We start from the raw sequence: 57,671 nt of genomic DNA, 5'->3' as shown, positions 1-57,671 counted from the left end.
TCGAACAGCGCGACCCCAGTGGTCAAAGTACACAGATGCGATATGACAACCTGGGCCGTATGGTAAATCGGTTGGATTACAAAACAGATACGCACCTTGAAGCAAATACTGCATGGTTTTTTGATAAGCCGTTGGGCGCGTCCGCCGAGCAGGATAAAACACGAGGTAAATTGACCGCGGTTGTAATGAGCAACTCTACGAGTGCTATTTTGAATAATGATGGGGCATGCACAGGAGCCAATCATTGTTCAATTTACACCTACAACGGACGCGCCCAAGTCTCTAGTACAACCACTCGTCTTGAGACTGGTGATGTGTTTATTACCCAGTCGGATTACGACTCCATTGGCCGCTTATATCAAGTTCGTGATGTGCTTGATCAAGTTGGGGGAATCTTTGGTTTTGAAAGCGGAGTTCAAACTCACTTCAATGAAAATGGATATGCGTATCGCAGCGTAGACATCGCCTCTTGGGATGGTACAGATGGTGTATTAAGTACTATAACCAACATGAATCAAAACGGACAAGTCACGCGTGAAATTCGTGGCAATGGCCTCACTACAGTGAATGAGTATTATCCAAAATCAGGATTATTAAAATCGCAGCGTGTGACTGATGCGGTAGGATTGAAGATCGTGCAGTCAATCGATTATCAATGGGATTCATTAGGCAATTTAACATCTCGCACAAATAAGAGTGCGCAGGTATTGAAAGAGGGTCAAACTCTGCAAGCCAATAATCGCGCAGAAGGTTTTTGTTATGACGCCCTCAATCGCCTGGTGAAATCGCTTGCCACAAGTAATCCGGTTTGTAGTGGCGAAGCCGGTGCCGGAGATGACATTACCTACGATGGCTTTGGCAACATTAAAAACAAAAAAGGGGTAGGTGATTACTCCTACAACAGAACTAACGGCGGCCCTCACGCAGTTACTAAAGCGGGCACTGCCAGTTATTTCTATGACAGCAACGGAAATATGGTTGCCGAATCAGGTTCTACATCTGATTTGGGTAATCGCACAATTGAATACACCAGTTATGATATGGTGGAAACAATTTATCGCGGAAATGATCGATCAGTAGAGTTTAAATATGGCCCGGATCGCTCTCGTTGGCAGCGGAAAGACCGCAATGGCACTAGCTATACCACTACGACTTATTTAGGTAATGTGGAGCGCATTGAAAAAGTGGGCGTACCGGAAGTCGAATGGAGACGCAATGTTGCTGGTGTGACCATTACCTACAAAACCACGGCTGATGCTGATAAGCAGAATTTAAAAATTCACAATGCCAATAAGTCGTATGTGTACAGCGATCATTTGGGTAGTGTGGATATCATTACCAACACCTTGGGTGTAGCAACACAATCAATGAGTTTTGATCCATGGGGGGCAAGAAGACCAGCGGATTCCAATAGTCTTGCCGCGTGGGGTGAGGGGACAACTAAAACAGACTCTCAGGTGTTAGGCGAAATATTGGCATCACTCACTTTAACCGGTTTTGCCAATCCGATAACCACACGTGGTTACACTGGTCATGAAATGATTGATGACATGGGCATCATTCATATGAATGGCCGTATCTACGACCCACGTCTTGCGCGCTTCTTACAGGCAGATCCATTTATTCAAGCGGCGACCAATACACAGAGTTACAACCGCTATTCGTATGTGCTGAATAACCCGTTGAACGCGACTGATCCTAGTGGGTTTTTCTTTAAGAAAATTTATAACGCATTAAAAGATATTAGGCGCTCAATTATTAGAGGTGCAATTAAAGTTTTTGGAGCAGAAGTTGTTGGTTTCGTTGGAGCGGCTGGTTCTATCTTTTGTGGTCCATACGCCGCAGTTTGTGCGGCGGCTTGGGCCTACGATTTTGCGAGAGCCGTGGGGGCCAGCAGCAGTCAAGCCTTCAATGCTGCGGCTGTTGCGGCAGTTATGACCTACGTGAACGGCCCCCCTAAATTGAATATTGGTAGTGCGATTAGTTTGGCGGCAGAACGGATAGATCCTAATTTAGGGAAAGCAATTAATTTCATTAACAATGGTGTTGATTGGAATAGCACGGTTAATTCTTTTATTAATCTTGCTCATGAGGTAAAAAATTATTATGTCTCAAGAGAGTTAGAGCGGGTTGCTAATAAAAATGGCTTGTCACTCGCTGAGTTGAATGCGTTACTTACAGTAAATTCGTTTATTGGAAATAAGGTTGCGGGGGGGCGGTACGACGAAAAAACTAACTCTGTCAGTGGTTTTACAAGTCGAGAGAAAGGATTAGTTGGGGTTATTTGGGATGTCAACGACACAATTTTGGGGTACCAGGGGTTACTGGATGCCTCAGGTCACGAGTATATAACTAGTAATAATGTCGGAAAAGCGATATCGGGTTGCCATAGTTTGGGAACCTTAACGTGTAATAATTTGGTTGCGAGAGGCTATGCGCCGTCGGCGCAATTGAATTCTTTACCTTTCGGTAATATTGCGGTATCGACAAACATGGCAATTACAAATTTGGGGAAAGGAGATTTTGTAAATGGATTTCTTTTGGGGCGTATTTTTAACCCATTTTCAACGAGCACAGATTGCCTAGATTCCAGCTTGGGTGGGGCGTTATGTCATGGCTGGAAGCAAAATTATCAAAATCATCCTGAAAACCGGAGGAAGTGGCTATGAAATACAAAATTTTAATTTTATTCGTTGTGTTTCTATTGGCATCATGCACAAGTGTTAGTCTTAATCGTAATGAAATAGAGCGGGAGTTTGGTAGTCAAATTTTCAAATTAGCTAATCCAATGTATTTGTCGCTCTACTTGAATTGTGGGATATTTCGTGTTGTTTATGAGGATAAAATTGCCGATATAGATTTTATTTATAAAATTGACCCGGATGATGTTGCACATTTCGACAAATATAAAAATATAAAAGTAGGTGATGGAAATTGCACACCATCAAATGATATTAGAGTTTATAAGCTGCTGAATGTTGGGCAGGAAGTAAAAATTGACTCTATTGTAGATGTGCTCAATGCAAGTTGGTGGTTTTGGCGTATTAAAGGTACGGTTTCAGTGGGTGGGGAAAGTTTTGCATTTCAAATGCAATTACCTTATGAGAAAAATAAGTCGTTACGAAGTTCACTTTCTGATGTGTTTGTGCTCCAAAATTGAGTAGGCGATTGTAATTTTTGTAGCTGAATTAACAAGTTAAAAAAGCAAAGCCTCATGGGTAAATCTATGGGGCTTTTTGTCATGCGGATAGAACTGAGACGCAGGTAAAATTTTCTGATCTTTTGAAAAAGTAATCGAGGTCATAGGTATCCAGTCTGCTGTAATAGGTTATTAGTTAGTAATCGGGTAAATGAGAATCGGAACTATTTTCCTAATTATATTTTGTTGAGTGGTTCATTATGAAATATTTAAATGCTGTTGCATTTTTTGGATTTATCTTAATGATTTTAGGGTTATTTGTTTTTGGTCAGGATGGTGATGGAACATGGTGGCAGATGGGGTTGTTTAGTAGAGTATTGCTCAGTTGGGGAATGTTTGGGGGGATGTTCTTGTGGATTTCTATGTTGGTAGATCATTTCAAATATTCTCGCGTTAAAAGAAAAATTGCATGGGGGCTGTTTTTGGTTTTTGGGCAGATGCTTGCGGCGGCAATTTATTTTGTTTTTGTCTATTCAAAAACTCAAAAAATAAACATCCTATTGATGCGTAACTGCTTGGTTTGGCGTAAAAATAGTTAAAAGTCCCGATTGTCAGCATCATAGATTAGACCAAACCTTCGGCGAACCAGGTATTTGGTTATGACGAGTTGTCGCGTTTAACGGATGCCTCTGGCAGTTACGGCGTTATCAATTATGAATACGACGCGGTCGGTAACCGTAAATCGCGCGAGCAAAATAATCGCCTGGAAGCTTACGAATACGCAGAAAGCAGCAACCGCTTGTTGAATGTGATTACCGAAGGTGAGCAGGGCGAGTTGCATGAGCGTGTGCTGGGTTACGATGCGGTCGGTAATATCGTGAATGATTCTGCCAGCGCGGCGACTAAAGCATTAACCTTTGGCCACAATAATCGCCTTGAGCAAGTGAAGGTGAGCGGCAGCGCAACTGTTGTTGCAGGTTACGAATACAACGCCAAGGGCCAACGTGTTATCAAACAAGTGGATGGAAACATTATCCATTTCCATTACGACACGGATAACCGCCTGATTGCAGAAACCACCGTAACCGGTGCACCGATTCGCGAATACATTTACGCCGCGAACCAACGCATCGCCATGGTGGATTACCAAAGCAACACCAATGGCGAGATATTCTTTATGGTCAACGACCATTTGGGTGCACCGCAATTGTTGGTGGATGCTGCGCAGCAAGTGGTCTGGTCAGTCAATCAGTCCCCTTTTGGTGAAGTGACTGTTAACGGCAATGTAGAACAACCACTGCGCTTCCCCGGCCAATATGCCGACAGCGAAACGGGTTATTCCTATAACTATTTCCGCGATTACGACCCAACGTTGGGCCGCTATATCGAATCTGACCCGATTGGGTTGGAGGCAGGGGTTAATACGTTTGGGTATGTGAGCGGCAATCCAATTACATCGTTTGACTTATTGGGATTGATTGGTGAAATGTGTACTACGCACGATCACCTTAGCTATAACACAAGTAACGGCGAGGGTTGGTACGATACCAAATCGGGGAATACATTTGGACCGAGTCCAAATTGGGGAATGGATGATGGAATTGAGGGTTTTTATCCTGAGCAAGCATTGGGTGGGATTGGATTGTGGCGTGCGGGAGTTAGTCAAGGATATAAAATTATTGGTGCGCTTACAGCTAGGTCTACGCCTTCCTATAACACATTTGCGATCGGTTCTAATGCCCGAGATTTATTTAAGATACTTAATTTTTCTCCCAGACTCATTAGCAGTCCCCGATCTTTCTTTCGTCCAGACTATTACTGGGCAAAAAGCGGCGGTGACTTTTATAAGGCTGCCGCTTCTCTTGGTAGGTCAAATACAGCTTGGGATAGCTATCTAATTCCTACTGCTCCTCTTGGGGTGATCGGTTTAGGTAACCAATTGTTTGATGAGTAAATAATGAAAAATATAATTACTGTAAAAGATATTAATTTTTTTGGAATGAAGCAGCTCGTTGTTTGCCAGGATAGCTTTATTTTAGTTAAAAATTCAAAAAGGACGAAATGTGTGGGGTATTATACTTTCTGTCCGCGCTTCTGCTTGAAGAGGAATTTTTACTGTCTGTTTGTCCAGAACGAACAAATTTATTTCATTTTGAACGATAAGCTATATAACGTCGATGAAGATAAAATAGAGGTGTCCATCAATAGGAAAAGTGCGCTTTCGTTTGAGTTTAATGTTAAGAAAAATGAGAGTTTGATTTTTAGTCAAAGAGTGGTTGATTTTTTAATGTCAAAAGATGACTCTTTAAACTCGCATTTCTTGATCGATGTGAATTTTTTTCTGGGTAGTTCAGTGGGGCGTGATAGCTTCAAAAGGCTTTTTCAGTTGTGATGTGGATCAAAGGGGGCGGACTCATGTGGGTCAGTGGATCAAGGGGTCAAGTGGATCAAGGGGTCAAGTGGATCAAGGGGTCAGGCTCCTTGATCTGTTGATATCAGTTCAATAAGTTAAAAAAGTTTTAAAATTAAATTCAAGGGGGTGTTTATGGCAAGGTTGCCGAGGTTATATGTTCCGGGTTTCTTATCACCCTAAAAAGGGTTCAATAAATTGAACCCCTACGGTGGATGATGAAATATTGATTGGTAGGGGCGCAATTTATTGCGCCCTTTTTTTGTTGAGGGATGGCCTGGCAGTTGTTTCGAATAACTGGGTTAACTCTAAACAAAAGTGCATTTTAATCCATAGGTAAGCAGTTTTATCCAAATAAAACAATAAGTTATCGATCATTTGGTTTCCCAAAATCTGGCCAATATGAGCGCCAAATTTTGGGAAAATGGTTCTCTACCTATATATTTGGAGATTCCTCATCATCCATTCCCTTTATCAAGCTCGGATTTACCATCCCCTTAAAGTCAAACTTTTGGGAGTCCTGTAGCTTGGCGTCAGAGAAGTCAAACTCACCGTGAAAGATAAAATGTTCCCACGCTAATAATGATGAGGTTTTCACCTTCTTGAGTATTGCAGTGCGTTCGGCATCTGTCTTGGCGCGCATGAGCAGTTGCGATACGTACATAAAATTCCAGCAGACAACAACATTTTTTAGGATACGCTTGCAGCATTCTGCCAGTTCTTGGTCGTCCTTTAATGTTTGGCTGTACTCCAGACGGCCTATGGCAAGAGCCTTATTGAGACGATTGCCGGACTCACCTTTGTTTAATTGTTTATGGACGGCAGCACGGAGATCTACATCATCGACATATCGCAATATGTACAGTGATTTGGGGATTCTTCCGAATTCTTTTAACGCAGAATAAAGCGAATTTTCATCAGCGGAATAAGAATTTAGTCGTTTAAAGATTTGCGATGCTGAAACCTCACCCAGCTTGATTGACGCTACAAGCCGAAGTATATCTTCCCAGTGTTTTTCCAAAAGTTTGCGATCAAAACGTTTTGCCGGAAGAATCAAATAGTCCTTCTGCTTGTACACTGAGGGATATTTACCGGAATAAAGCTGCTGCCTATGCACATTTTTAATTCTTGGTGCAAACGAAAATTTTAGTAAATAAGTCATCCCAAATACTGCTTCGGTATATCCGTGCGTATCCGTTGAGTGCATGTCTGATTTTACGGTTTCATTTTTTAGCAACCCATCAATCATGTAGTGCGCTTCTCGCTCGGAGCCGCTAATAACTGTTGAATGAGGAAAGAGGCCGCGCGCATCTATAAACGAGTACTCTGATACGACCATGTCCTTCCCTCCATATTTGAAGGAATAGTTTGCATTAAAAGAGTCTTTACTAACGGTCCATTTTTGGCCATCACTGGATGTCTGCATCCCATACTCTGACCGATACAATTGCGACAGTGGCAGTTTATTGACAAAGCGGATGATCGCATCACTGGCTCGCTGTGCATTTTCCAGACTGAAATAGGCCGTGGATGTTGATTCAAGTATTGACTTTTTTATTGCAGGGGAATTTCTGGCTATTCTTTTTGTTCCAATGTGAGCACCAAGTCCGATAATGCAAGCATAAAAATTTCGGTTCTCTGGTCGATCTTTTAAATACCGATGGTCAATATGTTCAAACTCATCAAGAAAATTTGTTGCTTGATTCACTGTATGCATGGCTTCGACAATTGATATCTGCATATCTTCGGGCAGCAGTTCTATATCCAGTTTCTCATCCAGCGCAAAAGTTGCAGCACTGGTATTTCGCTCCGATGTAAGTCTGTAGCCGCCAGCACCATCTGCTTCAATATACTCGTTTTTGTTTTCCTTCAAATGTTCATTAGTTTCCTTAAATTGAGCGTCAAGCTGCAATTCGAGATCGTCTAGCACCTGTTGGGCATCGCTAAAATCCTCCATTTTTGCTTGCGCCAACAAATACGCGCGATCTGCCGCCCAACGTTCTGGAGAGATAAGGTATTTATCCAGCTTTCTGTAGCGATACGAATCAACCACTGACAGTGAGTCTCGCTTGATGGCATCCGCGATATACATGAACAACAAAACCTTATACAAGGGTTTATTAATGACGTTGTCGTTTTTGACAAACGCCTGTTCAGATTTAGTCATAAAGTCGATAGGAAATTTATTGTCAATTTGCCCTTTGGCTTGTTTGAAACGCTGTATCGCATTGTTGAGTACTTCGCCGCTGGTATCACAGCTAAGCTCCAAACGCAGCAAAATATCATTGCATTTTCGCTGTAGTTTTAAGGATGCTTCTTCGTAGTGCTTCATGGTCAATGCTTGGCCGCTAACTTTATTCAGATCTTCCTGAACATCGCCAACATGAATGCTAATTTCACCCTCGGAGAGCGATTCGGCCGCAATGATTTTTTTGCTTTGCGTGACTTTTTCACTGTCATCAAGCATCGGGTTTTCGAGAGTCTCGCGTAGATCAGATACGACCTTCACCAAATTCTGGGTATCTTTCACTAATAATTGGGTATGTTCAGTTTGAGTGTTGCGCTGTAAAAAATATTCCTCCTTGGCTTTACGGTCAGCTTCATTGCGAACGGATGTTGTGGCCGCCAAGAATGTTTCAGTGAGGGTATCCTCCAATTGTCGAAACTGATGGACAATGAACGCTGAAAGCAATAGATAACGCTGCGGGTCTTTTAGGCGTTTTAGCTGAAAGATTTGCTTTTTCTGCACCTGGGATGCAAACCGTTTAAGTCCATCTTGGGTGAAATCGAGTTGGTCAATAACAGGTTTTGTGAAGTTGTATAGGGGTTGCAAAAGGTCGAAGGATTCAATGTTCTCCTTCACTTTCATCGCACGAATCGACTGGTTGAATTTCTTCAGCAAAGTAACGCGGTGTGGCTGCCATTGGTCATTGGCATCTTCCGGTTTCTCCAGTAATTGATCGAGCGCGTGCTTGTCATCCTTGCGAAGATAATGGTTCACTTTGCTGACTTGTTCACTCAAGTGATTACTGTAGAGGTCATCGATGGTTTTGCTAAGTGTCGCGAAGTTTGGGGTTTCGATTTTGTGACCAAACAACCATCGACTCACATCCTCAAAGCAGCGTGCAGGACTTTTTTGGCTGCGTGAGGAATTTCTGATGAGCGTTTGCAGCCCATCAAGCCTCTTAATATCAAATAACGAATAGCCCAACAGATTACGAATCGACTGCCGATGACGATCCCTAGTATTAGGGCGATAGTCTGACCAGCTGAACGAGCCCGTTAACTTAAATTTTGTAGCGACGTAATCGATGTCCGCTTGAATGGCTGTATCGAAAAACTGCCCTGTGGCACGGAAATATCCGTAAGCGACGGTGAGAAAAACTTTATTGTCATCGCCCCGGACTTTGGCCAACAGGGTGTGCCCGAATTTTTCATCGACGTAAAAATATCGCTTTCGATCCGAGGCTTTGAATGTGGGAGGATTATCGTGAAATGATTGGTTGTCGAATTTATCGTACATAGAACACTCCTTTCGTTGATGGGAACAGCAGGAGGTTTAAATGTACGTTTTCTGAGCAGGATTTAACGTGGACTAAGTCTCTGCTTGCATACGCTGCTTACAGTCTGCGCAGTCAATATTGAGCCCAGGCTTACCCCATACTTGTATATGGCAGCTTTTGCAGCAGTATTTTATTCGGCCTGACTTAGCGCGGGGCTTTGAGCTCAATATCTCTTGTAATAAGTGCTGTTCCGACTCATCGTTAGTATCACGCTCAAAGATCCCTTCCCAATGGGCTGGTTGAGGGCGCAACGTTTCTTCCTGTACATCGAGTGATATCAGAGCCTCACTTGTCATTGAAGCAATTGCTTGGGAGGATTTTGCTGCCAGCATTTTGCTGCTGTTTTTCGCATTGAGTTTGGCATCCAGTTCGATAGCCCGCCCTTTATCGTCATAGGCCAGTACCGGTACCTCTAGACGGAAGACTGGGTAGCGATCTACCCAAGGCAAAATAAAGCCTTTGGCCAGCAATGCTTGGCAGCTGCGGTGGAATGCCCCCTCGTAAATGACATAATCCATCATCCATTCGCCGGTCTTTTCACCACCCGGAAGACCGGTAGCTGATGGCATCAACCCAATGCGGGTCATTCGCTTGGCCCACTCTATATTGTGATATCCACGCCGTCCGGGTTTGCCAAAGTGAGCCTGCCAAATATGAGCCATCTCGTGGCAAAGGGTTTGGCATATTTCGATCAAGGGGTATTTAGCGAAGTATTCAGGGTTGACTGCTAGTTCGTCCACGTACTGGCGTTGCGCATTCACCCAGCGGCCAATTGAGGCGTAACCCATGACTTTGCGTTGACGATGATAGGTAATAATCACTTCCGGCAGTTGTCCGCCAAACAGCGCTGCGTTAAAGTAATCGTACGCATTCAATATCGTATCGTAAGTATCGAAAGTCGCTCTCGCCGTCATCGTTTTCCCGCCTTTCCCCTTAACTCCCCAATTTTCGTGTGTACAATCCAATAATTGCACTATTTCAGTGCATTATATTGTGTCTCATTTGATTCTTTTTTATTGGCGTCGAATAGTGTTTCTGTGAAGTCATACAATCTACCAAAGGATGGTTCGTAATACACGAACCTATTTCATACGGTTTTGCAAACTTCATGCAATTCTCCAAAATAAACATGACCATGCTTGAACCGCAGGCGCAGTTTGAAGAAACACGCGAGACCGAGGTTAAACTGACGGTTTGGGTGGGTGTTATGACGGCAAGGCGAGCGAGGTGACGGCGAACGGATTGGTGTCGATATAACGCATGGCAGACCGGACATCTTTCCAGCCAATATATTCCATAGTGGTTTTCAGATCCCAGCCGTTGGCCGTCGCCCAAGTGGCGAATCCCCGGCGCAGCGAATGACTGGAAAACTGATCGGAATTCGCAATTCCGGCCAGCTTAATCAGGTTCCGCAGTAACGTGATGAAACTTGTTGGATGCATGGAGTCAGCACTTATTTGACCCCACCGGTTAATGGATGGAAATAGCGGACCTTGTGTCAGGCCAGAGGTTATGAGCCATGACTGGCAGGCGACGACTGGACATAATCGCTGCAAGGCCGGTGCTTTAAATGTCGCCCCCGAGTGGTCCGTTTTGGTGTGTGGCAGATAAAGCGCCATACCTTCATCTGGATGCAACTCAAGGTGCTCAATACGTAACCTGCTTAGCTCATCACTGCGAAAACCCCGCCAGAATCCGAGGAGAAGAATCGCCCGATCACGAAGAATTCTGAGTTGTTTCTCCCTGCTCGTAGTGTCTTCAAGTTGTTGTTCGAGCCATTCATCAATGCATTCCAATTGGCTGATTGCCAGAGGTTGGGCTTGTTGAGGCCGGGATGGATGCAACGCCTGGATGCCTTTCATCACCTTTTTAACTATCGGGCTTTTGGTTGGATCGGGGAAGCCTTGATCCAAATGCCATTGAGCAATCGCTGCCAATCGAAGTTTTAATGTACTGATTGCCAGTACATCGGCGTAATCAGCCAGGTACCGCGCTATGGAATCTGCCGTTGCGGGCAAAAAGCCACCCCATTGAACTTCATAATGCTCAATTGCAGATTGGTAGCTCTTTCGCGTGTTGTCACGCGTGGCGGCATTTATGTACTGGTCTACGGTAGCCATAGTGGATTTGCTGTTTGCCCTGTCGATGCCAAATAGTGCGCTGGAGTGCCGAATGAAGCAACACTGTTATCTATATGCTCACCAGTATCGTGTCGCCTATATAGACGTTGAGAACTAATGATTGCGACCATAAAGCCAGTGGACGGGCTGATAAGCCTCAATAATATTTTCGCAGTTTGCCTGAAAATGATTTATAGGGGGCTGCTGGATTCGTGCGCATAAAGTTGATGCAATTGCAGCAATTCTTGCCGAAATCGGCCAAATACATTGATGGTAGTTTCATAGGATTGTGCCAGCATGGAAATGTGAATGGCTTGCGGATCATCTATGCTGGTTTGTGGCTCACCTACAGGCATATTTTCAAAAATAATTTCTGTTATTTCTTCGGTATGTGATGGTTCTTGTAGCTTGATGGCTAGAGACTGCTCATCGTCATTATTCGGCATAGTGTCGCGTCTGATAGTTGCAGATTCCGGTATTTCTTCTGCGACACGATTTGCGTATTCCACTAGATTAGGTTCAGCCGGTAGATACAAATAACTTTCACCGGGAATATCTCCCATACGTAAAACCCGCCCCAATACCTGCCGAAAATGCAATTCTGTTTTAACTCGGGTCACGTGGCAGCACACGCGCAGCCGTGGAATGTTGGTACCTTCGCTGACCATTCCTACAGAGATAATCCAGGGTTGGGTGCTCTTTCTAAAGGAATTAATTGCACCGTGGGCATCTTCGTCCAAATAGGTGGCGACACAAGCACGTTGTCCCAAGTGACGCTCCAGTAGCGTTGCAATCTTATAGGCATGCTCTACCGATGCCGCGACGATAAGACCGCCCGCATCCTGATGTTGCTTGCGAAGCTGCATCAACTTTTTGGAAGATTGTTTTAACAAATACACAATCAGAGCATCGTTATCAATCAATTGTTGGTAGGAGCAATCTGACAACTTAAGTAGCTCTGCAAAAGATGAATATCTCTCCGTGGTATCGCCGCGTTTTACGATGATGCGGTCATTGTCCACCAGCGTGATGCTGGGTGCGCGACATACATTCTCCTGGATAGCCTGCGCCATTCCGTAAATAAAATCACAGCGGATTTTGTTGTGCTGACAGTAACTGGATAACGCAATGGGGATGCGGTCGGAGCGCCAGGGCGTGCCGGTCAAGGCAATGGTATACGCCGCGCGCCCCTGAATATGTTGGATGATGGTTTGCCCCCAGGCATTGGCATTCTCAAGGTTATCACCCGCGCAGTGATGGATCTCATCAAAAATCACCAAAACACGATGCGTTTGGAATAATGCCCAAAAAGCCTCTTCCAGGCTCAGCATTGATTGATAGGTCAACGATTGCCCCTTTGAACCGAGACGCCCATCCATTCGGGAATGAGTATGGGTTTCCAGTGCTTGCTGGAAATCGGAAGACACAATGATGGAGGGCGAAAAGCAAAGCACCAAATCGACCATGCCTAGCTGTAAAAGCTGCTGCGCCAAGGTTGCCGCCATGACTGTCTTGCCCGCACCCGGGGTGGCAAGGCACAGGAAGTGGTTCTCTTCGTTTCTGAATTTCACCAGAGCCTGTTCAACGCACCTGGATTGCCAGCGCCTTAACTTCATTGCGCTAAACCTGTTTCCCTTGCCAATAAGCTTTCCAGCGCTTTCACACGGCCAAGCAATCTGGAGCATTTGTCGCGGGACTGGTTGTAGAGAGGTTGCACATCGTCTCTTAGTTCAGGCATCTCATTACAAATCGCGTCGTATTCTTCCGTCTCGCCCATGGCGGATAACATTTCCAACTTATGCCTATTGAGTCGCTCTTGCAGGCTTTGGCGAGGGCTATCTTTTGTGACAGTCGTTTTATCCTGAGTCGCCAGCGATGCGGCAGCTTTTACGGAGGCTCCCCCTAAGGCTTTAAACCGAGGGGTTAATCGATACAAAGGCCAGCCGCTCTCCACAACGATCCGGGTCAATTCTCCATTATTGATAAGGCGGAGCATATTGCGATAGACGAACTGGCGAGCCGCTTTTTGGGAGCTATGAAGGCATGCCGGATCGTTCAAATAGGCTTCGGTGAGATCATGTACGGTGAATTCCCGATTTACCAATGTTGATAATGCCGAGAGCAGTCCGGACTTAACGCTGAGAGATTTCATGATAGAGATTGACGCCTCATGTCTCGAATTTCGCGCCATTCTATCCTGTCTCTATCATCGAGACAATGAAATCATCTCCTTACTCACCTCACTATGAAAAGCTACGCCTCTGGTTAAAAAAGCAGCGGGAGGCAAGTGGCTTGACGCTTCGCGAAGCATCTCTTGCAATGGGGCGGCATCATTCTGTGCTGGGCAAAATGGAACAGGATCGACGGAAAATTGAAGTGCTTGAGTTTGTGCGGTACTGCCAAGTGCTAGGGGTCGATCCTCATGAGGGACTCGATGTCCTTATTGGCTCTTTGCAAGAAAACGGCGAATAATATCGACTCCGCATCATTCGTCTACGATTCCTTCCTGATGCATTACACTAGGCATCTCCTTTAACTTACTTCCTTTTTTTGAGCTGTGGATTTACAACAATCGGTTTCTCTATTTCGTAAGGCGATGCTGAAGGCAAAAGTGGATGGGTTCCAGTTCGATTTGCTGGACTATTTCCCTGTTAATTGCTGCGAATGCTCCTCTTATCTGCTGGCAAAATTTCTGATTGAAGAAATTGGTTTTTCATCCCTGAGAATAGTTGCAGGCGAAAACCGACACAAAAAATCTCAGCGGCACATTTGGATAAAATATGGTGAGACTGACATTGATATTACTGCCAATCAGTTTTCATCGACAGCTAAAACAGTCATTGTTGAAACACATAGCCGATGGCATCAACGATTTAAAATAATTAAGGTTGAAAAGCCAAAGCCGAAGTTGACGCACCTCAATCAAGAAGCAAAATCAGCATTGCTGCGTGATTATAAAAAAATTCTCAGCCATCTCACTTATAGCAAAAATTAATCCGAAGGTTTCAAAAGCAATTGCACACTGGAGAAAATATGATTTCTGATGTAACCAAAGCAAATATTTTGATTGCGATTGCAGAAGGCCAGTCTGTCGCTGACGCAGCGAAGTGCTATGGGCTTAACTCTGCTCAAGCAAGAGGTGCTTTACCCCGATTTTGTCGCCACTTGAAATTGCGCTGGGATCTTGAAGAGATTCGAGCCAATCCTAAAAAGTATATTGACGCAGCAATCGCTATAATTTCCTCACCTAAAAATGCGCTTCGCAGAGTATTGCGAAATGATTTGGTCGTGCAGTTGAAGCTACGTTCACCCGATGAGCTTACTCCGCAGTATGTCTCTAACATTACCGCAGAAGCTTTGCTTTCACATGGGGTTACCGAAACAGGACTTGTAGAAGTGCAGGAATGGCTGCTTGCAAATGAGCTATCGTGCAAGCGTAAACTGCCAGAGAAAGACGAGTATTTGCGCACAGTAAAAAAGGCCATCACGTTATTGGATGCCTTTGGCTTGGATGTTTCATGCGCTAAGGCACAACTAAGCGCTATTGATGAATAGTAGAGAACACTGGGGACAAATTTATGAGGCATACAATACCCAGCTCGGTCATTGGCTCTGTGGCATCCGTGCTAGCTGAGCACTACTACAGCCATTCCAAAATAAATGTTTTATTTATGAGTGCCGGGGCATCAGGTGAACCTCCAGAGGGGAATCTGGAAACAAAATGTAGCGCCTGGTTTAAACGATGCAATGACGATGAGGCGCTAAATCCTCTCGCTATTCTCGGATTAACCATTCAGAAATTTATGGATTTAAGCCCTGATAATTCCCAAGTTGCGGATGGGCAGCAACGAATTTTAGAATCCCTTGCAAAAAACCAGTTAGGCTATCAACTAAACGGCTTCATCAACGTCGCTGGAGCAAGTCTTGCCACAAAGTCACTGGCAGATTTTTTTAAGTCGGGTGATTTTACATCTGTTAAAACTGAATTTAATTTCGATGTCTCAAATAGGTTGATGCATATCAACAGCTTTTTGTGGGAAAAGCGTATGTTGAACAACTATTTCAAATAAATGACTTCCCAATAGAGTCATCGATGAATCGAGGTTTCAGATGTCGCACTTTCAAGCTCCGCTTAAATGGGATTCCAACCTAATTCGCCAGTACGATTTAACCGGCCCGCGTTATACTTCTTACCCCACGGCACCACAATTCCATGAAAGTTTTTCGACTGTTGATTTTAACGCGGCGGTTGCGCGCAGCAATGCAAGCGGAAGGCCGCTGTCGCTTTATTTCCATATTCCTTTTTGCGATACCCTTTGCTTTTATTGTGGGTGCAACAAGGTCGTTACTAACAATAAAGGCCGTGCGCAACCTTATTTGGAGCTTATGGAACGGGAAATGGCGATGCAGGCAGAGCTATTTGATTCCGCGCGACCTGTCACTCAATTGCATTGGGGTGGTGGTACTCCCACGTTTATCAGTGATGACGAAATGTCTTGGCTGATGGCTGCGACACGCAAGCACTTTATATTGCTGGATGATGACGCAGGTGAGTACTCCGTCGAGATTCATCCGGGGCGCGTGTCGGCGAATACCATGGCACATTTGCGCAAACTTGGTTTTAATCGAGTCAGTATGGGTGTACAGGACTTTGATTCTCAGGTTCAAAAAGCAGTAAATCGTTATAACAGTGTTGAAGATGTAAGTGCCTTGGTAGCGGCGCTGCGCCAACAGGGCTATCACTCGATCAGTATGGATTTAATATATGGTCTGCCGATGCAAACCTTGACCAGTGTCGGTGAAACATTAAATAGAGTGATAGAACTTTCTCCCGACCGCTTGTCATTATTTAATTATGCCCATATGCCACATCTTTTTAAGAGCCAGGAATTGATTAATGAGCGTGATCTTCCCTCAGCAGAGCAAAAACTTGAACTTTTGTATATGGCGATAGAGCGTTTGCAGAGCGCTGGGTATATTTATGTTGGCATGGATCATTTCGCAAAACCGGATGATAGTTTGGTACAAGCACAAAGAGTAGGAAAGTTACAACGAAATTTTCAGGGCTACTCCACTCATGGCGATTGCGATTTGCTCTCTTTTGGGGCTTCTGCGATTAGCGCATTCGGCAATGTCTATATACAAAATGCTAAGCGCGTTGAACATTATCAAAAATCAATTGATTCAGGTGAAATCCCTTTTGTTAAAGGTATTGAATTAACCAGCGAAGATCTGTTGCGGCAGTTTGTAATTAATCAGTTAATTTGTCATTTCAATTTGAATTTTGCTGCTGTTGATAATGCATTTGGTCTGGATTCACGCAGCCATTTTGCTAAAGAGTTAGCGCAATTAAAACCAATGATTGAAGATGGATTGCTCAGTATTGACGATGACGGAATTGAAGTTCTCAATGCAGGGCGGTTGCTTATTCGTAGAATTTGTATGGTTTTTGATGAGTATCTTTACAACGCATCAACAATTCGTTACTCCAAGGTAATTTAGTCGGTAAAGTTTTTGGGTAGAGCTGAGCAGGTGGTGCAATCGTGATTGGGTTGCACTACTGATTGGATTGAATCACCTGCTCAAAGTTGTCACGTTTTCAGGGATTATAGAACTCGCCTTGTTTGCGTAGATAAAACCACCAGTTTAATAACACACACACCAGATAAAACACCGCAAAACCCAGCATCGCATATTCCGGTGTGGCCGCTTTGATTTGTTCGCCAAAAACCTGCGGAATATAAAATGCGCCATAACCTGCTACCGCAGAAGTCCAGCCCAATGCTGGGCCTGCTTGCTCTTTAGGAAAAATATTGGCGATGGAACAGAATGTTGAACCATTACCCATCCCGCTTGCGGCAAACAAACCCAAGAACACCAAAAAGAAGGGCGCAAAATACTGTTCTGGGGTTGCGGATTGATAGGCCATGCTCATGTAATAAGCCGCAACGATCGACAAAATCACCATGGCAATCGCACACATTTGCGTGACCAGTGCACCGCCAAATTTGTCAGATACCCAGCCACCTACCGGGCGAATGAGTGCGCCAATAAAGGGAGCGATCCACGCGTAAGTCAGAGCGCTTGGGCCATTCGGGTTGAGGGTATTGTGGGTCATTACCCCATCGACAGGTACATGACTAAAACCAAAAATAACTTGAATAGACAGTGGGAAGGCAGCAGAAAAACCAATAAATGAGCCAAAAGTCATCACGTACAATACACTCATTACCCAAGTGTGTTTGTTGTTAAAAATTTTGTATTGACGATCAAGGCTGGTGCGAATAGTTCCGGGCAGCGCTTTGAGTAACATCACTGTAGCAAATAACACCAACACCAGTACCAGCTCTTTGGGAATGCCAAACCCGGAACCATTGACACTGGCAGGCATGATGAGCCACAGCCCCAGAGCTGAGGTCGCAAAGCCAATTAACATCATGGCGATAATGATCGCAAAAGAGCGCGGCGCTCCGCCTGCCAGATTGGGACTAACCTCTGCGGTGTTGATATTGTTCATGCCAAACCAAATCGCAAAAGCGAGTGGGATGAGCAGCAGTAACCAGACAAACCCTGCGTTTTGAATCCAGGTTTCAGTACCTGCAGGAATAGCACCAATTAAGGTGCCGCTTGCAGATTTCAACACCATTGGGTCACCACCCAGTGCGCCAAAGGCGCCAAAGGTCATAAACAGCGGTACCAGAATTTGCATGCTGGTCACACCGAAATTACCTAACCCGGCATTTAGGCCAAGCGCTAATCCTTGCTGCTTACGAGGATAAAAAAAACTGATGTTGGACATAGATGCTGCAAAATTACCCCCGCCAATCCCGGAGAGCAACGCCATTAATTGGAACACCCAAAATGGCGTGTTTTGATCCTGCAAAGCCAGACCAGTGCCAATGGCAGGTAGCATCAATAAACTGGTGGTTAAAAAAATGGTGTAGCGGCCACCACACAAGCGAATAAAAAAACTGGCTGGAATACGCAGCGTCGCTCCGGTTAATCCGGCAATCGCCGTTAGGCTGAATAAATCGCCTGCTTGATAGGGAAAGCCAAGGTTCAGCATTTGCACGGTAATAATGCTCCACTGCATCCACACGGCAAAGCCACAGAGTAAGCTTGGAATTGAGATCCACAAATTGCGATTGGCAATTGCTCTCCCGTGTGAATCCCAGAACGTTTGCTGTTCCGGTTCCCATTGTTTTAGGTCAGACATGTGAAGCCCTCGGTCAAAAGAGTTGTTTTCGCGCAAGGATCACTATGGCTCTGCGCAGATATGGAAACTATTCAACCTCAGTGTTAAGTTGCGGTATTAGAGGTGTTAGCTTGCCTACCCAATAGGGGTAGGTGTAGTTGATCTATCTACCCACAAATGGGCATGTGCTGCCCTTAGGTTCTGCAAGCAGTTAAACTGCATATAATGATGTATTGGTATTGAGGAGAGTCTTGTGACAGAAACGGCCGCGAGCATTATGTTGGTGGACGATCACCCTTTATTGCGTAAAGGGTTGCGTCAACTTTTAACACTGTCGGGTGAGATGGAAGTAGTAGCCGAAGCGAGCAATGGCAAAGATGCGATTAAATTGGCGAGTGAACTTGACCCTGATCTAATTTTATTGGATTTGAATATGCAGGGCATGGATGGTTTGGAAACGCTACGCCATTTGCGCGATGAAGGTGTCACTTCGCGCATTGTGATGCTCACTGTGTCCGATGCCGATGAAGATGTGCTCAGTGCAATTTCAGCGGGAGCAGATGGCTATTTGCTAAAAGACATGGAACCGGAAGATATGCTGGTGCAAATCGAACGCGCCTTGTCCGGCAAAATGGTGTTGAGTGAGGCAGTCACTCAAGTGCTCGCTACCGCTATTCGCAATCCCACCACAAAAGCTGCTGTGGGTAGTGACAGTCTCACCCAGCGTGAATTGGAAATTCTGAAATTAATTGCCAAAGGCATGAGCAATAAAGTCATTGCGCGCGAATTGGCTATTTCTGACGGCACAGTCAAAGTGCATGTTAAGCATCTGCTGAAAAAATTGCATTTGCGCTCACGCGTAGAAGCAGCCGTGTGGATGATTAATCAACAAAATTAATGTTCAGTAGAGTTTGTCTATGGATTGTTGTTCACAGCCTGGCTTGTTACCTGTGCAAGATGCGTTGTTGCGAATACATCAACAATTAATTCCAGTACAGGAAACCGAATGGGTTGATTTGGCGCTTGCATTAGACCGCATTCTTGCAGAATCAGTGTTGGCCAATATTAATGTTCCTGCCAGCGATAACTCCGCGATGGATGGTTATGCGCTGCGCACGAGTGATGCACAAACTGAAGGCGCTTTGTTTGAAGTAATTGGCCAGTCGCTGGCCGGGCACCCCTTTCGTTTTAGCGAACGCGAGGAGGCGCAGTCAGCGCTCGGTAAAATGCAGGCTGTGCGCATTATGACCGGTGCGATGATTCCGGCGGGCGCCGATGCCGTGGTGATGCAAGAAAATGTTACACTTACTGCGAAAACACTGCAGCTGAACAAACCTGTGCTGCAAGGCGAAAATATTCGTCGCGCCGGTGACGATATAAAAAAAGGCAGTGAAGTTCTGGGTAAGGGCCATCGTATTAGTGCGCTGGATATTGGTTTGCTTGCATCGCTGGGGATTGCGCGCATCAAGGTGTGGCGGAAGTTGCGTATCGCTGTGTTATCGACGGGCGATGAGTTGTTGTCACTTGGCAGTGCGCACGCAGAAGATAAAATTTATGACAGCAATCGCCCTTTGCTATGCGCACTCTTGCAACGATTAAACGTCGAAATAAAAGATATGGGCATTATCGCCGATGATTTGCTGGCTCTTCGTGCAGCGTTTATGCAGGCTGCACAATGGGCTGATGTCGTCATTTCTACCGGTGGGGTCTCTGTGGGTGATGCGGACTACACCAAAACAATATTGGAAGAGTTAGGCCAGATTGACTTCTGGAAAGTCGCGATGAAGCCGGGAAAACCTTTTGCTTTTGGCCGTTTAGGGGCAGGTTGGTTCTTTGGTCTGCCGGGCAATCCTGTTTCAACGGCGGTCACTTATCATCAGCTGGTTGTGCCTGCTTTACGATATCTAGCTGGAGAAAAATGGGTTGAATCACTGCAGCTGAGCGCCATCGCTCAACAATCCTTTAAAAAGCATTCCGGGCGGATGGATTTTCAGCGTGGAATTTTAGCGAGCAAGCAAGGTGTGAACACCGTCGTTAGTGCTGGTTCGCAAAGCTCTGGCGTATTAAGCAGTATGGCAAAGGCTAATGGTTATATTTGCCTGGAGGCAGAGCGGGGCACGGTACTACCAGGTGAATCGGTCAACGTTATCCCTTTTGATAGATTTATTCGCTAATTACGGTGAGGTTTTTTTTGGATTTGCTGCCGCTGTTAATTGCTATTGGTATTTTTATCGCTGCCGTTTTGTATTCTTCAGTTGGGCATGCGGGTGCCTCTGGCTATATTGCCATTATGGCGCTTGCGGGGCTCGCCCCGGAAAGTTTGAAACCGGCCGCACTTGCGTTAAATATTTTAGTCGCCACTATCGCCAGTACTAAATATATTCGCACTGATGCATTTTCCTGGTCGCTGCTGTGGCCATTAATTATCACTTCTATTCCCTGCGCTTATCTCGGTGGCGGACTAACGCTTCCAGGTGATTATTACAAACCTATTCTGGGTGCTGTATTAATTTATGCGGCATTCCATTCGTTTTTAACTGCTAAAAAAGCGCCTACCCAAAAAATACAGGCACCAAAAAAATGGTTGTTAATGTGTGCGGGGTTAATTATTGGGTTCTTGTCGGGGTTAGTCGGTGTCGGCGGGGGAATTTTCCTGAGCCCTCTATTGTTATTTCTGTGTTGGGGAGAAACTCGCGTAATCTCGGGTGTAGCCGCCGTATTTATTTTGGTAAATTCCGTAGCGGGCTTGCTAGGGGTCATGTCCATGCATCCGGTATTGCCAGAGGGCATTGGCTATTGGGCAGTTGCCGCCATATTGGGTGGCTGGTTGGGTGCGGAATTCGGCAGCAAACGTTTTAGTGCTACCCTTATTCGCCAAGTAATGGCGTTGGTACTGTTGGTTGCCGGAGGAAAGATGTTTTTAGGGTGAGGCTGATTTTTTGCAGCTAATTTTTTATTTTCTCCCCATATTTTCAAGAATCACAATTCTTGGTGTAGGACTTGGCTTTGCGCCTTTACTTTTATCACTTGAGTTATTCATTTTAAATAAAAGATCCAACCTAAGGCTACCGGCAATAATATCCAAATATCCGTCTCCGGTGACATCGGCTAATTCAAATGATGCAATGCTCGCTGGTTTAGCGATAAGGTCGTGTTGAATAAAGTTCTGCTTGCCGTCATTTTCAAACCAAACCATGCTTTGTCGTTTTGGATCATTCCAATCATTCATAAAGCTGCTCGCCACTACATCCAAATCGCCGTCATTATCCATATCGCCGGCTAGTGCCAAGGCTGCTCCATAAAACCTGCCTATATCGCGGTATTTAAATGTTTTACCATGAAGGTTTTCTAACCACTGAACGCCATGATAAGGTTTTAAATCATTTTGAGTGTCGTAAGCATCGCCATTGGTAAACAAAATATCCATGTCGCCATCTAAATCCAAATCAACCAAACGCATACCGGTGGAACCAAACATGGGGTGTGGGCCGCGTGCGAGTACACTTTGAGTAAATTGTTTGTTGCCTTGATTAATAAAAGCCATAAATAATTCATGCTCTTGAGATATGAGGCTAATGAAGTCCATGTGCCCATCGTTGTTTATATCCCAAGGAATTATGTTGAGTGCACCGGTCACGTTTAATAGGCTTCGTTTTGCATGCTTGTTGTTACCCTGATTTTCTAACCAGAAAATTTCACCGCTATCACCTCCTCCAAAGGCTGCAACTATTATGTCAAGATCGCCATCCTTATCTACGTCGATGGCTCTGACTTCTGCAATGCGGCCTATGCCATCCATAAGAATTTCTTTGGAAAATGTTCCGCCTTTTTGTTTTCTAAGTAGAAAAACTTTCCCTACCTGTTTATCGGTATACGGAAGAACGCCAATATCTCCAATAAGCATATCTTTATCAAGATCACCATCATAATCAATAATATCGGCGTAAACCGATGTGCTGATGTCTGCAATTTTTTTCTCGTTCCATTTTCCATTCTCTTTTGATAGTAAAAATACCGCATTATTGCTCATATCACTTACTATAAACTCGGTACTTTTATCGCCATTAATCGCTGCAAATTTTATATTGGTGATCAGGGGCATAGTTTGAGTTGCGCCAACTACATGCTGTTTGAATGCCAATCTGTCTGACGGTTTGTTGTAAGGCAGGACGGGCAAATTTTCAGGTGCAGTGCCATAGTAGAATGCCGTAATATCCCGCGTTTGATTAGCGTCTATGATTGCCTTCCCATATTTCTTTAAGGCAATTTCATTCATGGTTTCTATTATTCGTGGCCAACTTTTTTTGGGGGCCACATTAGGGTTTGGCATTGAATGGCATGAGCCGCAGTAATCCCTTGCCATACTGACAATTTGTTGAACTTTATCGTCAGATAGTGTGCCGTTGCTAGTTAACAACATCAGCGCCGAAAATAGATAACAAATGTGTTTTATATTCATAGTTAAAAGCAACGTTCGAAACCCGTCCAGCGATTGAATGTCGGTTAGGGTGGGTGGGTAATCTAGGGGATAATACGTTTACCAGCGCAGGGCGAGTTGCTCGTCACTGTCTTTGGCTGAAACCCAATAGGATTCCGGTTTGCTATCCGGATTAGGCATCAAGGTTTCTTTTTTCCAAAAAGGGGCACTGGTTTTGAGTTTATCCATGATGAATTGAGCAGCTTCAAAGGCATCGGTACGATGTGCGCTGGATACACCTACCAACACAATTTGATCACCCGGTAATAGCTTCCCGGTGCGATGTATTATTGTTGTGCGCTGCAACGCCCAGCGTGCGTTTGCCTGCATACTGAGCTTGCCCAGCATGGTTTCTGTCATGAGTGGGTAATGTTCCAATTCAAGACTAACCAGCTGTTGTGGAGGAATAAAATCGCGCACCAGCCCGCTAAATAATACGACTGCACCGCAAGTAGAATTTGTAGTAATTAACCGGTTGTATTCCATATTTAAATCAAAATCATCCGTTTGTACACGCACTAGATTACGCATCTAAACCCATCCTAACCACCTGTCACGGGTGGAAAAAAAGCGACCTCATCACCCGCTGCGATGGCGGTGTCATTACTAGCCATGGCATGATTAACGGCTATTAGTAACTTTTTTTCTAAAAATATTTTCTCCCAGTGCGGATGTTGTTTGACAATAAACGTTTTAAGCTGATTAATGTTTTCGCCTGAAAAATCCTGGACAAACAGTTCAGCACAACCTAAGCGCTCGCGTAAGTCAGCGAAAAAACACACTTTAATCATGCGTGTGCTCCTGTTGCCAGTCACCGCTTTTTCCGCCGGATTTTTGTTCCAGATAAAGACTGCTTATCTCCATGTTTTTATCTACCGCTTTGCACATGTCATAAATAGTCAGTGCTGCAACACTTGCAGCAGTAAGCGCCTCCATTTCTACTCCCGTTTGGCCAGTGGTTACGCAGCGGCTGCGAATAAAAATGGCGCCAACAGAGACATCACACACAAAGTCTATGCTAACTTTTGATAGTGCCACCGGATGGCAGAGTGGGATTAAATCTGCAGTTTTTTTCGCGGCCATAATTCCCGCAATACGAGCTACCGCTAACACGTCGCCTTTTTTTAGGCTGGCATTTTGGATCAGGCCAATAACATCGGAGCGGGTAATTACCATCGCACTGGCTACTGCGATGCGTTTGGTGATGGTTTTATCGCTAATATCCACCATGCAGGCAGCGCCGGTTTGATCGAGGTGCGTCAACGCTGGTAGGGTGTGATGCGTGTGTTGCTGGTTCATCGTCATATTCGTTCCGTTTATCCGCGTGTTCCGCAAGGTAGACGATCAGTCTTTTTTAAATGCGGTACAAAGTTGCATGGGCCCTGTGTGGAATCCAATTGGTATTTAATGATCTCATCCCACGCTGTTTTGCAGGCGTTAGTGGAGCCAGGTAAACAAAAAATCAGCGTGTTATTGGCAAGCCCGGCAACCGCACGGGATTGAATAGTGGAAGTACCAATATGGCGATAAGATATCTGGCGAAATAATTCGCCAAAGCCTTCTACGGTTTTATCAAATAAGGGGGTCATGGCCTCAGGGGTTGAATCGCGCCCGGTAAAACCTGTCCCTCCGGTGATTAAAATCACCTGAATTTTTTCGTCGGCAATCCACTGCGAACACTGGGCTCGGATTTGATAAATATCGTCAATGACCAGAGCGCGTGTGGCGAGTTGGTGTTGTGCATCTTGTAGTCGCTCAATTAAAGCCGCGCCGGAAGTGTCATTGGCAATGCTGCGGGTGTCGGATACGGTCAGTACCGCAATCGCTAGCGGTAAAATATTTTCTGTGGTGTGGTGGCCCATAAATAATACACTCGCTATCTATAGAAAAATTAACCGCCAATCATGGCTAAGTGACGGGTTGAACCGGTGATCTGGTTCTGTAAATCGTGACTGGCAGTTTTATGTTGTAGTGCGGCGCGCAAAAAATTCATCAGCGGTTGCGGGTCATCGCGTTGTAATAATGCGCGCATGGATTGATGTTGCTCGGCAAATAAACATAAATACAATTCCGCTTTGCTGGAAACCCGCAGGCGATTGCAATCAGCACAAAAGTTTTTGCTGTAGGGCATTATCAGGCCTATAGAGCCGAGGTAATCCGGGTGGATAAATTCTTTGGCGGGTCCAGCATTAGCGCTGCGAATTTTTTGCGTCCATCCCTCACTTAGCAAACGCTGTTGAATACTCTCACCACTTAAATGTTGGCGGGCAAAAAAATCCGCGTTGTCACCGGTGCGCATTAACTCAATAAAACGAAGGGTAATTCTGCGGGTTTTAATAAATGCAAGAAAATCGTCCAGCTCACGGGCATTCTGTTCGCGCAGCAACACGGTGTTAATTTTGAGTTGTTTAAAGCCCAGTGCTTGAGCCTCATCAAGGCCCGTTAAAATGCTGCGCAACTTTCCACTGCCAGTGATTAGTTGAAACATCTCCGGGCGCAAGCTATCAATGCTGACATTAAGCGCATCCAAACCCGCAGCACGCCAGCTGGCTACGTCTTTTTCCAGGCGAAAGCCGTTAGTGGTAAGTGCTACTGAGTTAATTCCTGCAACATTTTTACAGGTTTTTATGATGTCACATAAATCGCGGCGCAAGCTCGGTTCACCGCCGGTTAGGCGAATTTTTTGAGTGCCTAATAATGCAAAAGCGGTGACTAAACGACGAATTTCAATCAGACTTAAATCACCCTCCATAGAATGGCATTCGCTGCCATCGGGTAAACAATAGCTGCAACTGAAATTACATTTTTCCGTGAGTGACAGGCGCAAATAACCAAACGTGCGCGCAAACCTATCTGTTAGTGGCGATTCAACCAGCATAAAACACCTTTCCAATCCGGGAGGCCTGTTCATTTCCAAACAGACCCATTGGCTTAATGCCATAGTCGGGATGACCTTAGGTCATTAAGCTCGGCGTTGTTTCTATAGTGGTTTCATACTAGCGGCTTTGGTTGGGTGATGTTATTGCCGTGAATGGGTGCACGATTACCACTTTGGGGGTAGTTGTGAATCCAGCGGTATGTACCTGGTTGTTAATTTTCAGTGAGTTTGTGTTAAATCAAATAGTCTGCTGATGTGATCTGTTGCAAAAAATTAATAAACTAATCCATTTTTTTTATGGATAGTAATTGATGTGCAGCACTCAATGCCTTATGCATATCGCCAATAGAGCAACCCTGATGCTCTATTTTTTTTAACCCCAAACCACTCAATTCAAAATGCCAGCTGGGTTTAATCTGATGCTGCTCCAATACTTTTTTTACGCAGGCAATTTTACAACCATCAATAGCGAGAATAGGGCGACCCGATTTTGCAAGTTTGACTAACCCTTTCACATTGCCCCCCACACCAGCGATGCATGACATTTGCGCATGTCCTTCCCGGTCTAGTACGACGGCAATATCATTCGCGAGCTGCGCTACATTGGAGCAGCCTGAGCATGAATAGACTAATGGTAAGTCACTTTCTTTGTTGGTCATGGTAATGTCCTGATACATTTATGTAATCGAAAAAATAAATTGTAATCAGTATAAAAATGCTGGGCTTTTTGCGGTTGATCTGCATCAAGCCCTATAGAATAGAATTAATGTTCCTGAGGGGGTGTGTTGCGGTGCAACTCTTTTTCGGCGTGTACAGGTCGAACCTCGGAGAAGTACATCCACATGAGTGATGTCCAAATAATGCCGAACATAAACATAAATGCAGAAGAGCGGACGCCCGTTAAGTCAACCAATGCGCCAAATAAAATAGGTAAAATAAATCCACCTAATCCGCCGGCCAAACCTACCACTCCAGAAACAACGCCAATATTTTTGGGGTAATCATCAGAAATATATTTAAAAACCGATGCTTTACCTACTGCGAAAGCAATGCCCATGGTAAACATAATAATGGTGAAACTGGTTGCACCCAAGCCGAAGTGAAAGCTCTTGGTGCCATCAATGGTGGTAATTACAACTTCCGTGGGCGGGTAGGAGAGAAAAAACAAACACACGAGTGATACCCAAAGTACCCACCAGGTTACTGTGTGAGCGCCAAATTTGTCAGAGAAGTATCCACCCAATGCACGCAACATGCCGCCGGGCAAACTAAATGCAACCGCCAAAAGTGCCGCTGTTTTTAAATCAAAACCGTATTCGGTAATGTAGTATTTTGTCATCCATAGCGAGAGCGCCACATAACCGCCGAATACAATGGAATAATACTGGCTGTAGCGCCATACCCGGGGATCTTTTAATACCGCTAGTTGTTGTTTAATCGTGATGCCGCTGGCCGCGCTGTGGGATTTATCGGTAAAACTAAAAAACCAAAACAGTAGTGCGGTAATCAGCATAAGCACGGCATAAACTTTGGGAACCATTGTCCAGCCGTATGCCACTACAATAATGGGGGCAACGAGTTTGGTAACAGCCGCGCCGGTATTGCCTGCACCGAATATTCCCATTGCCAAGCCTTGGCGCTCTTTTTTAAACCAGCGAGCGCAATAAGCTATACCAACGGTAAATGAGCCGCCTGCAACCCCTACAAATAAACTCAGCACTAAAAATTGCCAATAGGCTGTTGCATATGAAATTAGCCAAATGGGAATTACCGTTGAAAGCATCAATATAAAAAATACGATTCTGCCACCAAAGCGGTCGGTCCACATACCCATGGGTAAGCGGATTAAAGATCCAGTCAGCACCGGCATCGCAATCAATAAACCAAATTCAGTTTCATTGAGTGCCAATGCTTCTTTGATAGGGATTCCGATAACCGCAAACATCATCCAAATCATAAAACAAATGGTAAATGAAAACGTACTGGCGATAACAACGGACCAGGCTTTGTATTCACTTTTTTCCATAATTCTCTCCTAGTGATACCAATAATTCACAATGCGAGCATTAATAACTGCATGTTATTCAATAGGAGTTTACTGTGCGCGTCTTAAGCTTGCTATCGGCGCGGGGCGGTTTGAGTGGGTAGCCGCTACCTACAACGAGGTAGGTAGCGGCAATTGGTTATTGCACTAGCAATGAATGCGCTGCAATTAAATCCTGAGGGGTGTTTACATTAAAAAATGCGTTTTCATCGCCGTTAGAAAAATCAATGGTAATTGCTTGTAGTGAGTGCAGTATGTCTTGCATTCGATATTTTTCGCCTGCGCGCAAAATTGTGTCTAGCTGTGGGAAAAGTGCGATATTCCAGAGTGCGAAAACATACTGCTGTTGATGATTATGTTGCGCAACGTAAACGTGATTATTGTGCAGCTTTGTTGCTTGCAAGAATCGGCTATACAAATCAGTGGGTATAAATGGCGTGTCGGAAGCGACACTGAGTAACCATTTTGCCGATGAATTGCGCGCGCGCAGGTGTTGCATGCTGCTAGCGATGCCTGCAAGCGGGCCTGAGAATGAGGAATATAGGTCTTCAACCACACTGATATGTGCCGGTCTATGTGTGGGGTGTCTAAAGATCTCCTCTATCAGGGACGAGCCGGGCGCGATATTCAAAAGAATTTCATCAACTTGTGGGGTAAGTCGTGCTAGTAAGGAGTCGATGATGCGCTCCTCGCCCAATGCGCACAGGCATTTGGGTTGTCCGCCCATTCGGCTTGAGCGACCACCGGCCAATACTACGGCGATTGTCTTTTCCATTTAGTGGCTTCCGGTACTGGCGATGATTAATTCCTTGCCCGCTTGATCATGCCAAAAGCCATTGCAGTCAGGCTTTTGTAAAGGAAATGTTGTTGGATTGTGTAATTGCTGTTGAAAGCGTTCCAGCCACAAAAATGTATCATTTTCTTGCGGACTTAAACGAATAATATCAATAGTATGCTGTAGCCCTTGTAAATCGTTAATGAGGTTGTGTCGATAACCGGATTGGGTTTGAATACCATTTAATGTAAATAATGTCTCGCCTTCCTGACTGGTTACTGCTCGGCCTGCTGGATATTTTTTGCAGCACAAATCGCATTGGTCTTTGGATTTACCCTCGGCACGTGCGCTAAAACAGCGCGCCGACCAAGCCAGTGGTAAGTGCCCAAAGGCAAACAGTTCGGAAGTAAAGCATTCGCGTACATCGTTTATTTCACTGCTCTCTAACATACTGTTTATCCAGCGCAGGGGTAATTCAACGGGAACTACCCAGCGTTGCATACCCATTTTCATTAAATAGCGCAAACTGTGTTGGTTATAACAATTGAGTGTATTGCCTGCCACAAAAGGCAGCCCGCGCTCGTTCAGTAAACCCACGGCGCCTATGTCATTTGCTTCAATTAAAAATTCACCGTTGTCGCAGTAGCGATTTAACTCGCGTAAATCTGCTGGGGATTCCAACAATGTCATGCTGGAGAGCACCACTTCTTTGCCCGCTTCACGCAATTGGTGTGCAAGGTCGATGTAATCTTCCAGGCGCAATTCGCGACGCTTGGGGCATACGGTTTCACCCAAATAAATAATATCTACACAGGATTCGGCGGCAGTGCGGTAAAAATCCAGCACGCTGTTTTTATCCCAAAAATATAAAATCGGTCCGAGTGAAAATTTCATAATAAAACCTTTTGTTTTTATCGCCACTGACGTTCGTAAGCACCCAGTGTGGTTTGGCTGCCTTCAGCCAGTTGCGTGAGTGCAGCTTGCCATTCATTTTTAACTAAAAATTTTTCAGGGTCGGCGCGGCAGCAATCAATGGCTTGGCGCCACGCGCGTGTAACTTGCGCGACGTAAGCCGCGCTGCGTTGACGCCCTTCAATTTTTAATGAGCGAATACCCAGTGCGAGAAGTTCCGGCAATAATTCCATCGTATTTAAACTGGTGGGCTCTTCCAATGCATGATAAGGCGTTGAGCCGGGTTCATCGGCGAGTGTAAAGCGGCCTTTGCACAGTGTTGGGTAGCCCGCTGTTTCATTAGTGCCAAAGCGATCAATTAATACATTATTTAAACGGGATTCCAACACGCCATTGCGGTCTTCCCAGCGCACAAATTCGGCAGGTGAGCAGGCACCAAATGTATTGGGTGATTGCCCGGTTAAATAAGAACTTAAATAGCAACGCCCCTCCGCCATAATGCACAGGCTGCCAAAGGCGAATACTTCCAAAGGTGTAGTGCAGGAGCGCGCCAGATTTTTTACTTGAGCGATAGACAGTACCCGAGGCAATACCACGCGCTGCACATTAAATTGCTGTGCATAAAAATCGATTGCGGCCGCGTTAGTTGCCGATGCCTGTACCGACAAATGCAGCTCTGCGTGTGGGTAGCGCTCGGAGGCATATTGCAGAATGCTCAGGTCAGCAATAATTAATGCATCTACTCCACAAGCAATCGCCTCATCTACTGCGCTGGTCCAATGCTGCCAGGTATCAGGGTGTGCAAAGGTATTAATCGCCAGATGCACCTTGCACCGGTGTTGATGCGCATAATGTGCGGCTTCTTTCAGTTTTAACGCGTCCAGATTCAAACCGGCAAAATGGCGCGCGTTAGTTTCGTTGCGCAACCCCAAGTACACTGCATCGGCACCATTTTCAATGGCCGCTTTAAGTGCAGGAATATTGCCTGCGGGGCATAACAATTCCATCGCCTACCTCCAATGGTTTATAGCCAGCTTGGTGTTAGCTTGTCATGATTGGGAATGCTCTATTGTCGATCATGAGGTGCAAAAATGTTATACCAACAAAGGGTAAGCAAAGGGGTAGATGCTCTCGCGCAAAAAGTAATTCCACATCTGCCTGGCGCAATGGGTTGGGCTGCGCGAGTGGTGCCTGACAGACTGCAGCAATTGACACTGGCGTGCAGCCTTAACTATGCCTTGCGCGAGGCAATTGCTGCAGGCGAATTGGATTTTTTTTGCGATAAATTGCTGAATATTTGTGTTAAGGATATAGGTGTTCAATTTAGCGTTCGCTACTGCAAACATAAGCTGGTTGTGGCGGAAGCACAAGCCGAACCCGATCTGCGTTTTAGTGCAAGCAGTTACGATCTGCTACTGATTGCAACCCAGAAGCTCGACCCTGACATGCTATTTTTTCAGCGACGGTTGGAAATGAATGGTGATACCGAATTGGGCTTGGGCATTAAAAATTTATTGGCCAGTATTGAGCTAAATACCCAATTACCCCCACGTATCGCTGCGGCTGTACAACAAATTGCGGGATATGTTGCGCGTTATCGCTAAATGATTCATGCAAAAAAACTGCACACCGGCTAAGGGGGCCGGGTGCAGAAAGGGCTGAGGAGGTTTCAGCATTCATTAGTTTTGAATCAGTCGTCGGTTTTTGAAACGGTATCGATTTGTAAATGGTTAATTATGTATCTCAGGCAGCAGCTGTTGAATCATGTCGCTCAGCCTGGTGTTGCGTGCTATTAATCGAGGTGGTGCGTGCTTTTTTTACGTGGTAGTGACGTAACTTGTGCTCTTTGCGACGCCCGGCACTGAAGGACGAAATGCGTTTTAAATACCCAATTACGCGAGTACCATAATCCACATCATCTGAGCCGCACGCAGAGCATTTATGCAGCGTGCGTTTGTCGATCTGTTGGCATTGATTACAGATGGTAATTTTTACGTTGATGCAAAAATAGTTACAGCCAGTTTTAGCAGCAATGTTGATAAGATTTATGTAGGCATCTGCACTTAATGCTTCATCCAGATTTAAATGGAGTGCGGAACCACCGTCGAGATAATCAATCAATTCGCGGCCATGCATAATAAATTTATCGAGTGGGTTGGTGTGGTCATCCTCCACCACATAAAAATACGAGTTATAACATTCACGTTCCACTTTATAGCCATCGGCTTTATCCCATTTGGCATTTTTAACTCCCAAGTTTTCAGCCGGAACAAATTCAGTATTGAACAAGTAGCCAAATTCTTCTTTGGCGGCGCGGTTAGCGTTGTAAATGACTTTTAATTGATTTTGTACAAATGCGATGTATTCCGGGTTGTTGCTGGCACGAATACCTTGCGACTCGGCGGCCTCTACCATGCCGTTAATGCCGATGGTGAGAAATTGTTTATCGAGGCTGATAAAGCCGGCGGAATACACATTGAGCATGCCAGCGGCTAAATAGCCTTCCATTAATTGGCGATAGGCGACTTGGTAGCAGTGAATTTTTTTCACCTCAGTGAGTAAATCACGCTTATCCTGGACCAGTCGATTCATATTGATCGTGATCACATTGATCGAACCAGTGGCAACTCCGCCAGCCCCCAGTGTGTAAGAAAATGTGTGGTCGCTAATTTCGTTGCGCAGACGACAGCAGGAGGCGAGCGAATCGGCATTGTCGGAAAGATACATAAAAAACGCGCTACCTTGGGCCAGATGTGAGCCAATAGACGCGGCAAAGGAGAGATCTTTACATTGACCATTTTCGGTGAGCATCGCCACTGTCACTACCGGGAAGGTCAACAAGGTTTTGCTGCGTTCAGCATTAAACCAATGCAGGAAAAAATCTTGCAGTTGTGCAACGCTAGTCCATTCCGGCTTGGTGAAATCCGGAAATACAAATTCACCGAACATCGAATCAAAATAATGTTGGTCGTAAATGGAAATATTCCAGAACACGCTTTGATAGCCGCGCGCTGCTGCTGGTTGATTAAGCGCGTAAACCACATGTTGTAAATGGTTGGCGATTTGTTTGGTGTGGGTATTCAGGTAGTTATCACCGTAGTCCCTGCGTGCGAAATAATCAAAATAGGTAAGAAATTCGACGGTGGCTATAGCACCGGCAAATTGTGAACTCACAGCAAAGACAAAATTCACAAAGGTGCCGCAAAAGGATTCTAGATGTTGTGGTGCGCGCGATTCGCCGCCCAGCTTGGTTAATCCATCCAGCAAAAATGGATACATGGTGAGCGAGGCACAGTAGGGCTTCAGGCTGGTTTCATCGTGAACATAAATTTCATGCTGTTCAATCTGGCGAATATATTCCGTCGCCATACTCTCACCAAATAACTCCGCAATCTTTCGGCGCACTTGTTCGCGGTTAACTTGTACAAAAAAATCCTTCATTAACTCCGCCTCCAATGTCGCAATATTTTTTTGCGTCACATTGGCATTGGCGTCCATGGTGGAACCGTCGGCTGCATTCTCTGCAGCAAGATAGTGTTGAATAAATTCTAATTTTTCATCGAGTTGAGCAGGGTTCAGGCGCAGCATAAAAACTCCTCGTTAAAGATAATGGTTAGTGCGTAATTAACAATGGACGGTAGTGTGGAACTTGTAATTCAGTAATTCGTTGGTGCGCAAATCGATAAAGCGCTGATTGGTATTGGGATTGTCTAAACCGCCGCGCGCTGCAACCCAAGCCCCGGTTTTCACGTAGGTCAAATGCGGCAACAAGCAGTCGGGTATCAGATCAAAACCGCTGTATAGACAGGTGTTTAAGTTGGCGCGCCGCGCTTGTTCAAGCAGAGGCTGCAATAAAGCCGGTAGCCATTCGCCACCAAAAAAGACAACACAGCTAATCAGTCCGCGATAGGCGTCCAAACGGCTCTGGAAATAATCACTATAGAGCGGCTCACCCAGTTTGGGGTTGCGATACTCGCTGCTATGGCAGCCTTTGCAGCGCAGCGGGCAGCCAGTAATGGTGTAGGCGAGTGAGGTTTCACCAGGGACTTCCTGCCATACAACTTGTTCATTCACAAAGCGCATAAATTTCATAAAACACCATATCTAGTATTTATCTTTTCTTTTGTATCTATATGTGGTGTAAGGCTAGTGTGCGAACGGGCTTCAATATTTGATCTATATCAAACTTTTCGCAGAGCTACCTACAAGGGGTAGGAGAGGTGGCAAGAGGGTGGCTAAGCCTTAGTGGGTATTTCATCGCGTTTGTGTAGTGAGTAAATTGGGCTATTCAGTAATAAGATGAAGCGCAACAAAATGAGGTTACGCAATGGAACACTTTGATGATTTTTTAACAGCAGCGCGCGCGCAAGCCGATGCGCAACGTTTATTGCTGGTGTTTGTGGATATTGATGAGGTGGCCGGTGGCGATACCAACGAGGGCGGTTTTCTTACGCCGAAAATGTGTGTAGATAAAACACCGGATGAAATTACAAGCTTCGCTGATCTGATCGCTGAAGCGGCGAACACTGGTCAAGCCTGGTCGCTAATTTTTGCCGCCAGCCTCGCGGGTAAGGGCGAGCAGGCGCCGAGTAGTACTGATGCCAATAAACCGCTCGATGCCATGATTGCAGGCATCAACACCGGTATGATTCAGCAGTATTTAGTATTTGATAAACAAGGTGGAATTTTATCGCTCACGGCGAATGACGAAGGTTGAATTAGTAGCTACACGAAAATCATTACACCAGATTATTTAACTGCAACACTTTGTATATTTTTTTAGCACTGCGCGCCAGTTTATTGATATCGCCCAAGCTGGTTATTTCACCGCGCGTAAGGCTGGATTCCCAATAAATAATTTCCTGCTCTAAATATTCCAGCAAATTTTTTGCACAGCCAATACAGGCACCGGAGCAGACACGTGCATCATCCAGTTCATCAAAGGGGATATGTGCACGAATCTGCTGCACCAAGTCGAGCATTGCGCTGGTGGTGTCCGGTTTTTTCATATCAACTACAGCTGCCGCAGCAAGTTGAATTGTGCTGCGACTTACTAAATTGCTCCTCCTGTTTAACAAACAGCAAATTGTTTTCCAAATGGATGTGTTCCATTAAATCATTGTGCAATTTCTGCAAACCTAAATAGAGTGCGCGCCAGGTATTGCAGGCCCCTATGGGGGGGTGCATATTATTGGTGAGCCGCTCCAATTCGCGCAGCGCCGCGCCGTGGTCGTCGTGTTCGTGGCGCATCACACTAATAGGGCCAAGCACCATTGAGCCGGTGCCGCGTTTGATCATGGGAAAAAGAATATTTTCTTCCTTTTGCATGTGCTGCTCTAATTCTTGTGCCATCAGTAGCAAATGCTCACTCAAGCCATGGGGGCAGTCGGGTTTGTCGGCATGTACACGTTCCACTTTATTGGCCAAGCGCAACAGTTCAGGCAATTCAGTGCGGTGTACTTGATGAAAATTTTCCAGAATGTAATCAATTAACTCGGCCAAGGGCATTGTTTCTGTTGCAGGTGTTTCGCCTTTATTGGCAATTGCTAATAGCGCATTTGCAATAGTTTCACTGTCCAGATTTTTCTCTTCCGCTGCACGAAGCAGGCTTTTATTGCCACCACAGCAAAAATCTAATCCATGGTGATGAAAAATAGCGGTAGCGCCGGGAATTTTTCGTGCTACTTGCCCCAGACTTCTGTTGAGCAAGTCGTGTGCTGTTTCTAAACTCATGGTGTAACCCTCGCAAGCTAAAACGGTTTATTGCATTAGCGTTGATGTTGGTACCGAAAAATCATAACCTTCAATTTTGGCGTCGTTAATTAATTGCTGAATGTATTGTGCTATGGCTTTGTGGCGAACTCGCTCCTGTAAAAATTGCGCGATCTTGGTTTTTACATCATCGAATTTCAGTGCTTGCCCTGGTGTTATGCGATTGACTTTCACAATATGAAACCCATAGCGGCTTTCCAGGGGTTGGTGATGTAAGCCGACTGGCAGGAGCAATAATTGCCGTTCAAACTCAGGCACGGTTTGGCCGCGGCTGATAACCCCCAAGTCACCGCCTTCTTGTTTAGACGGGCAGGCGGAGTTGGTTTGTGCAAGTTGAGCAAAATCCTGCCCCAGTTGCAATTTTATCAACAGGGCTTCAGCGTCTTGTTTTGCGGTAATGCGCGAAGCTTCATCGTCCGGTGCCGCAGCGATTAAAATATGCTGCAATTCAAGCAGTGGTGAACTCATAAAACGTTGAGCATTGGCGCGGAAGTATTGTTGGCATGCCTGCTCGTCTGCAGTAGGTAATTGCACTTCTTGGGCAAGTAAGGCCTCAATAAAATCTTCATCGGAAGCCTCGGCGTTGTTGTCGCCTACTTGTAACTCCAGCTGTGCCGCACGTTGGCGTAACAACTCACTAATAATTAGCGCCTCGGCGGCTTTAATCATCGCTTCACGCTGTGAATCCGCTGGGTGGTATTGCATTTCAGCCAAAATATGTTGTTCACTGATGGTGGCTTGATTGACTTGAATCATCGATTTCTCTCCGGTGCGTTATTTACGTTTGCCGTTAATGCCAGGCTTTTTTGCGCACAATTTGATAACGGCGCCCTACGTATTTCACCGGCACGCTAAATACATGAACCAAGCGGCTGAAGGGAAACACCACAAATAAACTCATTCCCAAAAACACATGGAGTTTATAAATCCAGTGTACTGAAGCTATATCGGATGCAGCTTGCGCAGGATCAAAGGTGGCGATGTTTTGTGCCCAGCTCATTAACAACAACATCTCTTCGCCATCGGTATGCTGTGCAGAAATAAAAATAGATCCCAATCCTAATATTAATTGTGCGTAGAGTAGCAGCAATACCGTAATATCCATATTGCTGCTAGTGGCTCGAATACGAGGGTTGAATAAACGGCGACGCAATAGAATGGTTAATCCAATAAAACAAATTACCCCAAAAACGCCACCGAGCGTCATAGCGATAAGTTGTTTATGATGGGCGTGAATGCCAAGCAGATGCCAAACTTCAACGGGTGTTAACAAACCAACAAAGTGACCCAGCAATACCGTAATAATACCTACGTGAAATAAACGGCTACCGGTTTTAAGTTGCTTACTTTCTAACAACTGGCTGGAGCTGGCCTTCCAGGTGTATTGTTCGCGGTCGTAGCGAATCCAACTGGCTATAAAACAAATGATCAGTGCCAGATAAGGGTAAAGACCAAAGAATAATGTGTTGAGATAATTCATAACTGCTCCTATTACCGCGCACTGGCTTGTAAGTTGAGTAATTCATCGACGTTGAGAAATTCGACATGATCACGACTTTGTTGAGGTGTGGGGCGCGAGGTTGAACTGCTGCAGCTATCGGCATTTTTTTCTGCACCGAAATTTACCACTTCATCCTCCCATACTTTATCCAATGCTTCGGGTGTGTCATCGCGTTTTTCTTGCTCCAATTGAGCGTGTAATTCTTCGAGATTCACCTCAACACCGGAGAGCAAAATCAAGCAGTGAAATAGCCCTGCATAGGGGTTGTTGCGTTTTTCCAACCGACAAGCCAGCACCGCTAAAATTGGTGCGACTTCCTCCAAACCGATACGTGCATTTTCTTCGCCTTGAGTGGATAAAAATTCAAGGTACAGGGGTAAATAGTCGGGCAATTCTTTTACGCCTATATCCAAACCGGCATCCCGGTATTGCTGTTGTAGATTCACCATAGCCTGGCCTCTATCGCGCGACTCACCATGAATATGTTCAAACAAATGGAGCGATAATGCGCGTCCACGTTCGAATAAACTGTCATAGTCGGATTGAAGATCTAGCAATGATGTATGTGCGTAGTATTTCAAAAACTGATCGAGATAGTTATGAATTTGTTGTTTGGATTGCAGTGGTGCTTCAATTAGTTGCATACCGATGCGCAGCACTGCTATTAATTCTTCGGAGTTTTGTTCCGGGTAATCCATAAGCAATGATAAAACCGTTAATAATTTCATTAGGACTACTCCTGAATCGATACGGGAATGACTTGGCGAACCCCTTTGGCTTTAGTGCCAAATAAGCTCACATCATTGTTGCCATCGCCACAGCCATTACCAAAACTAAAGCCGCAACTGCTTTTTAAATCGTAGGCATTTTCGGCATAAGCGCGGTGACTGGTGGGAACTACAAAGCGGTCTTCGTAATTGGCGATGGCCATATAGCGATACATTTCCTCTACGGTCACTACATCCAGTCCGACTTGTTTAAGCACTTCCAAATCCTGCACACCATCCACATGTTTGCTGCGCATATAAGCGCGCATAGCAATCATGCGCTCCAGGGCATGTTCAACCGGTTTTTCATCGCCCGCTGTTAATAAATTAGCGAGATAGCGCAGTGGGATACGCAATGATTTTAAATCAGGTATTTCACCATTCATGCCCACATGGCCCGCTTGCGCAGCGTTTTGAATGGGTGATAGTGGAGGGATATACCACACCATGGGCAAGGTGCGATATTCAGGATGGAGCGGCAGTGCGACTTGCCAATCCACCGCCATTTTGTAAACAGGTGAACGCTGAGCCGCATCCAACCAAGCTTGCGGAATGCCTTCAGCTTGCGCTGCTGCAATAACACCTGGGTCATTGGGGTCTAGAAAAATATCCAGCTGCGCTTGATACAAATCTTTTTCACTGGCCACACTGGCGGCTTCAGCAATGCGATCAGCATCGTATAAGAGCACGCCTAAGTAGCGAATGCGGCCGACACAGGTTTCCGAGCAAACAGTGGGTTGACCTGCTTCAATACGTGGATAACAGAAAGTACATTTTTCTGATTTTCCGCTTTTCCAGTTGTAATAGATTTTTTTGTAGGGGCAGCCGGATACACACATGCGCCAGCCGCGACATTTGTCTTGGTCGATTAATACAATGCCGTCTTCTTCGCGTTTATAAATCGCCCCGGAAGGGCAAGAGGCAACACAGGCCGGGTTTAAGCAGTGCTCACACAACCTCGGCAAATACATTAAAAAAGTTTTTTCAAATTGACCATAAATTTCGGTTTGCACTACATCATCGAAATTTTTGTCTTTTCTACGCTTGGCGAATTCGGTGCCGAGAATTTCCTCCCAGTTTGGCCCCCAATTAATTTTTTCCATGCGTTGACCAGTAATTAATGAGCGGGGGCGGGCGGTAGGCTGATGCTCACTTTTGCCTGCGGTGTGCAGGTGTTGGTAATCAAAGTCAAAAGGTTCGTAATAATCATCAATTTCCGGAAGATTCGGATTGGCGAAAATATTAGCAAGCACCCGCAATTTGCCACCGATACGCGGTGTTAATTTTCCGTCAGCGCTACGCTGCCAGCCGCCTTTCCATTTGTCCTGATTTTCCCACTCTTTGGGGAAACCAACGCCGGGTTTGGTTTCTACGTTGTTAAACCAGGCGTATTCCACGCCTTCGCGTGAAGTCCATACATTTTTGCAAGTAATAGAGCAGGTGTGGCAACCGATACATTTATCCAGGTTCAACACCATGCCAATCTGGGCACGAACTTTCATTTTTTTTGCCTCTGTAAATTCGAGAAATTTTTTGGGGAAGACCCCCCTCCTAGCCTCCCCCCTTCATAAGGGGGAGGAATGGAACCCCCTCCTGAATGGTTCCTTCCCTTTTTTAAGGGGATGGTTAGGGTGGGGTTAAGGTGTATCTAACCAATCCACTTCTTTCATTTTTCTCACTACAACAAATTCATCACGGTTGCAGCCAACGGTACCGTAGTAGTTAAAACCGTAAGCCTGTTGTGCGTAGCCACCAATCATATGCGTAGGTTTCATAATCGCGCGGGTCACTGAGTTGTGCATTCCACCGCGGGTTTTAGTCAGCGACGAACCGGGCATATTAATAATGCGCTCCTGGGCGTGATACATCAGGCTCATGCCTTCCGGCACCCGCTGCGATACCACCGCACGGGCGGCAATAGCGCCGTTAACGTTAAACACATCGATCCAATCGTTGTCTTCAATGCCGGCGGCTTTGGCATCCACTTCGCTGAGCCATACAATCGGGCCGCCGCGCGACAGGGTCAGCATTAACAAATTGTCGCTATAGGTACTGTGAATGCCCCATTTTTGATGTGGCGTAATCCAGTTCAAAATAATTTCTTTGTTGCCGTTAGGTGTGCGGTTCATCACCGGGCCAACGGTTTTTAAATTGACCGGCGGTTTGTAACAACACAACTGCTCGCCAAAATCGCGCATCCATTCATGATCCTGATAAAACTGCTGGCGGCCGGTGACGGTGCGCCATGGAATTAATTCATGCACGTTGGTGTAGCCCGCGTTGTAGGAGACGTGTTCGTCTTCAAGGCCCGACCAGGTAGGTGCAGAAATAATTTTGCGCGGTTGGGCAACAATATCGTGGAAGCGAATTTTTTCGTCTTCTTTCGGTTTGGCTAAATGGGTGTGATCGCGCCCGGTAATTTTTGAAAGGGCATCCCAGGCTTTTACCGCAACGTGGCCGTTGGTTTCCGGTGCGAGCGATAAAATTACTTCGCAGGCATCAATCGCCGTTTCAATTTTTGGCCGCCCTTGATGCGCACCTTCTTCAGTATGAGTGCGATTTAATTTGCCGAGAAATGCGACTTCCTCTTTGGTATCCCATTTAATGCCTTTGCCACCGTTGCCGAGTGATTCAAGTAATGGCCCTAGTGAAGTGAAACGTTTATAGGTGTTGGGGTAATCGCGTTCTACCACCACCATATTGGGCATGGTCAGACCTGGAATGGCTTCACATTCACCTTTCCACCAGGCTTTAACGCCGTAGGGTTGGGCGAGTTCTTCGGGTGTGTCGTGCATCATGGGTTGGGTAACAAAATCTTGTTCTACGCCCAAATGACCTTCGCATAATTCCGAGAATTTTTTGGCAATGCCTTTGAAAATATCCCAGTCGCTGCGCGATTCCCACACCGGATCAATTGCTTTGGTGAGCGGATGAATAAACGGATGCATATCCGAAGTATTCATGTCGTCTTTTTCATACCAGGTGGCGGTAGGTAAAACGATATCGGAATACAAACAGGTGGTGGACATTCTAAAATCCAATGTCACCAGCAAATCGACTTTGCCTTCTGCACCTTCATGGTGCCATTTCACATCTTCCGGTTTTTTACCGTCTGCGCCCAAATCTTTACCGAGCAAACCGTGTTTGGTGCCGAGTAAATGGTGCAGCATATATTCGTGCCCCTTACCGCTGGAGCCTAATAAATTAGAACGCCAGATAAACATATTGCGCGGGAAGTTTTGTGGCGAGTCAGGGTCCTGGCAGGCGAATTCCAATTTGCCGGATGTTAATTGCTCCACCACATAGTCTTTAGGCGATTTACCGGCAGCTTGTGCGGCAGCCACAATACGCAGTGGGTTGGTGGCCAGTTGTGGTGCAGATGGCAGCCAGCCCATGCGCTCGGCGCGCGCATTAAAATCGATAATGCTGCCGCTCCATTTTTCTTTATTTGCCAGCGGCGAAACCACTTCGCTCATGTCCAACTTTTCATAGCGCCATTGGCTGGCGTGATTATAAAAAAAGGATGTGCCGTTCATTTGGCGCGGCGGACGCTGCCAATCCAAACCGAATGCAAGAGGGAGCCAGCCATTCTGTGGGCGCAATTTTTCTTGCCCTACATAGTGCGCCCAACCACCGCCGCTTTGACCCACACAGCCACACATCATGAGCATATTGATCAAGCCGCGGTAATTCATATCCATGTTGTACCAGTGGTTGAGGGCGGCGCCCACAATCACCATAGAGCGCCCGTGAGTTTTGTCGGCGGTACGCGCAAACTCGCGCGCAACACGAATGACATCGGCGCGTGCTACACCGGTAATTTTTTCTTGCCATGCGGGAGTGTAGGGCGCGTCGTCATCAAAACTTTTTGCGACATTGTTATCGCCCAAACCATTATCGACACCGTAGTGAGCAACCATTAAGTCAAAGACACTGGCTACCCATGCAGATTCGCCGTTTGCGAGCAACACTTTGCGCGCGGGCACTTTGCGTAATTGAATATCACTGTGATCAGTGTGTTTAAAATAATTGTACTCATGTTCATTGCCGCCAAAGTAGGGGAAGGCGACATCCAGAATTTCATCGCAGTGATTTTTTAGTGATAAATGCACATCTACTTCTGCACCACTTTTTCCATCGCGCTGTTCAAGGTTCCATTTCCCCTGTTGGCCCCAGCGATAACCGATTGATCCGTTAGGGCTGATCAATTCCTGTGTTTGTGCATTGATTGCAATGGTTTTCCAATCGGGATTATTTTCTTGCCCAAGGTTATCAACCAAATCGGCTGCGCGTAAAAAACGCCCCTGAGTTAATTTGTCGCCTTGCTGTTCCAACATGACTAGCATCGGCATGTCGGTATATTGTTTGACGTAGTTAGTGAAATAGCTGCTGGGTTTTTCGATATGAAATTCTTTAAGAATGACATGACCAAACGCCATGCCGAGTGCAGCGTCGGTGCCTTGTTTGGGCGCGAGCCAGGTGTCGCCAAATTTGGATGCTTCGGAATAGTCGGAAGTAATGACACAGGTTTTGGTGCCCTTGTAGCGCACCTCAGAAAAAAAGTGTGCATCAGGTGTTCGTGTTTGGGGGACGTTGGAACCCCAGGCAATAATGTAATTGGAGTTGTACCAGTCGGCAGATTCCGGCACGTCTGTTTGCTCGCCCCACACTTGTGGCGATGATGGAGGTAAGTCGCAATACCAATCGTAAAAACTTAAACAGTTGCCACCAATCAAGGATAAATAACGTGAACCGGCGGCGTAAGACACCATCGACATGGCGGGGATGGGTGAGAAGCCGTTGATGCGATCAGGGCCATAGGTTTTAGCGGTGTAAACATTAGAGGCGGCAATAATTTCATTCACTTCGCCCCAGTGCGCGCGTACAAATCCACCCAAGCCGCGTCGGGATTTATATTTTTTTGCACGCGTTTCATCTTCAACAATGGAAGCCCAAGCTTGTACAGGGTCGCAATATTCTTGCCGGGCTTCGCGCCACAACTCAATTAATGCCTGACGCACTTTGGGATATTTCAAACGGTTAGCGCTGTAAATATACCAGGAGTAACTTGCGCCCCGCGGGCAGCCGCGCGGTTCATGATTAGGTAAGTCGGGGCGGGTGCGTGGATAATCTGTCTGCTGGGTTTCCCAAGTGATCAGCCCGTCTTTCACATAAATTTTCCAGCTACAAGAACCGGTGCAATTTACGCCGTGTGTTGAACGCACAATTTTATCGTGCTGCCAACGCTGACGATAACCTTGTTCCCAAGAGCGATCCTCATCAGTGGTAACGCCATGCCCATCAGCGAAGGGTTCTTGACGTTTTTTAAAAAAACGTAATTTGTCGAATAGATGACTCATTCTATGGCAGCTCCTAAAAGTGTGCGCGTTACTCCATTACTGACACAACGGCGTTATGTTAATGGTGCGCATTCGGTTCACGGTTGACACAGGAATACTGCGCCATTCATGCGCTCCCTGCCAGAGAGTGAAAAGTGCTGGAAAGCCGTTCATCTACCACTAAATGAGTATTTGTATTTGTTGTCTAACTCATTGAATTTATTGAATGTTTAGTTATTGTGGGTAAGGCGTGTGAGGCTAAAAAATAAGCCTCAGTACAGAAGGGGTACTCCAATAAAAAGGCCGCTCCATAATGCTGGTAGCGGCCCGGATAAATCGGTGTAGAAAACGCCAATAATTAACTCTGGTTGAGGGCGGCGAGTACATCCATAGCCGTGATAACACCGACCACTTTATTGTTGTCGGTTACAAAAACGCGGTGTATGTGCTGGTCAAGAAGTATCTTCGCCACTGACTTTATTGATTCGCCCTGGTCAATCGCAATGACCTCATGATTCATAATTTGATGAACGGTACAATTTTTATCGGCATCCTTTACCCATGATCGCAGCACTTCCTCATTTATTTCCTGACCGCAACTATCCCGATAGTGGTTGCGCAAGGCATTACCTTTGTCGCGCTCGTTGAGATTATTGAATTTAAAAACATCGCTTACGCTGACCACACCAACTAATTCGTGATCTGAGGCTATGACGGGAGCGGCAGAAATCTTACGGTTAATAAAAAAGTCCGCCAAACGGCTAATAGTCCAGCCCTCGTAAGCAGTTAATAAGGTGTTGCTCATAATATCCTTGGCGCAAGAGATGCTAGTGTTGGTAGTATTCATATTGAAGCCTCTTGTTGTTTGATTGGCACTAGGTAATAGAGCTTATCGGCTAAAATAATGTTTTTGGCAATTTCCCTGAATGGCTAGAGGGGAGCAATAAAATACCTCTCAATAGGTATCTATGGCTCGATTGAATTAAGTCCCCATCGCCACTAATTTAAGCAACGTTCGACTCAGTCGTTATACTGTGATTGCTGCTAATCAATCTCTACAAGTTTATATTATGGTTTATGCTTCTATGAACAATAACGATTTAGCCTTAATTGTACGAGTTAATGAAGATATTAAAAAAATCGTTCGATTGGCTAGTAAAATTAATATCCTAGCGCTTAATGCGATTCTGGTGTCGCGTCGCGCTGGGGATGTCGCTCTTGGTTTTGGTGTTATATCTGATGAATTACGTAAATTCAGTAAAGAACTTACGGATATTATGAACAATTTGACTGTGCTGTCCTATGAGTCAGTGCAGGTTGTAAGCCAGCATCAACGTTATCTTCGTATCAACCACCTTCTGACATTGGCGCGAGATAATAGCGACGCTCAGTTCATTGAGGCGCAGTTATTCAACAGTAATAAACATGCATTGGTGTTGAAAAATAATTTACGTCAAGGCTATCAATTACTGAGTAAATTAATAAATGATGCCGATGATAGTAGTCGTTTTGGAAGTGTTATTTCACGTTCATTGAAAATTGAAGCTACTTATGGTGGCCAATTTTCTATTTTGTTATCACAAATTGCAGATGAGTTTTCTGATTATATAGATGCAATTCATCCGCTCATCAATGAATTAAAATTTTACTTTAGAGAGAAATAATGAAACGAGCAAAGCTTATTTTTCAAGAGGGAAATCACACTTGGCATGTGATCGCACGCGATCCACAAAAGCCTAATTATTTAATAGACACTAATGAATACCTAATTAGCTATAACAATCAGTCGATTCTTACCGATCCTGGCGGCTTGGAAATTTTCCCTTCGGTTTTTGCGGCAATTTGTTCTGCCAAAAACCCGGAGGAAATTGTGGCGATTTTTGCATCGCATCAAGATCCTGACATCATATCTTCGCTATCGCTTTGGCTGGAATTTAATCCTGCCTTGCCTTGTTATCTTTCGTGGCTATGGATGGAATTTATCCCGCATTTTGGCGGAAATGAAGATACTTTTGTTGCTATTCCTGATCAGGGTATAGCCATCCCTTTAAATGATTTGACCTTGCAAGCTATTCCTGCCCATTATTTGCATTCATCTGGGAATTTCAATTTGTATGACCCCATAGCTAAAATATTGTTTTCTGGTGATATTGGTGCGGCATTGTTGCCACATGACGAAACTGATGTATATGTGCGTGACTTTGATAAAGTTGTTAAGGCTGCTGAAGGTTTTCATCGGCGCTGGATGGGATCTAATGATGCAAAGTTGGCATGGTGTGAGCGCGTTAGCAAGCTGCATATTGATATGATGTGCCCACAACATGGCGCTATCTTTCAAGGTAAGGATGTGGAAAGATTCATTAATTGGTTTTCAGAGTTGAAAGTTGGAGTGCTGCGCACCTAGCTAAATAGCTCTTATTTATTGAAGCTGCCCTATGATTTCATCTACACCTAAATCTTCCATTATTGTTCGTGTCAGCGTGGCGCTTGCTGGGATTGTTGTCTTAGGCATGAGCACTATGCTGATTTCCTATTGGTTGTCAGAGCGTGCTGAAAATGATTCCCTGGCGATTAATGTTGCTGGCTCCTTGCGTATGCAAAGTTATCGTTTGGGCTTGCTGGCATTGGATGACACGCCTGATGCGGTGCAATGGCTAAGTGCACAACAGAAAATTGATGAAACCTGGCGCAATCCGGTATTTATTCCTTTTTTGCACGATAAGCCAAAGATCAGTGAGTTATATACCCGTGCAGCTGACAATTGGCGCGAACAGTTATTGCCGGAGTTTGACCGGGTTAAGCAAAAACAAAGCTCTTTGACCGATCAACAGTTACAAATCCTGTTGGATGAGCATATCCAGTTATTGGACGCGCTGGTGCAAACTATTCAGCAGGATGCAGAACAGAAGGTGCGCAGTTTTCGCTTGGTACAAATCATCGCTCTGTTTGCAACCTTGTTGGTATCGGCATTAGTGATGTATTCGCTGAGAGTCAAAGTAGAGCAGCCACTCAATCAATTGACGGCGATGGCCAAACGAATTGCCCAAGGTGATTTCAGCCATCAAATACCGGTAGTTAGCCAAGATGAATTGGGTGTTCTTGCCAGTACCTTTAATCTTATGAGCCGCTCAATCGCCAATAGTTATGATCATCTTGAGCAACAAGTGGATGAAAAAACCCAAGAGTTGCAACAGTCCAATAACGCGCTGCAGTTTTTATATGAAACCGCCAAGTTCATTATTGAGCACAATCCTCAGGGTATTAATTACGATGAAATAATTTCCCGTTTAGGGAAAACTATCAACGTGTCCGACCTTGAATTATGTTTAATGACCACTGAGGGTAATAGCCCGTACCTGCAAATAAAACCGGCGAGTGAAATTAACGCAGAGTTGTGCAAAAAACAAAACTGTTCGAAATGTTTGTCCAGCCGGGGCGTAGTAGAAAAAACGGATGGAGCGGCGATTTATCGTTTTCAGCTGAATCGCAATGAGCGACATTATGGGTTGATAGTGTGTCGGGTAAAGGAACGAAAATTATTGTCGCCATGGCAAGAGCAACTAATCCAATCCACTACCGATCAATTAGCAATTGGGATGAGTTTAAAAACCGATGAAGATCAATCGCGTCGTTTGGCGGTGTTGCAAGAGCGCAATGCTATTGCACGCGAGTTACATGATTCCCTTGCACAGGCTCTCTCTTACTTAAAAATTCAGGTAACTCGCCTCAATAAAGCGATTGATAGGGAAGATAAAATCACTATGGAAGATGTGGCTGGTGAGCTGCATGAAGGGTTAAATAATGCTTATCGCCAATTGCGTGAATTATTAACTACCTTCCGTTTGAAAATTGACGGCAGCGGTTTAAAGGCTGCTCTTGAGTCCAGTATTGAGCAGCTGCGTGCGCAGAACTCGATAAATATTCACTTCGATTTTGCTTTAAGTAATATTCCACTCACACCCAATGAAGAAATTCATTTACTGCAAATTATTCGTGAGGCCAGTCAAAATGCCATCCATCATAGCGGTGGAAAAAATGTGGACATTCGTTTATGGCAAAATGCGGATCAGGCGATTAGTTTAGCCATCGCGGATGACGGTGTAGGCCTTTCTGTCGCACCGGAAAAAATCAATCATTATGGTCTGGCCATTATGAAAGAGCGTGCCAAACACTTGGGTGGCGAGTTAATGCTATCTAACCGTGCGAGCGGAGGCGTATTGGTCAGTTTTGATTTTGTACCCGACTTTATAAAAATTCGACAAAAAAGTGGAATTATTACTTCCGATGTATTGAATGGCTTGCCGTAAGCATTGATTAGCTGATCCGCAACAATTTAATCAATGCTGGTTGTTTTTGTTTTGGCAGTAGATCAGCCAGAGTGTACTGATCGAGCACTGCAAAAAAAGCTTCCAATGCTGCTGCAAATACACTTTTAAGATGGCATGCGGGTGTGATGGTGCAGCCCTGGGCTCCAGTGAAACACTCTACTATTGCTAGATCTTGTTCTGTGTCACGCACCAGGCCACCGATATTAATATCTTCAGCGCGACCATTTAACCGCAGCCCGCCATTCTTCCCCCGCACTGCGATCAAATAACCTTTGGCGTTGAGTTCTTGAACCACTTTCATCAAATGGTTTTTGGAAATGTCGTAGCTCTCTGCAATTTCGCCAATAGTAGAAATTTCTTCACCCTTGAGTGCTACGTACATAAGTACGCGCAGTGAATAATCGGTATAACGGGTTATGTGCATAGATTTCTCTTCTTATCCGGGGCGGCCATCTGCGCGTGGGCGGGTGAGTATTGGCCAATAAATCAAGGTAAATGTGGCAAAGGCGAGCGACCAGCCTGTAGCGGCCACTAACAATCCTATGCGGTAATCCAGTAGTTGTAATGCGGCTAATACACGAGCCAATGCCGCTAGTGTAATAGCCACGTAAATCGCTATTGCAAACCGGGGTAGGGTGAGTGTGCGGCCGGTGTGCCCGAGGGCTACACGGGTCATTACTCCCAGAATCAGGGCTCCCATGGCGCCGACTCCCAGTGCATGTTGCCAAGCGGTAGGGGCGGCGAGATTAAAGGCTGCGGCGCTCTTGAGCAAGAGTGCGACAACAATCCAGCCATAGCCGAGGTGGAGAATCCACAACAGCGGTTCTCCCGCAGTACGCCAGCCTGACCAGCCGATCAAACGTAAGGCATTGAGTGCACCTGCAATTAAGGCCATAACGCCGGTTAACCAAGAAGTGCCGGTGAAAAAGTCGGCGGGAACTAACAACAGTGTAGCGATGAGTGCGGCGCGATCCAGAACAGCGAATGATTTTACGCACTCACTTTGAATGCCTTGATTGCGCAGCCAGTTAATCGTAAAGAGAGGAATAATTCGGCCACCAATCACAATCATCATCAGGGTAATTAAACCCAGTGACATTAATTCACCACGCCGTAACCATAGTGGGTCACTGGTGATAAATCCGATATGCATCATTACATTAGCGAGGCTCAGCAATAACAAAATTGCCGCAATGGGTAAATTGCGTTTATTTCCATGCCGCAATAATACGCGGGTCATATAGATAGCCATCATGGGCATAAATAATAAATCAACCGCCGCTGCTATACCCACTGGCCACCAGCTTGCTGTCCACATGGCAACGCGGCCTGCGAACCAGATTATTATCAGTGCGAGTAATGCTATGCCCTGTAAGGGGGTTGCGCCAGTCCAGTTGCATACGGCCGTCAACAAAAAACCGGCGATAGCCATTGGAATCAAACCAAATAACATTTCATGGCTGTGCCAGTGTACTGGCGACCATCCCAATGGCAGCGAAAGTCCACCATACAAAAAGCTCATCCAGACAATAACAGTAATAACTCCATAAATACCCGTGAGTAAAAAGAATGGGCGGAAGGGATGTGCAAGAATCGATTGTGATTGAAAAAAATTACTCATGAAAAACCTCTGGATCGGCATAGGCGCGAATATCGCTGTAAACCTTGCATCCTTTGTACAGGATAATGTTGTCGGGAGTCATGCAATCTTCATCTTGTGGCGAGGGACGCGTAAAAATAAAAATTCCGATCGCGCCAAATAAACACAAGGTGACACTGATAGTCGCCCAGTGAACTCCCCAAAATATTAATAACAGCCAACTGGAAGCAAGCATCACTATTGCCAATCCTTTAGCGGAGGAGGGAATTGCCCGATCTTGTTGCCATGCGCGCAGGGGCTTACTTAACTTTGGGTGAGTGGTTAACCAGTGGTGTAAGCGCGGTGAGCCCTTTGCGGCAGACCATGCTGACAATAATAGAAACGGTGTAGTAGGCAGTAGTGGAGTCACTATACCAACCATACCGATCAGCAATGATAAGCATGCAAGCACAAGGTAACCGGCTTTTACAGGCTGCGGCAGTGTGGAGTAGGCAGGCATTCTCAGTTTCTCTTTCATCTATAGCGCGAAGTGGACGGTATTAAAATCTTTACCTTTAAACATGTATTCATTTTACATCTTTATAAGATGCATTTACAATACATCTTAACTGGGTTGTTTGGCAGAGTTGCCGGGTTCCCCTTAATGACCGTCGTTTTATTGCAGCCGGAGAGTGACATCATGACTATTACCGACCAAAGCCTTGGCCAACTTGCACGGAGTATTCCGGGGGCCACCGCGATTTTTCATAAATACCAGTTGGACTTTTGTTGCGGTGGAAAGAAGAGCTTGCGTGATGCTGCAAGTGACCGCGACTTAAATTTAGAAGCGCTCACTGCCGAGTTAGAGGTGCTGCAATCACTGCAGCCAGCGGAACAAGAGTGGGCAAATGTGCCGGATATTGAGTTGATCGAACACATTCTCACTCGTTATCACGATGTGCATCGTCAACAACTTCCGGAACTGATTCGCCTTGCCCAGCGAGTGGAGTTGGTTCATGGCGGGCATGCCGAGTGCCCTGCAGGTTTGACGCAACTTTTGGAAACCATGCTGCAAGAGCTGGAAAACCACATGCAGAAGGAGGAGCAAATTCTGTTTCCGATGATTAGCCGTGGCATTACTGGCATGGCTGTCCAACCCATTGCGATGATGCGCCGCGAACACGACGATCACGGGGCTGCACTCGCGGATATTGATCACATCACAAGCGGTATTGTTATACCCAAGGGCGCATGTAATACCTGGCGCGCACTCTATCTGGGATTAGAAACCTTAAAGGCGGATCTGATGGATCATATTCATCTTGAAAACAATATTTTATTTGATCGAATTGATGGTGCTCTGGAGGTGAATCATGGGTGAGTATCGCAAGCTGTGGTTTATCTTAATTGGTGTGCTCGCCGTTACCTTTTCACTGCTCGGTTATTTTGGCACCGAGGTTTATCGCAATGCACCACCAATCCCAGCACAGGTTGTCAGTGAAAGTGGTGAAGTATTGATGACTCACGATTCTATTCTGGATGGGCAAACGGCGTGGCAATCTGTTGGCGGCATGCAACTGGGTTCGATCTGGGGGCATGGCGCTTATCAGGCACCGGATTGGACTGCGGATTGGTTGCATCGCGAATTACTGAACTGGCTGGAGTTAGCCGCACAAGATGCTTTTGGTAAAGCCTATGCTGACTTGGATGGCGCGCAACAAAACGCGCTGCAATACGATTTAAAAATTGCTTATCGCACGAATACCTATAGTGCAGATACAGACAGCGTATTCATCTCAGCCCGGCGCGCGCAGGCAATTGCGCAAACCGCAGACTACTATCAGCGGTTATTCAGTGATGCCCCAGAGCTACAAAAAACGCGTGAAAATTATGGGATGAAAGAAAACACTCTGCCTGACCCTGAGCGACGCGAACGCATGGCAGAGTTTTTCTTTTGGACCGCATGGGCAGCAGCTACCGAGCGCACACCGGGTGAGGCGACTTACACTAATAACTGGCCCCATGAACCGCTGATCGACAACAGGCCCACAGCGGAAAATATTGTGTGGTCAATTGCCAGCGTTGTCTTGTTAGTTTTAGGTGTAGGCGCTCTGGTATGGGCATGGGCGTTTTTGCGCAAAGAAAATGAGGAGGAGACCGTTGCACCAGATGTCGATCCTATTACAACCTTTGCCGTCACGCCTTCGCAGCGCGCATTGGGAAAATATCTATTTGTTGTAGTCGCTCTCTTTACTTTCCAGGTTTTTCTGGGCGGGTTCACCGCGCATTACACTGTGGAAGGGCAAACGTTTTACGGCATTAATGTGTCTGAGTGGTTCCCTTATTCGCTGGTACGTACTTGGCACATTCAGGCAGCCATGTTTTGGATTGCTACTGGTTTTCTCGCGGCTGGATTATTCCTTGCGCCAATTATTAACGGCGGTAAAGATCCTAAGTATCAAAAGCTAGGGGTGGATATTCTCTTCTGGGCGTTGATTGCAGTGGTGGTGGGTTCGTTTATCGGTAATATCCTTGCCATCGCACATAGCATACCGACCAATCTAAGTTTCTGGTTTGGTCACCAAGGTTATGAGTACGTTGATTTGGGCAGAGTGTGGCAAATAGGAAAGTTTATTGGAATTTTACTCTGGTTATTTTTAATGATGCGCGGTATTACCTCGGCGTTAAGACAACCTGGCGATAAAAATTTATTAGCTTTGTTAACCGCATCTGTTGTCGCCATTGGATTATTTTACGGCGCCGGTTTGTTCTACGGTGAACGCACACATCTCTCTGTAATGGAGTATTGGCGTTGGTGGGTTGTGCATCTTTGGGTTGAAGGTTTTTTTGAAGTGTTTGCAACCGCTGCACTCGCGTTTATCTTCTGCAGTATGGGGTTGGTATCGCGGCCCATGGCAACGGCGGCCACGCTGGCATCGGCATCGTTATTTATGTTGGGCGGCGTGCCGGGCACTTTTCATCATCTGTACTTTTCTGGCACCACTACGCCGGTAATGGCCGTGGGGGCAACCTTTAGTGCACTCGAAGTCGTACCGCTTGTAGTGCTAGGTTATGAAGCTTGGGAAAACTGGCGCTTGAAAAATCGCGCACTCTGGATGCAACAAATAAAATGGCCCTTGACCTTTTTTGTCGCGGTTGCATTTTGGAACATGCTCGGTGCGGGTGTGCTTGGATTTATGATCAACCCGCCGATCGCGCTTTACTATGTGCAAGGTTTAAATACTACACCCACTCATGCCCATGCAGCTTTGTTTGGCGTGTATGGATTCCTGGCGCTGGGTTTCTCGCTGTTAATCCTTCGCTATATTCGCCCGCAATTAGTGTTTAGCGATAGATTAATGAAAGTGGCGTTTTGGTGGATGAACATAGGTTTGGCACTAATGCTGTTCACCAGCTTACTGCCAGTGGGGATTATCCAGTTTGTTGCAAGTGCTTCCGAGGGGTTGTGGTACGCACGCAGTGAATCATTTATGCAGTCAGATTTACTCGTGACCTTGCGCTGGGTCCGCACGTTCGGTGATGTCGTATTTATCGTGGGTGCTTTAGCCGTGAGTTGGCAGGTTGTGCTGGGTTTATTGTCCTCATCAAAAGGCAGTGTGTTAACAATCGATCCAGCTAAGACGCCTGAAAATAAAGACACTGTGTGCTGCGGTAGTTGTGGCGGTAAATAGGGTGCAACAGTTAAGCCTTAAGCCGGATATTGAGTTTAATGTCTGGCTTACCTTAATGTCATATGATGATTGACTTCTCGTCAATGAAAAGTGACTAGCATCTTAGCGTACTTTTTATGTAGTGTATTAGCGATGTGAACAAGGCAACGCCCAAAAAAATTTTGTATTACTGAGTACTAATCGCCCTCCAGCTGCTCGTTAAAATTTGACTGGCTTGTTTAATTTCGTCTTCAGTTGTTGATACGCCGACCGACAATCTTACTGAACCGCGCGCGCGGTCAGCCGATACACCTATTGCTGCCAATACCCCACTCACTGCATCCCCATGAGAATGACAGGCTGATCCCACCGAAGCGGCTACACCTCCTGCATTATCAAGAAGCGCGCGACCACTGACGCCGGGGAACGAAATATTAAGCGTGTTAGGCAGTCTGAATTCAGGATGACCATTCAATGCGAGACCAGGAATTTCAGTACTCAGGCGTGAATGTAATTCATCACGTATTTCTCTTAAAAATTGTTCGGCTTCTGGCAATCGATTCGCTGCCAAGCGCGCTGCTTCGCCCAGTGCCGCCACGGCAATTACGTTCTCCGTTCCAGGGCGCAGATTTCGTTCATGACCGGCGCCGTACATGATGGAATTTATCGGGGTACCTTCACGCACATACAAGGCGCCTACACCTTTCGGGGCATAAAACTTGTGGCCTGCAATTGTCAGTGCATCCACACCAAGTTCGTTCACATCAACTGGCACTTTTCCGATCGACTGCGCTGCATCCACATGCAACAGCACACCGTGCTTACGCGCGATCTGTGAAATATCTGCAATCGGTTGAATGGTTCCAATCTCATTATTGGAATGCATGATGCTAATCAGGGCAGTATCGGGACGAATTTTTTCTGCCAATACTTTCAGATCAACTAATCCACTGGCATCCACAGGCAGTATCGTTAGCTCCCAACCTTCTCGTTGCAATTGTAAACACGGTTGCATAACAGCGGGATGTTCAATAGCACTGGTAATAATGTGCTTTTTATTATTACAGGCACGTGCCATACCGAGGATGGCGAGGTTATTGGATTCCGTAGCACAGCCTGTGAAAATGATTTCGGATGGGTTAGCAGAAATTAAGTGGGAAACATGTGCACGTGCTTGCTGAACTATTTCATTGGCGCGACGACCATAGTCGTGGCTGGATGATGGATTACCAAATTCTGTCAGACACTGTGTAATGACGTTAATCACTTCCGGTGCGATAGGTGTTGTTGCGTTGTAATCAAGATAGATTGGCGTAGTCATAAGAAACCTTTAATAAGCGAAACGCAGAGTCAGGTAGATATTATCGTTGCGATCAAACGCACCGAACATTCCCTGCTGATTTCCGGAAAAAATATTGGTCCCGATTTCGCCCCAGAGATGATCGTTAAAGGCGTATCGGACTGTGGATTGTAAAAATCGGTCGCTATCGCTTAATCCCCAATAACTGAACAGATTAAACGTTAATGTCTGGTGTAAAAAAAATTGGGTGAAGCGCACTGTGGCAACCCTGTTCCATTCTTCTTTTGCGGCGGCAGCTGTTGGCACCGTAGCGAGATAAATTGAATAATTTTCCATGCGTTCAACATAAAACTGCACGCCCAGAGTAGCGTCAGTCCAGACTTGACGGGAATATCCGGTTAAGAGACGGCTTTGGCTATTTTGAATAAATGGATTGGAGCCTGCCGAGTCTTCCGGTGAATGGTAATAACCCGCCTCAAGATTGAATACGCCATTTTGTATCTGCCCCGTGGCGCTCGCGCCGACAGTATTGAGTCGCGGATAGGACACCAATGTGCCTGAATCATTGGGGTGATAGGCAGGGCTACGCCAATAACTTCGGGAGGCATAACCACTGACATCCCACCCTGAAAAATTGCGCGATACTTTTGCGGCGTATTCCAGTTCGTCCGGTTGATCATCCGGTGTTTGAAAAAAAATTGGAGACGGCATTTGCGGCATTTGTACGTCGAATCGCTGTGCCTCAGGCGCATGGTCTGCGTCAAATCGGGCGATCACCGTTTCAATCGTGGTTGCTCCCGGATACCAATCAAATTTAATGGCATCCGTTGGGAGCTTAAGGAAATCCATCGGCATGCCACCAAAATAGGCATTCCAGTCTTTGGCGAATATGTCGTTGATAAACAACATATCGCCGGTGCCCCAGGTAATCATCTGACGTCCGGTGCGCAGTTGGGTTGCATCACCAGCCCAATCCCAATAAATTTCTCGGGCGTTCAAGTCAGTTTCATCAAACACGAAATCGTGAATTAATTCGATGTTGGCAGTGAACGAATGCTGACTATCTCGCCATGATTTTTCAGCTTTTACCTGGCCACGTAATTCCGAAAATGGTATTTCGCAATCTGTGGTGGAGCATGAATCTGTGTCAGTGCGCACCGCTGAGTGGTATTGCACCATGCCGTTAATGTCGGCATGTAATTGCATACTGCCTAGCAAGAGCAAACAACCCGACAAAAACGTTCCGGTTTTTCTAAACAGCATGGGTTTACTTCACCCACTGTTGTGGTGGATTACGCAGATACCGTTCCGTAAAAATATCAGCCTCTAATCCAATGTTGTAAGCGATTTCGTCATATACCACTTCAGTGCGATAACCCGTTTCCAGATTTTTCATAGTGCGCGCCGTAATGGTCCAGACGTCGGAGACTTGTTCCACTTTCACTGCACTGAATACGCGTGATGGCCGATTGCGCAAATCAAAATATTCTTCACTCAAGGGCAGCAAGCGTTCTCTATCAATTAACGACACGCGACGACTGTAGTCGATGGCTTTTACCGGCTTACTTTCAATGCGGTAAACCGGACGTCCTTCAAACACTTCTTCGCCCACCAATGTATGGCTTTCATCGGCAACTTCTCTACCGGATACGTCTTCGTAAGTGAAATCGGAACCAACAAACGATGAGCGCTTGTCATCAGAAGCAATGCGTTTCACCAATTTAATGGCAGGTACAAAAATCCAGCGATCATCTTCTTTGCCTGGAAATTTTTGCACAAGGAAAGCCGTTCCTTTCACATCAGTCGGGCGATGAAAATAGGTGTAATAACGTTGCTCACCACCCGCAAGATTGATTCGCAGCATCGTCATTTCACGCTCACGAACATCGCCTTTGGGATTGATCAATTTCATGCTGACTTTTGTACGCATGTCATTGCCCGCGTAGTAGGTCGCATCCAGTGACTGTTGCACAATTTGCGTAGGCTCTATTGCCATGCATATCGATGGCGTCAATACGGCACTGAGAACAAATAAGCTGCGTTGGGTCAGTGTTTTTACCAGGGAAATCATGCGCGCTCTCCGACAGAGGGTGTTGCAGAAAGAGTTGAAGGTGAATGGTCAGATGTGGACGTGGTGAACAGCCAGCCTTGCAATAACAAAATCAATGCGGGCAAATACAATAAAGTGACTAGTGCGCTGACGAGCATCATACTCACGATGAATGCGCCCACAGTGATGTAAGGCGTAAGTGGGGCAAACATCATTACCGAAAAGGCGGCGGCAAAAAGAATAGCGTTACGCATAATGCCTTTGCCGGGCCGTGCAGCAGTCCAGCGCAAATTGTCCGCCAGTGATTCACCGGTCGCGGCGGTTTCCGTTATACGCTGACGCAAACGGCTGATGAAATGGATCGAGAAATCCACCGCCATGCCCAGCGACAAACATGACAAGACCGAAATCGGCATATCAAAATCTTTGCCCGAGAAGCCAATCACGGCGTAAATCAACATGATGGTAAACAGTAGCGGGATATACCCGACAATCGCCCACTTGATTGAGCGGAAATTGATAGCCAGCAGAATAAATACTACCAGCAATGCCAGGACAAATCCCTTCAGCATGTCCCAGAGCACCTCATCATTCCACACCACATTGAAGTAGGCAGTTCCTGCGGGTTTGAATTCGAGGTTTATCGGATTTTCGTGTTGGTATTCTTCTACGGCATGGATGACATTGCGCATTGCCCCCGCATCCCAGGTTTTTAATTGCAGCCAGATGTTGGCCTGCTGGAAGGGATAGTCCACCACGTTGTCCAGATCCGATTGTTTCGCGGACATGCCGAACAAAAACAGGTATTGGGCAATGGTGTCAGCGTCAGTCGGAATTACTTCATAATCCTGAGCGTCCTCATGGAGTACACGGTTAATACGTTTTACGTAATCGACAATCGAAAACGTTTTTCCAACCTCTGGCATGGATTCGAGATGCCTTTGCAAACCATCAATGTATTGCAGGCTTTCCGGTGTTTTGATGCCATCCGCATTGGGTGAAATGGCAACGATGTATCCGGATGCGGTACCACCGAGTGATTCATTGATCTTCTCATCGGCGATGCGTACTTCACTGTTGTGGGTAAACCATTTCACCAAATTGTTATTGATCGTTATCTGTGTAATACCGACTGCGGAAACAACAGTCAGCAACAAACCCAGCATGACATTTTTTTTCGGATGGGTGACCGCCACATCCGCCAGATTCTGTAACCAGCTTTTTTTGGATTGCTGTTTGTGCGTTTCGCGTGCGACGGCGGAAAGGATTTTTTTCTCGTTAATCGATATCAGTAAGGCAGGGATGAGCGTGAAGCTGAGGAGACGCAGCAGCAAGGTGCCAAATACAATGACGCCGCCAAATACTTTAACGGGAATAATTTCCATGAAAAGCAATACGGCAAATCCGGCGGCGGTTGCCAGTGCGGTATAACGCACCGGGCGACTGACCGCGTCCATGGTCTCGTGGATTGCTTGTTGTTTATTGCCACCCTGACGGAAGCGGTGATAAAACTCGTTAAAAATATGGATGCTGTCCGTTGCAATGGCCATTAAAAATACCGGTGCCATGGAACTCATAATGTGCACCGGAAATCCCAACCCGATCAGTAATCCCATACTGCAAATGATACTGGCCATGGCCACCGCCATCATCGACATTGCAAGGGACAAACTGCCAAACATCCACAGAATGGCAATAAACATGATCATGCCCGCGATGGGCGCAAATAATCCCATCATGGTGAACATGTCTGCACCGAAGGTATCCCTGACTACCGGGTCTCCAGCCACGTAAAAATCATCGCCTTCGCCCTGGCTTGTAATGATGTCGCGAATCTTGTCCGCAACTTGT

The 57,671-nt window shown here is 45.8% G+C and carries 54 protein-coding genes and 1 riboswitch (2 of these 55 running past the window's edge); of the genes, 20 read left to right on the top strand and 34 right to left on the bottom strand.

The window, feature by feature from the left end:
* From D0C16_RS04650 to D0C16_RS04630, 5 genes are all read left to right on the top strand, one after another.
* Positions 1 to 2,669: the 3' end of an RHS repeat-associated core domain-containing protein gene (locus D0C16_RS04650; protein WP_191968645.1), read on the top strand. Its footprint begins 9,307 nt before the window's first position; the window shows 2,669 of its 11,976 coding nt (coding positions 9,308-11,976); its start codon lies off the left edge, out of view; its stop codon occupies positions 2,667 to 2,669.
* Positions 2,666 to 3,160, top strand: coding sequence for a hypothetical protein (locus tag D0C16_RS04645; protein WP_151031229.1), 495 nt, complete (start codon positions 2,666 to 2,668; stop codon positions 3,158 to 3,160). The genes D0C16_RS04650 and D0C16_RS04645 overlap by 4 nt, the downstream gene beginning before the upstream one ends.
* Before the next feature lie 239 nt (positions 3,161 to 3,399).
* Positions 3,400 to 3,738, top strand: a complete 339-nt coding sequence (locus D0C16_RS04640) for a hypothetical protein (protein WP_151031228.1) — start codon at positions 3,400 to 3,402, stop codon at positions 3,736 to 3,738.
* A gap of 68 nt (positions 3,739 to 3,806) precedes the next feature.
* Entirely contained in the window at positions 3,807 to 5,093 is a 1,287-nt protein-coding gene (locus D0C16_RS04635; RefSeq protein ID WP_151031227.1) for an RHS repeat domain-containing protein, read from the top strand.
* Between the two features lie 3 nt (positions 5,094 to 5,096).
* A complete protein-coding gene (locus D0C16_RS04630; RefSeq protein ID WP_151031226.1) occupies positions 5,097 to 5,531 on the top strand; it encodes a hypothetical protein in 435 nt (144 codons plus the stop codon).
* A 454-nt stretch (positions 5,532 to 5,985) separates the two neighbouring features.
* On the opposite strand, the gene D0C16_RS04625 is transcribed toward D0C16_RS04630, so the two are convergent.
* The 5 genes from D0C16_RS04625 to D0C16_RS04605 all read right to left on the bottom strand — a co-directional run bounded on the left by D0C16_RS04625 (position 5,986) and on the right by D0C16_RS04605 (position 13,384).
* On the bottom strand, positions 5,986 to 9,072 hold the full coding sequence (locus D0C16_RS04625; RefSeq protein WP_151031225.1) for a Tn3 family transposase: 3,087 nt from the start codon (positions 9,070 to 9,072) through the stop codon (positions 5,986 to 5,988).
* A gap of 72 nt (positions 9,073 to 9,144) precedes the next feature.
* Entirely contained in the window at positions 9,145 to 10,026 is an 882-nt protein-coding gene (locus D0C16_RS04620; protein ID WP_151031224.1) for a SprT-like domain-containing protein, read from the bottom strand.
* A 291-nt stretch (positions 10,027 to 10,317) separates the two neighbouring features.
* A complete protein-coding gene (locus D0C16_RS04615; RefSeq protein WP_151031223.1) occupies positions 10,318 to 11,232 on the bottom strand; it encodes a site-specific integrase in 915 nt (304 codons plus the stop codon).
* Between the two features lie 191 nt (positions 11,233 to 11,423).
* Positions 11,424 to 12,848 (bottom strand): DEAD/DEAH box helicase, encoded by a 1,425-nt coding sequence (locus D0C16_RS04610; RefSeq protein WP_151031222.1) that lies wholly within the window; start codon positions 12,846 to 12,848, stop codon positions 11,424 to 11,426.
* Positions 12,845 to 13,384 (bottom strand): hypothetical protein, encoded by a 540-nt coding sequence (locus D0C16_RS04605; protein ID WP_191968644.1) that lies wholly within the window; start codon positions 13,382 to 13,384, stop codon positions 12,845 to 12,847. Before D0C16_RS04605 ends, D0C16_RS04610 begins: the two co-directional genes overlap by 4 nt.
* A gap of 65 nt (positions 13,385 to 13,449) precedes the next feature.
* On the opposite strand from D0C16_RS04605, the gene D0C16_RS04600 reads away from it, so the two are divergent.
* The 5 genes from D0C16_RS04600 (at position 13,450) to hemN (ending at position 16,734) form a co-directional block, all read left to right on the top strand.
* Complete coding sequence (locus D0C16_RS04600) at positions 13,450 to 13,704, top strand: helix-turn-helix transcriptional regulator (RefSeq protein WP_225318904.1); 255 nt, start codon at positions 13,450 to 13,452, stop codon at positions 13,702 to 13,704.
* Positions 13,705 to 13,828: 124 nt separating this feature from the next.
* Entirely contained in the window at positions 13,829 to 14,227 is a 399-nt protein-coding gene (locus D0C16_RS04595; RefSeq protein ID WP_191968643.1) for a hypothetical protein, read from the top strand.
* A 38-nt stretch (positions 14,228 to 14,265) separates the two neighbouring features.
* Positions 14,266 to 14,787 carry a hypothetical protein gene (locus D0C16_RS04590; RefSeq protein WP_151031219.1) on the top strand — a complete coding sequence of 174 codons (522 nt, stop codon included), beginning with the start codon at positions 14,266 to 14,268 and terminating at the stop codon, positions 14,785 to 14,787.
* Positions 14,788 to 14,846: 59 nt separating this feature from the next.
* Entirely contained in the window at positions 14,847 to 15,302 is a 456-nt protein-coding gene (locus D0C16_RS04585; protein ID WP_151031218.1) for a hypothetical protein, read from the top strand.
* Between the two features lie 40 nt (positions 15,303 to 15,342).
* The gene (gene hemN, locus D0C16_RS04580; protein WP_151031217.1) at positions 15,343 to 16,734 is read left to right on the top strand and encodes an oxygen-independent coproporphyrinogen III oxidase; all 1,392 of its coding nucleotides are present in this window, start codon (positions 15,343 to 15,345) and stop codon (positions 16,732 to 16,734) included.
* 97 nt (positions 16,735 to 16,831) lie between these two features.
* Here hemN and D0C16_RS04575 read toward each other — a convergent pair whose 3' ends face one another.
* Positions 16,832 to 18,448 (bottom strand): antiporter, encoded by a 1,617-nt coding sequence (locus D0C16_RS04575; protein WP_151031216.1) that lies wholly within the window; start codon positions 18,446 to 18,448, stop codon positions 16,832 to 16,834.
* A gap of 232 nt (positions 18,449 to 18,680) precedes the next feature.
* On the opposite strand from D0C16_RS04575, the gene narL reads away from it, so the two are divergent.
* Genes narL through D0C16_RS04560 form a run of 3 tightly spaced genes read left to right on the top strand, consistent with a single transcriptional unit; the run spans position 18,681 to position 21,356 of the window.
* On the top strand, positions 18,681 to 19,325 hold the full coding sequence (gene narL, locus D0C16_RS04570) for a two-component system response regulator NarL (RefSeq protein ID WP_151031215.1): 645 nt from the start codon (positions 18,681 to 18,683) through the stop codon (positions 19,323 to 19,325).
* Positions 19,326 to 19,344: 19 nt separating this feature from the next.
* Entirely contained in the window at positions 19,345 to 20,601 is a 1,257-nt protein-coding gene (glp, locus tag D0C16_RS04565) for a gephyrin-like molybdotransferase Glp (RefSeq protein ID WP_151031214.1), read from the top strand.
* 17 nt (positions 20,602 to 20,618) lie between these two features.
* Complete coding sequence (locus D0C16_RS04560; RefSeq protein ID WP_151031213.1) at positions 20,619 to 21,356, top strand: sulfite exporter TauE/SafE family protein; 738 nt, start codon at positions 20,619 to 20,621, stop codon at positions 21,354 to 21,356.
* A 24-nt stretch (positions 21,357 to 21,380) separates the two neighbouring features.
* Here D0C16_RS04560 and D0C16_RS04555 read toward each other — a convergent pair whose 3' ends face one another.
* The 11 genes from D0C16_RS04555 to D0C16_RS04505 form a co-directional block, all read right to left on the bottom strand.
* A complete protein-coding gene (locus D0C16_RS04555) occupies positions 21,381 to 22,886 on the bottom strand; it encodes a VCBS repeat-containing protein (RefSeq protein ID WP_151031212.1) in 1,506 nt (501 codons plus the stop codon).
* A 78-nt stretch (positions 22,887 to 22,964) separates the two neighbouring features.
* Positions 22,965 to 23,435, bottom strand: coding sequence for a molybdenum cofactor biosynthesis protein MoaE (locus D0C16_RS04550; protein WP_151031211.1), 471 nt, complete (start codon positions 23,433 to 23,435; stop codon positions 22,965 to 22,967).
* 11 nt (positions 23,436 to 23,446) lie between these two features.
* Positions 23,447 to 23,695: a MoaD/ThiS family protein gene (locus tag D0C16_RS04545; protein ID WP_151031210.1), complete on the bottom strand. Its 249-nt coding sequence runs from the start codon at positions 23,693 to 23,695 to the stop codon at positions 23,447 to 23,449.
* Positions 23,688 to 24,209 (bottom strand): cyclic pyranopterin monophosphate synthase MoaC, encoded by a 522-nt coding sequence (moaC, locus tag D0C16_RS04540; protein WP_370458204.1) that lies wholly within the window; start codon positions 24,207 to 24,209, stop codon positions 23,688 to 23,690. The genes D0C16_RS04545 and moaC overlap by 8 nt, the downstream gene beginning before the upstream one ends.
* An 11-nt stretch (positions 24,210 to 24,220) precedes the next feature.
* Positions 24,221 to 24,766: a molybdenum cofactor biosynthesis protein B gene (moaB, locus tag D0C16_RS04535; protein ID WP_151031208.1), complete on the bottom strand. Its 546-nt coding sequence runs from the start codon at positions 24,764 to 24,766 to the stop codon at positions 24,221 to 24,223.
* A 29-nt stretch (positions 24,767 to 24,795) separates the two neighbouring features.
* Complete coding sequence (gene moaA / locus D0C16_RS04530) at positions 24,796 to 25,782, bottom strand: GTP 3',8-cyclase MoaA (protein ID WP_151031207.1); 987 nt, start codon at positions 25,780 to 25,782, stop codon at positions 24,796 to 24,798.
* A riboswitch (molybdenum cofactor riboswitch) is annotated at positions 25,771 to 25,890 on the bottom strand. (Overlaps the previous gene by 12 nt.)
* Before the next feature lie 173 nt (positions 25,891 to 26,063).
* A complete protein-coding gene (locus tag D0C16_RS04525) occupies positions 26,064 to 26,441 on the bottom strand; it encodes a putative zinc-binding protein (protein WP_151031206.1) in 378 nt (125 codons plus the stop codon).
* Between the two features lie 104 nt (positions 26,442 to 26,545).
* A complete protein-coding gene (locus tag D0C16_RS04520; RefSeq protein WP_151031205.1) occupies positions 26,546 to 27,808 on the bottom strand; it encodes a nitrate/nitrite transporter in 1,263 nt (420 codons plus the stop codon).
* Between the two features lie 157 nt (positions 27,809 to 27,965).
* The gene (gene mobA / locus D0C16_RS04515; RefSeq protein WP_151031204.1) at positions 27,966 to 28,601 is read right to left on the bottom strand and encodes a molybdenum cofactor guanylyltransferase MobA; all 636 of its coding nucleotides are present in this window, start codon (positions 28,599 to 28,601) and stop codon (positions 27,966 to 27,968) included.
* Positions 28,602 to 29,495, bottom strand: coding sequence for a U32 family peptidase (locus D0C16_RS04510; RefSeq protein WP_151031203.1), 894 nt, complete (start codon positions 29,493 to 29,495; stop codon positions 28,602 to 28,604). It lies immediately after the preceding gene.
* 17 nt (positions 29,496 to 29,512) lie between these two features.
* Positions 29,513 to 30,520, bottom strand: a complete 1,008-nt coding sequence (locus tag D0C16_RS04505) for a peptidase U32 family protein (RefSeq protein ID WP_151031202.1) — start codon at positions 30,518 to 30,520, stop codon at positions 29,513 to 29,515.
* Between the two features lie 84 nt (positions 30,521 to 30,604).
* On the opposite strand from D0C16_RS04505, the gene D0C16_RS04500 reads away from it, so the two are divergent.
* Positions 30,605 to 31,117, top strand: a complete 513-nt coding sequence (locus tag D0C16_RS04500; RefSeq protein ID WP_151031201.1) for an SCP2 domain-containing protein — start codon at positions 30,605 to 30,607, stop codon at positions 31,115 to 31,117.
* A gap of 139 nt (positions 31,118 to 31,256) precedes the next feature.
* Here D0C16_RS04500 and nrdD read toward each other — a convergent pair whose 3' ends face one another.
* Both nrdD and nrdG read right to left on the bottom strand, forming a co-directional pair.
* Positions 31,257 to 33,101, bottom strand: coding sequence for an anaerobic ribonucleoside-triphosphate reductase (nrdD, locus tag D0C16_RS04495; RefSeq protein ID WP_151031200.1), 1,845 nt, complete (start codon positions 33,099 to 33,101; stop codon positions 31,257 to 31,259).
* Positions 33,102 to 33,137: 36 nt separating this feature from the next.
* A complete protein-coding gene (gene nrdG, locus D0C16_RS04490) occupies positions 33,138 to 33,605 on the bottom strand; it encodes an anaerobic ribonucleoside-triphosphate reductase activating protein (RefSeq protein ID WP_151031199.1) in 468 nt (155 codons plus the stop codon).
* Positions 33,606 to 33,840: 235 nt separating this feature from the next.
* Between nrdG and D0C16_RS04485 the strand changes: the two genes are divergently transcribed.
* Positions 33,841 to 34,230: a ribonucleotide reductase subunit alpha gene (locus D0C16_RS04485; RefSeq protein ID WP_151031198.1), complete on the top strand. Its 390-nt coding sequence runs from the start codon at positions 33,841 to 33,843 to the stop codon at positions 34,228 to 34,230.
* A gap of 22 nt (positions 34,231 to 34,252) precedes the next feature.
* Here D0C16_RS04485 and D0C16_RS04480 read toward each other — a convergent pair whose 3' ends face one another.
* The 8 genes from D0C16_RS04480 to D0C16_RS04445 all read right to left on the bottom strand — a co-directional run bounded on the left by D0C16_RS04480 (position 34,253) and on the right by D0C16_RS04445 (position 43,739).
* Entirely contained in the window at positions 34,253 to 34,522 is a 270-nt protein-coding gene (locus D0C16_RS04480; protein ID WP_151031197.1) for a hypothetical protein, read from the bottom strand.
* 1 nt (position 34,523) lies between these two features.
* The gene (ytfE, locus tag D0C16_RS04475) at positions 34,524 to 35,246 is read right to left on the bottom strand and encodes an iron-sulfur cluster repair protein YtfE (protein WP_151031196.1); all 723 of its coding nucleotides are present in this window, start codon (positions 35,244 to 35,246) and stop codon (positions 34,524 to 34,526) included.
* A gap of 27 nt (positions 35,247 to 35,273) precedes the next feature.
* Positions 35,274 to 36,041 carry a peptidylprolyl isomerase gene (locus tag D0C16_RS04470; RefSeq protein ID WP_151031195.1) on the bottom strand — a complete coding sequence of 256 codons (768 nt, stop codon included), beginning with the start codon at positions 36,039 to 36,041 and terminating at the stop codon, positions 35,274 to 35,276.
* Between the two features lie 34 nt (positions 36,042 to 36,075).
* Positions 36,076 to 36,765, bottom strand: a complete 690-nt coding sequence (gene narI, locus D0C16_RS04465; protein ID WP_151031194.1) for a respiratory nitrate reductase subunit gamma — start codon at positions 36,763 to 36,765, stop codon at positions 36,076 to 36,078.
* An 11-nt stretch (positions 36,766 to 36,776) separates the two neighbouring features.
* Positions 36,777 to 37,514: a nitrate reductase molybdenum cofactor assembly chaperone gene (narJ, locus tag D0C16_RS04460; RefSeq protein ID WP_151031193.1), complete on the bottom strand. Its 738-nt coding sequence runs from the start codon at positions 37,512 to 37,514 to the stop codon at positions 36,777 to 36,779.
* Positions 37,515 to 37,519: 5 nt separating this feature from the next.
* The gene (narH, locus tag D0C16_RS04455) at positions 37,520 to 39,055 is read right to left on the bottom strand and encodes a nitrate reductase subunit beta (protein WP_151031192.1); all 1,536 of its coding nucleotides are present in this window, start codon (positions 39,053 to 39,055) and stop codon (positions 37,520 to 37,522) included.
* Between the two features lie 135 nt (positions 39,056 to 39,190).
* Positions 39,191 to 42,913 (bottom strand): nitrate reductase subunit alpha, encoded by a 3,723-nt coding sequence (locus tag D0C16_RS04450; protein ID WP_151031191.1) that lies wholly within the window; start codon positions 42,911 to 42,913, stop codon positions 39,191 to 39,193.
* A gap of 337 nt (positions 42,914 to 43,250) precedes the next feature.
* Positions 43,251 to 43,739 carry an HPP family protein gene (locus D0C16_RS04445; protein ID WP_151031190.1) on the bottom strand — a complete coding sequence of 163 codons (489 nt, stop codon included), beginning with the start codon at positions 43,737 to 43,739 and terminating at the stop codon, positions 43,251 to 43,253.
* Between the two features lie 187 nt (positions 43,740 to 43,926).
* On the opposite strand from D0C16_RS04445, the gene D0C16_RS04440 reads away from it, so the two are divergent.
* Genes D0C16_RS04440 through D0C16_RS04430 form a run of 3 tightly spaced genes read left to right on the top strand, consistent with a single transcriptional unit; the run spans position 43,927 to position 47,199 of the window.
* The gene (locus D0C16_RS04440; protein WP_151031189.1) at positions 43,927 to 44,556 is read left to right on the top strand and encodes a hypothetical protein; all 630 of its coding nucleotides are present in this window, start codon (positions 43,927 to 43,929) and stop codon (positions 44,554 to 44,556) included.
* Positions 44,556 to 45,296, top strand: a complete 741-nt coding sequence (locus D0C16_RS04435; RefSeq protein WP_151031188.1) for an MBL fold metallo-hydrolase — start codon at positions 44,556 to 44,558, stop codon at positions 45,294 to 45,296. Before D0C16_RS04440 ends, D0C16_RS04435 begins: the two co-directional genes overlap by 1 nt.
* Positions 45,297 to 45,327: 31 nt before the next feature.
* On the top strand, positions 45,328 to 47,199 hold the full coding sequence (locus D0C16_RS04430; protein ID WP_225318903.1) for a histidine kinase: 1,872 nt from the start codon (positions 45,328 to 45,330) through the stop codon (positions 47,197 to 47,199).
* A 7-nt stretch (positions 47,200 to 47,206) separates the two neighbouring features.
* On the opposite strand, the gene D0C16_RS04425 is transcribed toward D0C16_RS04430, so the two are convergent.
* The 3 genes from D0C16_RS04425 to D0C16_RS04415 are packed head-to-tail and all read right to left on the bottom strand — an operon-like array spanning position 47,207 to position 49,319.
* Positions 47,207 to 47,644, bottom strand: a complete 438-nt coding sequence (locus D0C16_RS04425; protein WP_151031187.1) for an Rrf2 family transcriptional regulator — start codon at positions 47,642 to 47,644, stop codon at positions 47,207 to 47,209.
* 12 nt (positions 47,645 to 47,656) lie between these two features.
* Positions 47,657 to 48,841, bottom strand: coding sequence for an NnrS family protein (locus tag D0C16_RS04420; protein WP_151031186.1), 1,185 nt, complete (start codon positions 48,839 to 48,841; stop codon positions 47,657 to 47,659).
* Complete coding sequence (locus D0C16_RS04415; RefSeq protein WP_151031185.1) at positions 48,834 to 49,319, bottom strand: YbaN family protein; 486 nt, start codon at positions 49,317 to 49,319, stop codon at positions 48,834 to 48,836. The genes D0C16_RS04420 and D0C16_RS04415 overlap by 8 nt, the downstream gene beginning before the upstream one ends.
* Positions 49,320 to 49,463: 144 nt before the next feature.
* On the opposite strand from D0C16_RS04415, the gene ytfE (D0C16_RS04410) reads away from it, so the two are divergent.
* Both ytfE (D0C16_RS04410) and D0C16_RS04405 read left to right on the top strand, forming a co-directional pair.
* Positions 49,464 to 50,180, top strand: coding sequence for an iron-sulfur cluster repair protein YtfE (gene ytfE / locus D0C16_RS04410; protein ID WP_225318902.1), 717 nt, complete (start codon positions 49,464 to 49,466; stop codon positions 50,178 to 50,180).
* Positions 50,173 to 52,491 carry a nitric-oxide reductase large subunit gene (locus D0C16_RS04405; protein ID WP_151031184.1) on the top strand — a complete coding sequence of 773 codons (2,319 nt, stop codon included), beginning with the start codon at positions 50,173 to 50,175 and terminating at the stop codon, positions 52,489 to 52,491. The genes ytfE (D0C16_RS04410) and D0C16_RS04405 overlap by 8 nt, the downstream gene beginning before the upstream one ends.
* A gap of 166 nt (positions 52,492 to 52,657) precedes the next feature.
* Here the strand turns inward: D0C16_RS04405 and D0C16_RS04400 are convergent, their stop codons facing one another.
* The 4 genes in view from D0C16_RS04400 to D0C16_RS04385 are tightly spaced (at most 9 nt apart) and all read right to left on the bottom strand, a layout consistent with a single transcriptional unit that may run on beyond the window.
* On the bottom strand, positions 52,658 to 53,791 hold the full coding sequence (locus D0C16_RS04400; RefSeq protein ID WP_151031183.1) for a cysteine desulfurase family protein: 1,134 nt from the start codon (positions 53,789 to 53,791) through the stop codon (positions 52,658 to 52,660).
* A 9-nt stretch (positions 53,792 to 53,800) separates the two neighbouring features.
* The gene (locus tag D0C16_RS04395) at positions 53,801 to 55,033 is read right to left on the bottom strand and encodes a hypothetical protein (RefSeq protein ID WP_151031182.1); all 1,233 of its coding nucleotides are present in this window, start codon (positions 55,031 to 55,033) and stop codon (positions 53,801 to 53,803) included.
* A 4-nt stretch (positions 55,034 to 55,037) separates the two neighbouring features.
* Entirely contained in the window at positions 55,038 to 55,841 is an 804-nt protein-coding gene (locus D0C16_RS04390; RefSeq protein WP_151031181.1) for an outer membrane lipoprotein-sorting protein, read from the bottom strand.
* Positions 55,838 to 57,671, bottom strand: partial view of an RND family transporter gene (locus D0C16_RS04385; RefSeq protein ID WP_151031180.1) — the 3' portion only. 527 nt of this gene lie beyond the right edge of the window; only the last 1,834 of its 2,361 coding nucleotides appear in the window; its start codon lies off the right edge, out of view; its stop codon occupies positions 55,838 to 55,840. The genes D0C16_RS04390 and D0C16_RS04385 overlap by 4 nt, the downstream gene beginning before the upstream one ends.

It is taken from the genome of Cellvibrio sp. KY-GH-1 (assembly GCF_008806975.1).
GTDB lineage: Bacteria > Pseudomonadota > Gammaproteobacteria > Pseudomonadales > Cellvibrionaceae > Cellvibrio.
Note: the sequence above shows the minus strand (reverse complement) of the source record. Positions and strands in the feature narration are given on the sequence as shown.

Bases quoted from the DNA above. Each gene is read 5' to 3' on its own strand.
- D0C16_RS04645 (WP_151031229.1), top strand. From the start codon at position 2,666: ATGAAATACAAAATTTTAATTTTATTCGTTGTGTTTCTATTGGCATCA.
- D0C16_RS04640 (WP_151031228.1), top strand. From the start codon at position 3,400: ATGAAATATTTAAATGCTGTTGCATTTTTTGGATTTATCTTAATGATT.
- D0C16_RS04630 (WP_151031226.1), top strand. From the start codon at position 5,097: ATGAAAAATATAATTACTGTAAAAGATATTAATTTTTTTGGAATGAAG.
- D0C16_RS04625 (WP_151031225.1), bottom strand. From the start codon at position 9,072: ATGTACGATAAATTCGACAACCAATCATTTCACGATAATCCTCCCACA.
- D0C16_RS04620 (WP_151031224.1), bottom strand. From the start codon at position 10,026: ATGACGGCGAGAGCGACTTTCGATACTTACGATACGATATTGAATGCG.
- D0C16_RS04615 (WP_151031223.1), bottom strand. From the start codon at position 11,232: ATGGCTACCGTAGACCAGTACATAAATGCCGCCACGCGTGACAACACG.
- D0C16_RS04610 (WP_151031222.1), bottom strand. From the start codon at position 12,848: ATGAAGTTAAGGCGCTGGCAATCCAGGTGCGTTGAACAGGCTCTGGTG.
- D0C16_RS04605 (WP_191968644.1), bottom strand. From the start codon at position 13,384: ATGAAATCTCTCAGCGTTAAGTCCGGACTGCTCTCGGCATTATCAACA.
- D0C16_RS04600 (WP_225318904.1), top strand. From the start codon at position 13,450: ATGAAATCATCTCCTTACTCACCTCACTATGAAAAGCTACGCCTCTGG.
- D0C16_RS04595 (WP_191968643.1), top strand. From the start codon at position 13,829: ATGCTGAAGGCAAAAGTGGATGGGTTCCAGTTCGATTTGCTGGACTAT.
- D0C16_RS04590 (WP_151031219.1), top strand. From the start codon at position 14,266: ATGATTTCTGATGTAACCAAAGCAAATATTTTGATTGCGATTGCAGAA.
- hemN (WP_151031217.1), top strand. From the start codon at position 15,343: ATGTCGCACTTTCAAGCTCCGCTTAAATGGGATTCCAACCTAATTCGC.
- D0C16_RS04575 (WP_151031216.1), bottom strand. From the start codon at position 18,448: ATGTCTGACCTAAAACAATGGGAACCGGAACAGCAAACGTTCTGGGAT.
- glp (WP_151031214.1), top strand. From the start codon at position 19,345: ATGGATTGTTGTTCACAGCCTGGCTTGTTACCTGTGCAAGATGCGTTG.
- D0C16_RS04555 (WP_151031212.1), bottom strand. From the start codon at position 22,886: ATGAATATAAAACACATTTGTTATCTATTTTCGGCGCTGATGTTGTTA.
- D0C16_RS04550 (WP_151031211.1), bottom strand. From the start codon at position 23,435: ATGCGTAATCTAGTGCGTGTACAAACGGATGATTTTGATTTAAATATG.
- D0C16_RS04545 (WP_151031210.1), bottom strand. From the start codon at position 23,695: ATGATTAAAGTGTGTTTTTTCGCTGACTTACGCGAGCGCTTAGGTTGT.
- moaC (WP_370458204.1), bottom strand. From the start codon at position 24,209: ATGACGATGAACCAGCAACACACGCATCACACCCTACCAGCGTTGACG.
- moaB (WP_151031208.1), bottom strand. From the start codon at position 24,766: ATGGGCCACCACACCACAGAAAATATTTTACCGCTAGCGATTGCGGTA.
- moaA (WP_151031207.1), bottom strand. From the start codon at position 25,782: ATGCTGGTTGAATCGCCACTAACAGATAGGTTTGCGCGCACGTTTGGT.
- D0C16_RS04525 (WP_151031206.1), bottom strand. From the start codon at position 26,441: ATGACCAACAAAGAAAGTGACTTACCATTAGTCTATTCATGCTCAGGC.
- D0C16_RS04520 (WP_151031205.1), bottom strand. From the start codon at position 27,808: ATGGAAAAAAGTGAATACAAAGCCTGGTCCGTTGTTATCGCCAGTACG.
- mobA (WP_151031204.1), bottom strand. From the start codon at position 28,601: ATGGAAAAGACAATCGCCGTAGTATTGGCCGGTGGTCGCTCAAGCCGA.
- D0C16_RS04510 (WP_151031203.1), bottom strand. From the start codon at position 29,495: ATGAAATTTTCACTCGGACCGATTTTATATTTTTGGGATAAAAACAGC.
- D0C16_RS04505 (WP_151031202.1), bottom strand. From the start codon at position 30,520: ATGGAATTGTTATGCCCCGCAGGCAATATTCCTGCACTTAAAGCGGCC.
- D0C16_RS04500 (WP_151031201.1), top strand. From the start codon at position 30,605: ATGTTATACCAACAAAGGGTAAGCAAAGGGGTAGATGCTCTCGCGCAA.
- nrdD (WP_151031200.1), bottom strand. From the start codon at position 33,101: ATGCTGCGCCTGAACCCTGCTCAACTCGATGAAAAATTAGAATTTATT.
- nrdG (WP_151031199.1), bottom strand. From the start codon at position 33,605: ATGAAATTTATGCGCTTTGTGAATGAACAAGTTGTATGGCAGGAAGTC.
- D0C16_RS04485 (WP_151031198.1), top strand. From the start codon at position 33,841: ATGGAACACTTTGATGATTTTTTAACAGCAGCGCGCGCGCAAGCCGAT.
- D0C16_RS04480 (WP_151031197.1), bottom strand. From the start codon at position 34,522: ATGAAAAAACCGGACACCACCAGCGCAATGCTCGACTTGGTGCAGCAG.
- ytfE (WP_151031196.1), bottom strand. From the start codon at position 35,246: ATGAGTTTAGAAACAGCACACGACTTGCTCAACAGAAGTCTGGGGCAA.
- D0C16_RS04470 (WP_151031195.1), bottom strand. From the start codon at position 36,041: ATGATTCAAGTCAATCAAGCCACCATCAGTGAACAACATATTTTGGCT.
- narI (WP_151031194.1), bottom strand. From the start codon at position 36,765: ATGAATTATCTCAACACATTATTCTTTGGTCTTTACCCTTATCTGGCA.
- narJ (WP_151031193.1), bottom strand. From the start codon at position 37,514: ATGAAATTATTAACGGTTTTATCATTGCTTATGGATTACCCGGAACAA.
- narH (WP_151031192.1), bottom strand. From the start codon at position 39,055: ATGAAAGTTCGTGCCCAGATTGGCATGGTGTTGAACCTGGATAAATGT.
- D0C16_RS04450 (WP_151031191.1), bottom strand. From the start codon at position 42,913: ATGAGTCATCTATTCGACAAATTACGTTTTTTTAAAAAACGTCAAGAA.
- D0C16_RS04445 (WP_151031190.1), bottom strand. From the start codon at position 43,739: ATGAATACTACCAACACTAGCATCTCTTGCGCCAAGGATATTATGAGC.
- D0C16_RS04435 (WP_151031188.1), top strand. From the start codon at position 44,556: ATGAAACGAGCAAAGCTTATTTTTCAAGAGGGAAATCACACTTGGCAT.
- D0C16_RS04430 (WP_225318903.1), top strand. From the start codon at position 45,328: ATGATTTCATCTACACCTAAATCTTCCATTATTGTTCGTGTCAGCGTG.
- D0C16_RS04425 (WP_151031187.1), bottom strand. From the start codon at position 47,644: ATGCACATAACCCGTTATACCGATTATTCACTGCGCGTACTTATGTAC.
- D0C16_RS04420 (WP_151031186.1), bottom strand. From the start codon at position 48,841: ATGAGTAATTTTTTTCAATCACAATCGATTCTTGCACATCCCTTCCGC.
- D0C16_RS04415 (WP_151031185.1), bottom strand. From the start codon at position 49,319: ATGCCTGCCTACTCCACACTGCCGCAGCCTGTAAAAGCCGGTTACCTT.
- ytfE (WP_225318902.1), top strand. From the start codon at position 49,464: ATGACCGTCGTTTTATTGCAGCCGGAGAGTGACATCATGACTATTACC.
- D0C16_RS04405 (WP_151031184.1), top strand. From the start codon at position 50,173: ATGGGTGAGTATCGCAAGCTGTGGTTTATCTTAATTGGTGTGCTCGCC.
- D0C16_RS04400 (WP_151031183.1), bottom strand. From the start codon at position 53,791: ATGACTACGCCAATCTATCTTGATTACAACGCAACAACACCTATCGCA.
- D0C16_RS04395 (WP_151031182.1), bottom strand. From the start codon at position 55,033: ATGCTGTTTAGAAAAACCGGAACGTTTTTGTCGGGTTGTTTGCTCTTG.
- D0C16_RS04390 (WP_151031181.1), bottom strand. From the start codon at position 55,841: ATGATTTCCCTGGTAAAAACACTGACCCAACGCAGCTTATTTGTTCTC.